The sequence below is a fragment of the Vibrio sp. 14G-20 genome (genome assembly GCF_026241515.1).
Classification (GTDB): domain Bacteria; phylum Pseudomonadota; class Gammaproteobacteria; order Enterobacterales; family Vibrionaceae; genus Vibrio.
This window is the reverse complement of sequence record NZ_JAPHPW010000009.1, coordinates 57,672-115,342: the sequence shown is the minus strand read 5'-3', so window position 1 is coordinate 115,342 and position 57,671 is coordinate 57,672. Positions and strand designations below refer to the sequence as shown.

Sequence of the window (57,671 nt, the reverse complement as noted above, 5' to 3'; positions counted from 1 at the left end):
CTCTTTTGCGACTGCCGCGGTGATTTTCCCTGCTTGTTGCTGAGGTTTCACAACTGGAGGGAGCGCATCCCAAATTTCTTCGATACCAAATGTTTTTAGAAGGGCTTTGTCATACTCACCAGTGATCGAGTTGAAAAAGTTACTTTCTGAAATATTGGTCAGTTCCGCGGCCACTTCGCCCGTTAAACGATAGCGAAGATAGTCGTGAGACATCATCACGGCACCAATGTTGTTATAGCGCTCTGCATCGTTGTCTTTGATCCAACGAATGATAGAAACTGGGTGACCTGTCCAAAGAGTTTGCAGTGTGGTTGGGTAGATCTCTTGTGCTTTACCTTGTTCTAGCCACTCTTTAACAATGGGCAGCGAACGCGAGTCTGAAGACATAATGCCATGACCAAGATTTTGTCCCTTTTTATCAAGCAGGTAAACGCCTTTGCCTTGGGCAGAAATGCTTAAGCCTTTGATGTCTAATGGATCGACTTTTGTGGTATCTAGAAGCTGTGTAATGACGTCGACCGCGTTTCCCCATAAGGCATCAAGATCGCGTTCTACCCAGCCTTGCTTCTCGTTAATGACGCTCGCCGATACGCGAGCAAGGCCTTGTTGCTCACCTTTTGCGTTAAACAACGCGGCTTTCATAAAAGTGCCGCCAGAATCAATTCCAATGTAGTAATTCATTATTTGGCTTCCAGTAAATCGTTGTGAATCTTCACCACCAGTTTTCTTACCGGTTGGCTGTCATCATTTTCAATATTGGTGATGTGCACGATATTTGGCGTGAACAAATAAAATTGATTGCGTTTTGCATGGATGAAGCTCAGTTCAATTCCCGGATATTCGTAGAATTGAAGGTCACGTTCTTGGTTATAAGGCTGTGCGTTGCTGTGTTCGCCTGTATCTACTGCCCACGCCATCACTTCAGAACCTTCCAGAATGATCTGCAGGTCAGAATGGTATTTATGGACTTCAGGTTGGAAGTTACCTAGTGGTTCTTTGTCGTATTCCAACACAACAAACCATGCTTGTTTTGAATCAAAACCTGGCAGTTCATGGCGACCTAGAGCGAGTTGTTCTTTGTCGATGCTGTTCAAGTACTCAAGCACGTTTTGAATAACGACAGGATACGATTTACTGATTTGAGTAAGTTGAGTATTTCCGACTAACATAAAATTCTCTTATAAAATAAACGGCTATCAAGAAACGAGCAGGTTAGGTAAATAAGCGGTGTAAGAGTTCAGCGAGCCCTGTCTCATCATCGTTATTTTTTTGTGTGATCAGGTCAGCAGCACCCTTTACCGTATCGTCGGCATTCTGCATCGCAACACCGAGACCAACGACCTTAAGCATTGAGATATCGTTATGGTTGTCTCCTACGGCGATGCACTCATTTAAGCTGATACCTAGAGGTTCGATGTAGCGAGTCAACGCATTACCTTTGCTGTTTCCCGTAGCGGCGAAATCGACCCGGTCAATCCAAGACCGTTCGCCATTGAAGTTCTCTTTTACGAAAGGGATCTCGGCAAACGTGTTTACTTCGCCTTCCACAACAAATTTCCACACATAGTCAGAGCTTTGAGCCTCATGCTGGAAATCGTCGACCTTTTGAATATTGGGGCGTTGGTTTTCCGGAAAGGTTTGAGACCACGTCAACAACGCTTCCATGTATTCAATTGGACGAGCTCTTGAATAGAGCATGGCATCACGAACGTACATCACCATCTTTAAGTCATGTGCTTGAGAAAGCGTAATAAATTCGGCAGCGATGCTTTTGTCTATGGCGTTTTCTTGAATGACTGTATCGTTCTGATAATCAAAGATGTAAGTGCCGTTGCAACAAATTATTGGGGTCGATAAGCCAAGTTGGTCGTAATAAGGCTTTGCCGCGACATGGTGGCGCCCGGTAACGATAACGACATGAGTGTGCTGAGCGATCTGTTTGATCGTCTCGACTAACTCTTGGCTAATCGTGTGTTGCGAATTAAGAACGGTACCATCGAGATCGAGTGCCAATAGTTTGTGCTTAGATGACTGATGCGTAAACAGCTGATCCATGTGCGAAACCTTACTTCTGTCCGTAATATGAGTTCTTACCGTGTTTACGGTTGTAGTGCTTATCGAGCAGCTCAGGTTGAATCGCTACTTCTGGACTGATAGCGCGAGTGGCTGTTGCCATAGCTGCAATCTCTTCCATTACTACCGCGTTGTGCACTGCGTCTGAACCATCTTTGCCCCATGTGAATGGCGCATGGCCTGCGATGATCACGCCTGGCATTGCTTGTGGGTCGATGTCACGTTGGTTGAATTCTTCAATGATCACTAAGCCTGTATTTTTCTCGTACTCAGACTCAATTTCAGATTTAGTGAGTAATCGAGTACAAGGGACATCGCCGTAGAAGTAGTCGGCATGTGTGGTACCTAGTGCTGGAATATCTCGGCCTGCTTGTGCCCAAATAGTGGCGTTGCGAGAGTGCGTATGAACAATGCCACCAATGTTTGGGAAGGCTTTGTAAAGCTCAACGTGGGTTGCTGTGTCACTTGAAGGGTTTAATTTGCCTTCAATACGGTTGCCTTCTAAATCCAGTACCACAATGTCGTCTGCCGTCATTACATCGTATTCCACACCAGATGGTTTGATGGCAATAACGCCGCGGTCGCGGTCGATCTCAGAGACATTGCCCCATGTGAAAGTAACTAAGCCATATTTAGGCAGCTGTAAGTTTGCTGCGAACACTCGTTCTTTTAATTCTTGATACGCGTTTGGTTCTTGAGACATGGTATTTGCCTATATTGTATTGAGGTGGAGTACGAGTTGATTGCCTAGCTAAGTTCTTAGCTAGGCAATCGCACTCAATCGCGTTACTTAGCGGCTAGCTTGATCTTGTTGATCATGACATCGCCATTTTTCTCGATGTAAGCGCTCCATACCGGCTGAATCGCCTGTTGGAAAGCCGCACCATCAACATCACGGTTTACTTGCATACCGTTTGCTTCTAGTTGAGCAATCATCTTGTCTTCTTTCTGGATGCTTAGCTCACGCTGCATTGCCACGGCTTCAGCGGAAACCTCTTCGATGATTTTTTGTTCTTCTTCAGTTAGCTTGTCGAACTTACGTAGGTTCATAGTAAGAACCAGTGGTGAGTAAGCGTGCTGTGTAAGGCTTAGGTACTTTTGTACTTCATCAAACTTGAAAGACAGCGTTACAGAAATTGGGTGGTCTTGAGAGTCAACAACGCCTGTTTCAAGTGCAGTATAAAGTTCAGATACTGGAAGTTGCTGAGGGTTCGCTCCTAGCTCATTGAACATGTCATTCAGTGCTTTCGAGCCGTTAACACGCATCTGTAGGCCTTTGACATCTGAAGGTAGACGAATCGGTTTCTCGTTATTGGTCATGTTGCGGTAACCGTTTTCTGGGAAACCAAGACCTTTAAGACCGAATTTCTCGAAGTTCGCTAACACTTCTTTACCCGGTTCGCCGTCTAGTACTTTGTATGCTGTTTGACGATCTGGAAACATGAATGGCAGGGTGAATGCTGCTGATTCAGGCATTAGACCGTTGTAGTTGTTTAGGCCAACCATCGCTAAATCAACGATGCCAGCGCGTGAACCGTCGATCATCTGCTTATCACTGCCCAGTTGACCTTGTGGGTATACGTTTACTTTGATTTCGCCGTTTGAACGAGCTTCTACTTCTTTCTTAAAGAACAAAGATAGGTCTTGTTGCAAATCTGACTCTGGTGCAGCGTGCGCCAGTTTTAGAGTAGTTGTTGCAAGCGCGTTTGAGCTCAATGCAATCGTTGAAGCAAGTAACGTAAGTTTTAGTAGGGTTTTCATTATTATTTTCTCCGTCGAGGATTAACCAATGACAAACGACATTGGCACAGTGATAATGCTTGGGAAGATGACAAACAGTGTGAGCAGAGCCATGTACGCAGCGATGAATGGCAATACACCTTTCACAGCCGTAGACATAGGAACTCTAGCTACACCACACACTACGTTCAGTACGGTGCCTACAGGAGGCGTAATCAGACCAATTGAACAGTTAATAACGAACAATAGTCCGAAGTACGTTGGGTCAATCCCAGCCATCTTGATGACAGGCATTAATAGAGGTACAAGAATCAGAATTGTTGGGCTTAAGTCCATAACCATGCCAACACACAGCACAAGCAACATAATCACTGCCATGAGTAGACGAGGGCTATCCACTAGTGGACCTAACATTTCTGCGAGTTGTTGAGGAAGTTGAGCAACAGTAATTAGCCAAGCTGCAACCATTGCACAACCGACTAAGAACATTACCATTGCGGTCGAACGACCTGCGTTCAGTACGATGTGATAGAACTTCTTAATGGTGAGTTCTTTGTACACAAACGTAGAGATAAAGATTGCGTATGCCGCCGCAACGACTGCCGCTTCTGTTGGGGTGAAAATACCAAAGCGAATACCAACAATGATGATGACTGGCAGCATCAATGCCCAAACACCATCTTTCAGTGCTGCGCGCTTTTCTGCTTTTGTCGCTTTTTCTGAGGTCGCTAGATTTTCTTTACGAACCGTCCAACGCCAAACAAACATCAATGTCATACCCATCAACAGGCCTGGAACAATGCCGCCTAGGAATAGGTTTTTAATTGAGATACCGCCAGCAACACCAACCAAAATCAGAGGGATTGAAGGTGGAATAACAGGTGCGATGATACCGCCGGATGCCAATAGACCCATTGAAGGTGCTTCTGGGTATTTGGCTGCTTTCATCATTGGGTAAAGAATACTTACCAAGGCTGCGGCATCTGCTACCGCTGAGCCTGAAAGGCCTGCAAGTAATACCGAAGTCATGATGGCTACGTAACCCAAACCACCTTGGCGGTGACCGACATACGTAGTCGCTAGTCGAACAATACGCTGTGACAAACCTCCCGATGCCATTACTTCACCTGCAATAAGGAAGAATGGGATGGCCAGCAGAGTGAAGCTGTCGACACCATTAATTAAAGACTGCGCAAGAATGTCTGCACTAAAGAAGTCCATATGAAGCATCAACGCCATTGAAGACAACAACAGTGCAAATGCGACAGGAAGACCAAGTAAGATTGAGACAATCAATACCGATAAGAAAATGGCTAACGTCATTATTCTTTCTCCTCTTCTAAGCTATCTAGCTGCCAGTCTGGTTTGAAGATTCGCACAAAGGCAATCACACCCATTAACACGCCTGACACCACGCCAGCTAAGTAAAATAACGCTGAAGGAAGCCCTGTTAGTTGAGAAATATCTGACCAGTTAGACATCATTTGACGGTATGAACCGACGTAAAGCATGCCAACTGATATCAATACAATTACCCAACAAATACGTCTTAGTACGGGTACTGCTTTAGGGAATAGTCGTTCAGAAAATTCCGAAACCGCGAGGTGTTCACCTCGGCGCAGCACAACGGCTGCACCGAGCATGACAATCCATACAAGACCAAGGCGAGATAGTTCTACAGAGGGACGAAGACCAGAAGAAAAGCCGTAGCGTAAAACTACGTTTGTAAATACGAGAACAATCATACAAGTCAGAATGACCGCCATGATGACATCGATACTTTTCCAAATACTCTTAAATACACTTTGCATAAAGCTTTCCCTACCTTTGGCTAATTACAGAGATGTAATCTGTTCCCAAATTCCATCGTTGATTTCAATGCCGCCAGCTGCTTCGTGTTTCTTGATGAAGTTTTCAATTTCAGAACCAGCAATCATCACTGAGCCAGTTTCTGCTGGCTCTGATTCAAGTACGTAGTCACGAATGCGCTTCATCTCTTGTGCGTAAGTGCTTTCGTCCATTGTCTTGCTTAGGTCGATAGCGATAAGGAATTGAGATACACCAAACTCACCACCCATATCTTCAGTTAGTGCGGGTACTGAGTGGCCGCCAGTGATGGCTGTTAGCATCATGTCTAGTACGATTGCCATTGATGAACCTTTCCAAAAGCCCATTGGCAGCAGACGTTTGTTCTCCCAAAGTACATGTGGGTCTTTGGTTAGTTCACCGTTGTCATCAAAGCCACCCACGACAGGCAGTTCTTTGTCAGCAAGGACGAAATTTTGAAGTTGGCCGTAAGAGAATTGAGTCATTGAGCAATCAACAACAACAGGTGGATCGCCAGCTACTGCCATGATTAGAGGGTTCGAACCAACACGGTGATCTTTACCACCCCATGCTGGCATTACTGCGATTGAGTTTGTTGATGCAATCCCTGCGAAACCTTCACGAGCCATTTTTAATACGTAAGCTCCGCCGCGCATCCAGTGGTTCGAATTACGCATGCCTACCATACCAATGCCGTAGTCACGCGCTAATTCCATTGCTCGTTCTGCACAGATAAGACCGTTAAGAACACCAGGTCCGTAGTTGCAATCCCATTGCTCTAATGCACCCATGCTGTTAACGCATTCTGGTTCAGCATTTAATTTGATTTGGCCTTTGTCTACTTGGTCAATGAATACCGGAAAACGGTTGATGCCATGTGAGTAAGTGCCTTCGTTTGCCATTTCAACAAAACCCGCTGCAAGCTTGGTTGCCATCTCTGGTTTCATGTCTCGAGCTAATAGGATTCGTTCATATTCTTGTTGTAGTTTTTCTGTAGATACTAAAGGCATCAGTGCTCTCCGATAAGTTAAATTCCATAATGCGGAATGAATTATTGTTGTTATTCCGAAAATATTCTGTGAGCAAAGTTGCGAAATATTTCCTTATTAAGTTTTTCTCTAATAAGTGTTAAGCGGTTAAAAAACGGGAAAAAAAGATTCTATAATTCCGCAATGCGAAACAAAAAGCGTGTTCAGGATCTGGTTTCTAAGACTAAATCGAATGAAATTCGATAATTTCGCGGGAATAAATTTGTCAAATTATGGAATTCGAGCAAACAGTAACTTTACTGAATATAAAATAGTGGCGCTGAAATCTGAGGGAGTGGTCAAATTCAGAGAGCGAAATACGCACAGTTGAGCTGTCTTCTATATAGTGGTTTTGTTGTTTTGGAATTATTTCTTGGTAGATCTCGTTAAGTTTTGGAGCCAACTTCTATGAAAATTGTTATTGCACCAGACTCGTTTAAAGAATCTTTATCGGCGGTATCGGTGGCGGCGTGTATTGAAAAGGGCTTTCGTGAAATCTTCCCTGACGCTGACTATGTGACCTTGCCTTTAGCCGATGGCGGTGAAGGTACTGTCGATGTGTTGCTGCAAGGTTTAGTGGGGCAGAAGCGAACCCACCAAGTAGAAGGGCCACTGGGTGAACTTGTAAACGCAGAATGGGCAATGCTTGAACCGTCAGAGCGTAATCCTAACAAAACTGCACTGATTGAAATTGCTGCCGCATCTGGATTGGATTTACTAACGCCAGACCAGCGTGACCCTTTAGTTACTTCTTCTTTCGGTACTGGGCAACTGATATTAGAAGCGATAGAACAGGGTGCTCAAACCATCATCCTAGGATTAGGCGGCAGTGCGACCAACGATGGTGGAGCGGGTATTGTTCAAGCGTTAGGTGGGAGACTGTTAGATAATGCAGGGCAAGAGCTTAGCCGAGGTGGTGCTGCGTTAGCGGAGTTAGCATCTATTGACCTAACAGGTCTAGATTCACGCTGTGCGGATATCGAATTGATTGTCGCGTGTGATGTCGATAATCCGCTGTGTGGTGAAAATGGTGCGAGCCATATATTCGGCCCACAAAAAGGCGCAAGCCCAGAACAAGTTGTGAAGCTTGATAGTGCGCTTGCGAATTTTGCTCAAGTCGCTGAAGCGCAAGGTTGTGTTAGTGGCGATGAACCCGTACACAAGCGCACGGGTTATGGCGCGGCTGGTGGCACGCCGATGGGGCTAGGTTTGCTATTCAATATGCAGATTAAACCTGGTATTGAGATGGTGCTCGATGTTTTACAAGCCGATGAAGTGTTAAAGGGCGCAGATCTTGTGATTACCGGTGAAGGGCAAATGGACAACCAAACTCTGCAAGGAAAAACACCTTTTGGCATTGCTAAACGTGCGAGCTTGCAAGATATTCCGACTATAGGGATTGCCGGGTCATTAGGTACTGAAGTCGAAGCCTTATATGGTGAAATGAGCAGTTTGTTCGGGACGGTAAGATCGCCACAAACTTTAGAAAAAGTATTACAAGAGGCAGAGCTTAACTTAACGAGAACAGCAAGAAATATCGCTGCGACTTTACGGTTAGGTCACAAAATATCGCAAAATTAGTGAGTTATGATGAGAAAGGGAGAACCTTAGAACTAGTTCATGAAGTCATGTAAGTTTCTGATTATTATATTCTAAATATTATTATCAATATTGAATGATTATGATTTAGATCATTAATTCGATAGGTTTTATCCATGATAACGATAATTACAAACGATTATATTTTACTTTGAGTCGGGCTTATTCTATATCCTTAATTGCTGCGTGGTTTTGTGTGATGAATAACCACCATACAGAAGCGAAGGTGCAGCAAAGATGCTGTACCTAAATGGTAATAAGGAATTGATGATGAGTAAAAAACTAACTACAGCTGCGGGTTGTCCTGTTGCTCATAACCAGAATGTTCAAACTGCGGGCAAACGTGGCCCACAACTTCTTCAAGATGTTTGGTTTTTGGAGAAATTGGCTCACTTTGACCGCGAAGTGATTCCAGAGCGTCGTATGCACGCGAAAGGCTCAGGTGCTTATGGCACATTTACCGTTACACACGACATCACAAAGTACACCAAGGCAAAACTGTTCTCTGAAGTGGGTAAAAAAACCGACTTGTTTGCACGTTTTACGACAGTAGCGGGCGAGCGTGGCGCGGCTGATGCAGAGCGTGATATTCGTGGTTTTGCATTGAAGTTCTATACCGAAGAAGGTAACTGGGACATGGTGGGTAACAACACGCCCGTGTTCTTCTTACGTGACCCTCTTAAATTCCCAGATCTAAACCATGCGGTGAAACGCGACCCACGCACTAACATGCGCAGCGCGAAGAACAACTGGGACTTCTGGACCTCTCTACCTGAAGCGCTTCACCAAATCACCATCGTGATGAGTGATCGTGGTATCCCTGCGACTTACCGCCATATGCACGGTTTTGGTAGCCATACATTCAGCTTTATTAACGCAGATAACGAACGTTTCTGGGTTAAATTCCACTTCAAATCTCAGCAAGGTATTAAGAACTTGTCTGATGCAGAAGCGGCACAAGTGATCGGCGATGACCGCGAAAGTCACCAACGTGATCTGCTAGACAGCATCGATAACCAAGACTTCCCTAAATGGACACTGAAAGTACAAGTGATGCCAGAAGCGGATGCGGCGAAAGTACCATACAACCCATTCGATCTAACTAAGATCTGGCCACACGCAGATTATCCATTGATTGAAGTGGGTGAGTTTGAATTGAACCGTAACCCACAAAACTTCTTCGCTGAAGTTGAGCAGTCTGCATTCAACCCTGCAAACGTGGTACCGGGTATCAGTTTCTCACCAGACAAGATGCTACAAGGTCGCTTGTTTGCTTACGGTGATGCACAGCGCTACCGTTTAGGTGTTAACCATCAGCATATCCCAGTGAACGCACCTCGTTGCCCTGTACACAGCTATCACCGTGATGGCGCAATGCGTGTTGACGGTAACTTTGGTAGCACACTAGGTTATGAGCCAAACAACGAAGGCCAATGGGCAGAGCAGCCAGACTTTGCAGAACCAGCATTGAACTTGGATGGTGCAGCAGCGCACTGGGATCACCGCGAAGATGAAGATTACTTCTCACAACCGGGTGACCTATTCCGTCTGATGACACCAGAAAAGCAAGCGATTCTGTTTGATAACACAGCTCGTAACCTAGGCGGCGTACCTAAAGAGATTCAACTGCGTCACCTAAGACACTGTTACAAAGCCGACCCAGCATACGGTGAAGGCATTGGTAAACTGCTTGAAATCGATGTAAGCGAATTTAAGTCGTAATCAATAAGCTTGATTAGTTAAATGAAAGGCCGTTGAGTGAATTACTCAATGGCCTTTTTTGATCGCGCTGTGTAATAAGGGATATGTATTAGGAGTACCGTGTCAGTCACGTCAATTGCTTGAAATATCTCGTCTTTTCTATTGATAGCTTTTACCTATCGAATTGATAAATCTATCCCATTATCTTTATAAGATGGACGGGATTATTCTACGGCTATCAGTTTATAAAGTAATAGAGTTTGAGATGAGTAAAAGCGCATTAATCGTTGAAGGTGGGGCAATGAGAGGCATCTTCGCTGCCGGAGTTTTGGACGCCTTTATGCAAGACGATTTCCGTCCTTATGACTTTGCCATAGGTGTATCTGCGGGTGTGTCGAATCTGGTTGGTTACTTATCTCATGCACCAAAACGCAGTTATGATGTGATCACCACGATGGCTACGGATAAGACCTTCTTTAACCCTGCTCGTTTTGCTAAAGGTGGTAACTTAGTGGACGTTAAATGGTTATGGAACGAATCCAATCAGCGTTATCCGCTCGATTGTGGTGAGCTGTTTTCAAGTATCCCACTCATTGCTGCTGTCACAAATGTCGATACGGGCAGTGCAGACTACTATCATATCAAGTCAGAAAACCTTTCTAATGTGGTTGAAGCAACAACGGCTTTACCTATCGCTTACCGTGAAACTCCGTGCTTCTCTGGCGGTTGTTATACCGATGGTGGTGTCGCGGATTCGATTCCGGTTCGCGAAGCATACCGTCGTGGTGCACGCGATATTACGGTGATTCTTTCTCATCCTTTGAGTTACCGAATGAAGCCTCAAAAGCACCAATGGATGCTGAAAAAACTACTAAAGAAATTTCCAAATATTGCTGAGTCGATGGCGGTACGTGCTGAAAACTACAACCAATCTTTGGAGTTCATTCGTAATCCACCAAAAGATGCGACCATCAAGGTGATAGCGCCGCCAGAAGCCTTCGCAGTGAAGCGTTTAACTATGGATAAAAGCACTCTGAATGCAGGTTATGAGATGGGCGTAAAAGCTGGTGAAGAGCACCTTGCGATTCGAAAAGGCGTGTATGGTTTAGACACCGAAGATTGTCATTTCTGCGTCTAGGGACGGTTTTAGAGTACTGGATAAACGACAAAGCCACGCTGTTCACTTAAGAATAGCGTGGCTTTGTATTTGTAGAGTTAGTTTGTTTGTAACTCAGTCTGCTATTAACTCAATCAACGTTTAAACGAGTTCGTTGCCGCTGGTGTTGCCTGTGAAAAAGGCATCGACGCTGGTGAGTGTTGTATTGGCAATGTTGAACAGAGCATCTTTGGTTAAGAAGGCTTGGTGACCAGTGAACAGCACGTTATGACAAGCAGATAGACGACGGAATACATCATCGACAATCACATCGTTAGACTTGTCTTGGAAGAAAAGCTCTTTCTCGTTGTCGTAAACATCAAGGCCAAGTGCACCGATCTTGCTCTGTTTCAGCGCTTCAATTGCTGCGGTTGAATCCAGCAGTTCACCACGACTGGTGTTAACGATCATCACGCCATCTTTCATTTTCTCAAATGCAGTCGCATCTAACAGGTGGTAGTTCTCTTTACTCATAGGGCAGTGCAGAGAAATCACGTCAGACTCTTGATAAAGCTCATCCAGTTCAACGTATTTAGCACCTAGTTCAACGGCTAATGGGTTTGGATATGGGTCGTAGCATAGGATGTTCATGCCCAAACCTTTCAGAATGCGCATTGTTGCTAAGCCAATCTTACCTGAACCAATCACACCAACGGTTTTACCGTGGAAGTTAAAGCCTACCAAGCCTTCAAGGGAGAAGTTCGCATCACGAGTGCGTTGGTATGCTTTGTGTAGTTTTCGGTTCAAACACATCATCATGCCGACTGTGTGTTCTGCTACCGATTCTGGTGAATAAGCCGGAACGCGCACCACTTGCAGGCCAAACTCTTTGGCTGCGTCTAGGTCGACTTTATCAAAACCCGCACAGCGCATTGCAATCAGTTTGGTGCCGCCTTGTGCAAGAATTTCTAGCACGTCTCGCGATAGGTCGTCGTTTACAAATGCACACACCACTTCGTTGTCGTGTGCCATTTTCGCTGTGGTTGTAGTGAGGCGAAAATCATGGAAATGAAACTCAGCGTTGAGTTCGCCTTTTGCAAGGTTGAATGATTTTTCGTCGTATGATTTTGAGCTAAAAAAAGCAATGTTGAGCATGGCTTCCTCTCTTACCTAAAAAATGGAAACCCCAATTATGTTTATTTGATAAGGGGTTAAAACTAATAACTCTGTTCAGTGTGCTAGAGTTTTTTTCTCTTGTCTATCACCATTAGTCATTGTAATTACTATGGTTATTGGGTCCGTTATCTTCACTTATTGAACATTAAAAATCACATTACGAAGTAGCTTGCTTATAAGTTCATCAATATCGAATGGATCTTACTTTCGAGTGTTGAACATCTTCTTGGTTTCTTTTTCTGACCAGAAGTTAATGTTGAATTGTGCGTCGTCACTCAGTTCCACTCGATGCCAATATTGAGGTGGACTGGTGGCAAATTGTCCTGCTTCGATTGTGATAACATTTTCTGGTTCTGTCGCTTCTGCATCGGCAAAACCGTAGAAGGTGACGGTGCCTTCCATTACACAGATCTGGCCGAATACACCCTCAGCGGTATTGTGATGATTGAGAAGCGCAGTTGGTATGTTGTCCTTGGTAAAAAAGGGTGTGGAACGTTGAATTTTCCAGTGTGACGGAATACGTAAATGACTCATATAAAACCTCTTCTCTAACTGTTCTTTGAAATGGGTACTTCTATGTCGCAGATAAGCAATCTTTACCAGTAGTTCTCACTGCTGAATTGGCCGGGTTTTCTCCGTAAGTGCTTCTCGAAACCCAAGCTAGTTAGTGCTTCGCTCGTGTCACGAACCATTTGCGGATTGCCACAAAGGTAGAAAAAACTGCGGGTTTGATTGAAAGCGACAGACGCGGTTTGCTCAAGGTCGCCTCCAAGTAACAAGCTTGGGATTCGTCCGCGCAAAGTTCCGGTGACTGATTCTCTAGAAATAATTGGCACATATTTGAGTCTCCCCTGAAAGTGTTCAACGAGTTGATTGATTCGATCTTGATACGTGAGGTCTTGCTCTGTTCTTACAGCGTGAACCAACACAAGGTTGTTGAACGACGTTGTTTTGTTGAAAGCTACGTTGCCCTGTTGTTCTATCAACAGGCTTTCGAGCATTGAGATAAATGGGCCCACAGCGGTTCCGGTTGAAAGCATCCATAGATCGTCGGCGGCCTCTGGGATCTCATCCAATGTCATAAAGCCGCTTGGGTCTTTGCCGACAAAGATTTCATCGCCTGCCTTCAATTCATGAAGCTGAGGAGAGAGCTGACCGTTTTGATCCTTAATAATTAAAAACTCTAGATGCTGATGACCTTGCTCATGTTCCGGCGCATTCACCATGGAATAAGCACGTCTCACAAACTCATCCTCACTATTGAGTAAGCCGAGCTTAGTAAACTGACCCGCCTGATAAGGGGAGACAGGAGCACTGACTTGGAGTGAGAACAATTGATCTGTCCACTCTGTCTTGCGTAGGACTTTTCCGGTTACCAAACCATGAGGAATATCTGTCATATCATCACCTTTAAGAAGAGAAGTTATCTCATTAAGGATACTCAACTATTTACACTTTGGAGTTGCATGTAGCATGCCAATAATGAGAATGCTTATCAATACTAGATCTACGGATGAAATTAACTGCTATTGTGTCAAAAAGACCACTCCTTGATTTGGTCTAAATGACTCGTATGTGTGCTTGTTGTTGGCGTGGTGCGTTGTTTTGGGGGATCTAGAGCCGAGCTTTAGCAAAGGCAGCAGAGTGGTTTGACCCCTGAAGTATTGCACTAATAACTAAAGAGAATAATTTACAGATGCGTATAATGGCGGCTTTCGATCTCAATATAGCCGTGTTTTATGCTTGATAATCTTCGTATGGCCTTGAACGTCTTGTTCGTGACCATCAATACCGCAATGACTGCGTTTACCGTGAGCTTCTTTGGCCTCATCAAACTGATCCTGCCAATCTCTGTTGTGCAAAAGTCGTGTACTCGTCTCGCTAACTTCACATTTTGGTGTTGGGCTTCGCTCAATCTTTGGATGCTGAATATTAATAATGATATCGAATGGCAAGTCGAAGGAGGAGAGGACATCTCGACCAAACACTGGTACTTGATGATGTCTAATCACCTGAGCTGGGCGGATATTGTGATTTTGTCTTCTATCTTGAAAGATAAGATGCCGATGACTAAGTTCTTCCTTAAGCACGAACTGTTGTACGTGCCTTTTGTTGGCTTGGCCTGCTGGGGCTTAGATATGCCGTTCATGCGACGTCACTCCCGCGAGTTTTTGTTACGCAACCCAGAGCGCCGTAATGATGATTTCGATGCCATCAACAAGGCGTGTACCAAGTTCAAGCTAGCGCCGACAACATTGGTTAACTTTGTGGAAGGAACGCGTGCTAACCACGACAAACTGGCGACAGCGAAAACCCCTTACCGACACCTATTGAAGCCAAAAACTGGCGGTGTGGCGTTTGCTCTATCTGCAATGGGCCCAATCTTAGATGGTATTGTTGATGTGACTCTGGCTTACCCTGAAAACCAAGTCTCTCCGTTTGAAGATATGCTAAAAGGCAAAATGACCAAGGTGGTGGTGCGTATTAAATTGCACCCGATGGATGAGAACGTAAACGGTAATTACTTTGAAGATAAAGCATTTAAACGTCGCTTCCACAGCTGGTTAAACAACACGTGGAAAGAGAAGGACGACTATCTTGATACGGTTTATGGGGTTGATACGCCCTGTGAGGTTGAAACGATTGATGAGCCCGATGCGGTTCATAAGAAACAAGAGCAGTAAGCTCAAACCAAAATGAAAACATTAAAAAAAGCCGATAGCTCATTGAACTATCGGCTTTTTTATTGAATTAGGTTTTTCAGAAGTAAGCGAGATAGTTAGTGCTTACTACTGTTAAATGGCTTGGTACGCATCGATGATGTGTTTAACTTCACTAGGCTTACCTTGCTTTTCTTGGCCTTGATGAATACGTAAGTAGTGCTGCAGCGTTTTGGCTTTGTACTGCTGAGATACCTTCATTTTTTCATCACAACTCGGCGTCCAGATCTTGTCACCCACGTTTGATATCTCGCTAACGGTTTGGGTCTTTTCTGAATCACCGCGGCTATTACTCACCAATAAAATCTCGTAATAACGACGGTTCTCTTCAATCAACACTTCATCAATAAGGCCAAAATTGAGCGCCTTTAAATGACTTCTCAACTCGAATTGTTGATGTACCGGACAAAGCAAGAAATCGATCGCTTTGTCTGGGTGTTGACGATGAATATCATCAACGAGCTTTTGAGTAAGATCACCACCGACGCCCGCAATAATAACTAGGTGTTTGCCAGTATGTTTCTCAAGAGGGATAGCGGCGACATCCATACAATAGACTTGCCATTGGCTGGTAACCGTTTGTTCGGCTTTATTATCTTGTGGAAAGTAGCGCGCTAGCTTGCCTTCAAGCTCACACATTAGAGACGGTACAATATCGACAAAGTGAATTTGAGGCGATTTGTTATCCGACAGCAATTGAACACCCAAGAAGCCGTGATCACAGCAACAGTCCCAAATATGTTGGTAGTCATTGCTGACAAGGGAATGGAGAGTTTGCAGTCGGTTACTTAGCTTCATAAGGCTCGTGTCGTTAGAAAAGGGGTATCGTCGTGTTGAACGCGCATTGTAATGACTTTCCATAAAAACAAAAGCACCTAGAGTATGAATCCTAGGTGCTTTGTTGTTATTGGTATCGCACCAATTACGATACGAGTGTGTTAGCTCATGTCTATGACGCTTTAGCGAAAGCTCTGATATGGCCTTCCACTCGGTTCTTACCAAGTTGTTGCGCGATAAGCTTTGCCTGTTCCGCCAGCGCTAAAGCTGAGTCTGTTTCGCCTCCAATTTGCGAGTATCCCACGCTAACCCCTAGCGATAAGGTGATATCTGGAGTGACGATGGCTTTCTCCGCGATTGCTATTCGGCACTGGTCTAGTTGGAATTTGGCATCTTTCACGTCATTGGCCTTGAACAATACAGCGAACTCTTTTCCTCCAACACGCGCCAAGCAAAGACCTTTCGGCTTAAGGAAGTAACAGCGTATCGTTTCTGCAGTCAGCTTGATCATTTTATCTCCCACCGCTTCACCGTAGGCACGGTTTACATGGTCGAAGTTATCGATATCAAGCAGAGCTACATAGGTGTCGGGCTCGCTCGCGTAGTTTTCGATGGCGATACTGAAACTGCTCTTATTGTCTAACTGCGTCATCAGGTCTTTGCTGCTCAATTGATGTTGAAGCAGTAAGTTAGACAAAGAGACCTCAGTGTAATCGCGGATCATTCGTAAAATACTCTGACTGATCGGCAAGTTGGCGTTGAGGTAGATCACTGCTATTAACTGTTTGCGAGAATACATAGGAATACAGTAATGACGTTGGTGTATTTTGAGTTTACGAGCCAATGGATCGGCGTATTTCCCGTTTCTGTAAGCCATGGAGTCCGGGGCAAAGCGTTCTGCTAAGAGATCGTCACAATGTATTGTTGACTTGTTTCCGTGGTAGTCGATGGTACTGAATGAGTGGCTCTCAGGCTGATACAGACAGAATTGGAGACCTTTATGATAGGTAAAGCTATTCAAGATGGATTTCAATTTGCGCTTAAAGCTAGCAAGGTCTTCAACTTTGTTCAGTTCAGACAAAGATACGTTTAAGCGGTAAGCCAGATAGTTTGCGCTAATCCACAACAGAAGCAGTGAGCCAAGCACCACGCCCGTTAATGTAAATTGGTGCGAACTGGTTAGGATGTCATGGCGATCAGTGCCTGCGATGAACACCCAGTTCAAACTGTTATCTGCGTCAAATACCGATATTTTGAAGTTATCTTGATAGTAGTATTCGTGCTTGCCAACAGTTTCACCTTGTGAGAGTTGATGGCTGATACCAGCGTGATAGCTGACAGATTTAGAGCCGATACGTTTTGGGTCTGGGTGAAAGACCAGTCGTTCTGTTGCTCGGTCAACTACAAATACATAGCCGTGATTAAGCGTTTTTAAGTCTCTCAATCCTTGTGTAGTGTGTAGAAGGTCAAACTCAATCCATATTTCCTCATTCAACCTTTCGGCAGTGTGCTTAACGGCGAATACCCAACGACCATCTGCTTTTTGGTAAATCGAAGAAATGTAGAAATCTTCAACCACACTGTCTATTGAGTTCCATCTTATGGAATCGATTTGTTCATGGGAAAGAGGTAATCCACGACTCGATATATATTGTTGGGACTGTGGTTGGTATCGAACTATATCGGAGAAGTTTGGCGTTCTTTTTAGAATATTATCGCTCAACTCTCTGAATTTTTTATCACCGAATGGAGCCGTTTTAGGTAAGCCTAGACTGGTTTCTAAAAAATAGAGTTTGCCAAATGTGGCTTCGATGTTGGAACGAATAGTGGAGCTTGCGATACGAATGTTTGATGATGATTGTTCAGTTGCTGCTGTTTCTACTTTTTCAAGCTGAGCCACAGCAAGGTAGAGCATCCCTCCGGTTAATAAAATAATGTATGGTTTGAAAAGCCGAATAAGTGTTTTAGGTAAAGCCATGATATCCAAGACGTTATAGATTCATTTTTATAGTACGGCAATACTAAACAGTTTTATTGACCACATCAATGCAAATGATTCCATATGCGTGAATGAGTTTTGTGATATTCAGCCAACAAAAAAGCCAGTCATAAATATAACTGGCCTCTATGGTTTTCGGTGTTTTATTAAGCTGGCTTAGCTTTTACTTCAATCAAATCAGTCTTATCTGGCGAGTAGTGCAAAATTGCCATCGAAGTTGGCGATAACAGCATTTCACCTTCTGCATGGCCTGGTTTTACGTTTCGCGAGTTGGTATCACAAATGGTGACCCAGTTTTGATCGCGATCCGTAGGTAATGAGAAGCGAGCGGGTGCGTTGGTTTGGTTTATCAGATAAATCAATTCGTCACCGTCTTTGCCAATACCCAAGTGCAGCGCAACAGAGCTTAAACGATTCCAATCATCATGTTCCATGAGTGTGCCATCGACACGGCTCCAGAAGATGCGGTTAGAGTTGCGTTTTTCTCCACTGAACGCCTTAATAAAAGGCACCATGTATTGCTGACGTGCGGATATCATTTCAGCTAACCAAGTCTTGAAATAAGCTTTTCGCTCAGAATCTTCCCAGTTAATCCAGCTAATTACACTGTCTTGACAGTAAGCATTGTTGTTGCCTTTTTGAGTATGAGATAACACATCAGCTGTCATGATGTGCGGAATACCAAAAGCAAACAACAGACTCGCCATGAAGTTACGTTTCTGTTTTTCACGTGTGGCAACGACTAACAGGTTTTCGGTTTCCCCTTCAACACCGTAGTTATCAGAGCGATTATCACCGTGTCCATCTCGGTTGTTTTCACCGTTGTCTTCATTGTGCTTGTGCTTGTAAGAGACAAGATCTTGCATCGTGAAGCCGTCGTGATACGTGATGTAGTTTACGGTTAGTCTGTATGGCCAGTGGGCTGCGCTGTAGATATCACGAGACCCCATTAAGCGCGTCGCAAACTCTTTTAGATAGCCTTGATCACCGCGCCAGAAACTACGTGTGATATCGCGCAGTTTGTCGTTACATTCATTCCAGCCTAGTGGGAAGTTACCTACTTGATAACCGTTAGGGCCAATATCCCACGGTTCTGCAATTAATTTGGTCTCTTTGAGCACAGGATCTTGAGCAACGGCTTTGAAAAAAGCCGCTTCAGGGTTGTAATTATCGCCTTCGCGTCCCAGTGTCGCGGCCAAATCAAAACGGAAGCCGTCGACTTGGAACTCACTCACCCAGTAACGAAGCGTATCCATGACTAAGTTGAGTGCTGGCTGGTGAGTCAGGTCGACTGTATTACCACAGCCTGTGAAGTTCGCGTAATGACAACCATGTTTAATGTAGTAGCGACTATCTAGTGCTTTTAGGTTGAAGGTTGTACCACCTTCACCGCCTTCTGCTGTGTGGTTGTAGACAACGTCGAGAATGACTTCGATACCATTGCGGTGCAGCTCACGAATCGCAGTCTTAAGTTCAGTAACCGCGTCTTTCTCTGCATAGCGAGGGTCTGGCACCATGAACAAATATGGGTTGTATCCCCAATAGTTCACTTTCCCCATATCCAATAAATGAGGTTCGTGCATACATGCCGCAATAGGTAAAAGTTGTAGAGAGTTGATGTTTTGCTGTTTGTAGAACACAAGCATTTCAGGGCTGACTAATCCCAAGTAACGGCCTTTAGTGTTGGTCTCTACTTCTGGATGAAGTTGAGATAAGCCTTTTACATGGGTTTCAAATAGAACGGTCTCTTCGCGGCTAATTCGCGGTTTTTCCACGTCTTGCCAATCGAAGGTGTCATCGACAACGACACATTTTGCCATCGAGAAGCTTTTTTCATTGGTATATGGAGTGAGGTAATCGAGCGGTTCGCTGATTGATTTGGCGTATGGGTCTGAAAGTAAGATTGGGCCATCGTCAGTTTCAGCAATGAAGCCGTATTTTTGTCCAGCTTTAATGCCTTCGATAAACACATATCTGATATCGGCGTATTCATCTTCCAACGTGTAAGTGGTGAATTCATCGTTCTCATCAAAGAGCGCGAGAGATAGTGATTTACAGTCAGGAGAAAAAATAGAAAAGTTACAGCCAGTGTTACCTAGCGTTGCGCCTAGTGGATAAGGGCGAGCGAGCGTTCTAGTCATTGCTTGATTTCTTGTTCGTTTATCGACATCAGTGAACTATAAGTAAAAAGCTTTGTCACAGTAAGGTCAAGCAACTTCACAGATTAATTATTGTTAAAAAAATAATTCATCGATGAAGTTCAAATTATATATTTGAACTAGATCTCACTTATGCTGAATAATTAGATCTGTGTGCTGTCTACTCCTCCTAGATTAAGTGATCTACCTCTTTAAAACACCGTTCTGTATATTTCCTACTCCCTTCTCATCCCCCTTAATTTAGTTCAGGGTGGAGGAAGTCAAACTTGTCATCCCCTCTTAATATTGGCTCCGTTGAAACGAATCAGGGGAAACCCTAAACCTCTCTATCTTACGACTACCATTACTGCCTTTGGTTGCCGCAAGAGAGCAAAAATATAAAAACCTAAAATAAATCGTCCTTAATGGAGTTAAGAATGAAAAAAGTAAGTTTGATTGCTGCAGCAGTGGCTTCGACATTGATGGCTGGTTCAGCTTTCGCTGCCGAAGTTGATTTTCATGGATATATGCGTGCAGGCTTCGGTATGAATGCCGATGGTGGCTCGCAATATTGTTATGGTAATGGTGGCCCTACTACATTTGGGCATGCAGTTGGTCGTTTAGGCGATGAGTGTGATAATTATGCAGAAATTTCTCTAGGCGTAAACAAAATCTGGGAAAGTTCGGATGGTGACGCATTCAACATCCATACTCTTATGGCATTTGGCACGTATGAGAATGGTGGCTTAGATGGACGTGGTAATTCGTTCCAAAGTATCGGTACAGATCCTGATGACCCATGGTCTGGTGAGAGAGCTTCGTTCCGTGAAGCTTGGGCTGACTACACTATGGCAAACGGCATGAGCATTTGGGCCGGTGAACGTTATTACGGACGTAAAGATGTTCATATTATGGATATGTACTACGTAAATAACTCTGGTGCTGGTGCCGGTGTTGAAAACATTGATTTGGGCTTTGCGAAGCTTCATGCTGCAGTTGTTCAGCATAAATGGAAGGCTCCATTACTAACTGCAGATGATCCATCGACACCTGAAGATGAAAGACAGCCACTTGAGGGTACACAAGTTTACTCAACTGCTAATTCAATCGACCTTCGCTTGACAGGTATTGAAACAAATGACAAGGGTAGTATGGAGTTCATTTTAATGGCTGCAGACCCTTCTCATACAGATGTACAAAGTGATGCAATTGACGGCGGTATTGGTAATGCAGATGATTATGGTCTAGATAAAGCAGGTTTCTTCCTCACAGCTGAACACACTCAAGGCCATAGCATGGGCTTTAACAAAGCTGTAATTCAATATGCAACTGAAGGCTATGCTTGGGCTGGCTTTATAGGTAACCATGCAGGTGACTCTTATAACATGGAATTAGGTCAGGAAGGACGAGAGTCTTTACGTCTAATCGATTGGGGTGTAATCGAAGCTGAAAAATGGAATCTTGGTTACTCGTTCGTTTATGCTCAGTTATTAGATGATGGCAATGGCAACAGCGATGGCAAAGCTATGAGTGTTGTTCTTCGTCCTGGCTACAAATGGTCTGAAACTATGAGCACTATTCTAGAGCTTGGTTATCACCAAGATGAATACCCTTGGGCTGATAAAGAAGACTTAACGAAAGTTACAATTGCTCAACAATGGCAAGCAGGTTCAAACTTCTGGGCTCGCCCTGCAATTCGAGTATTTGCATCTAGTTACAGTGGCGACAAAGCTGTTGATAACAATGACTTAATGTTCGGTGCACAAGTTGAAGCTTGGTGGTAACCTAGAGTTTAGTCATTAATAAATACAGTAGCCAGCTTACAAGCTGGCTACTGTATTACAAGGGATAAGTGAATGAAAAAAATAGTATCGATTCTAATGGGGGCGACCGTTTTATTTGGTTGTGCTAACCATCAAGATTTTTCTTCTTCGAGCTCGGAGCAAGCAAGTATCTCTACGGTGGAGCAAATTAGTTGGAATCAAGTTGGCGTTCCATCAAGTTTTTCTATTCACTTTTCTGAAGATTCTCAGATTTTAAATAGCACAGACATAATGGGACCAGTGGCTGGTTTTTCTTTTGATGTTTCTGAGCCTCAGGTCATAATCGAACTTTCGGGCATGGTAAAACGCTTAGAAGTATTTTCTCCCAATTTAGCCATTTATGATCAAAATTTTAAATTATTGCGAAATTACGACTCATCCTTTTTTGATTATGATAAAAATGACTTTATAAAGGGTGATGTTTTATTTGGTGAAGTTGAATTGAATCTACCGATGAGTACCACTCGTATTTATGGTGTTGTTTACACTACGAAACAAGATTTAACACAAACTACCCAACTATTGCACCCGGCCAAAGCAATGGCTATTGCCAAGCGAAATGTTGTTCCTGCTATTGATGATCCTGAAGCGAAGCATGTTGATATTGGTGAAGTTAGAGTTGCTATAAAACGTGAAGGTTTCTTTAGTGGGTTAACGAAACCTTCAAAATCTGCATCAGCTCCTGAAGTCCCTGTTATTGAAAGCAAGAAGCTAACAGTAGAAGCAATTCAACCAGAAACGCAAACCTACTATCACAATGCGATTCAAACGGCTGTAGCTGAAGATAATATTCCGAAAGCTCTGAGCTTATTAGATGAAGCAAAAGCACTAGGTATTGAAGGCGCGCAAGAAGTATTTGTAAAAGCCGTCAATAAAAAGTAATCAAACAGTTTGTAAATACTGAATGATATGAAAAGAAGGGCTCCTAATTAGGAGCCTTTTTACTTATTGCCTGCAATAAGTAAAAAGGAATATTTATATTCACTGAATACTAAGATTTAAATAACCACTGACTTACACATAATAATTAATGGATAATATAAATGGGCGATCTTGACTATTTATGGTGTTGATTGACTAACTGTTAATTAAAATACTCTTGTCTATTTTACTCTTCTCGAACAGCTGAATACGAACTCTATTGACGAATCGCCATTTCATTTACCAACCTAAACTCGGATTCCTAAATTTCACATACACTTAAATTAGGCGCTTACACGAAGTCGTTATGCTTTCTACTAAGAACTAAGAACTAAGAACTAAGAACTAAGAACTAAGAACTAAGAACTAAGAATTAAGAACTAAGAATTAAGAACTAAGAACTAAGAATTCAGGCGGTTCGTTACCTCTTACCATTGATGGTTGGTTAATGAAGGCAAGAGAATAATGTGGTTTATTGGGATTGGTGTTTATTGAGCACAAAAAAAGGGAGACTGACGTCTCCCAAAAGGCTAGCTTGCGCTGGTTTTATTATCTGTTTTTATAATTCTAAGCTTTAAGGCTTAATTCTTGGTTACTGAAACGACCGCGTTTTCAACACTGTCATCCAACTCATGAATCGCATTCAGAGTGAATGTGTAGTCGCCAGCTTCTGTTACGCTTAATTGGCAGTTCCCATCAGTACCAAGGTCGATTGAACCATCAGCAAGTTCAACTGAATCACAACCGAAGTTAGGTGTTTTCCAGTCAGCATCGGCAAACTTGAAGCCATAGTCTCCCGCTTCCAAAGTACCTGTTACAGAGTAAATCCCATTAGCCACAAAGCTCATCGCCCAACTATCAGCTGCGCCCCATCCATTCATGTCACCACGAACGTAAACCGTTGTTTGGCCGTATGGAGGAATGCTAGACACATCTTTATCAGAGTTATCAACTGGCAGACCGACACCTTGTGCATCACCTTGAACTTGTACAAATACAGCGGTGGTTAATGCAGGTACTGTGAAGGTTTCAGCGGCAAAGCTTGCGTCTTTCACTGTGTTATCAGCGGAGTTTTGTTGAACGTCGTGAAGTGTAAAGCCTGTCGCACCTGTGATTTTGAACGATTGAGATTCATTGGTTGAGTTTACAACTGCCACAATCGCATCATTGGCTGGGTCAAGATCTTCGCCCGCAGACACGCCGTCATCGATAGACATTACAATCAGGCCTTCGACTTGATCTTCGCCAACGTTACGGAAGTCGACTCGCTTCATAACTTCGTCTGCTGTGTCTAAGCGGAACAGTTCACTTGAGCTACGGATTTTAAGTAGTTCTAGGAATTGCTGTTTAGTCAGCTCAATGTCTTCTTCTTCTGGTTTAGCGGTGCTGTCAGCAATGATAGTTTTGATCAAATCCCAGTTAGCACCATCTTTATCTTCACGTGGTAAGCCAACATTCCAGTTGTTGTCAGTACCATCAAACATGACGCGGTTGTACCAGTCACCTGAATCGTAAGAATCACGCTGCATAGACTTAGAGCGAAGTAGTTCAGAACCCATATGGATGAATGGTATGCCTTGGCCTAACATCACGGTAGAAAGCGATACAGACTGCATTCGAGCACGCTCTGCTGAGCTAGTACCTGCCGCGATCTTGTAAGCGTTGTTATCCCAAAGCGTTTGGTTATCGTGTTTTGAAACGTAAGAAATGTTTTCTGAAGGCATTTTGGTGTAGCCAGCAGGTGCGCCGTTGTAGTCAACGTTTTTACCCAGTTTGGTATCACCGTTGTAATCCAACAATACGTATTCTGCGAGGTTACCTGCCATACCTAAGCGAACAAGGTCTTGGTTATGCAAACGACCATTGATCGAATCTTGATCAACTTTGGTTTCTTCGTTGGCAATCGCTGCGTTACCAAAGCCTTGGTTAAAGCGAAGCGGGTGATTGCCTTCTGAATCGACGCCACCATCAAATGGGCTGCCGCCTCGTACTGCATCACGTAAACGATCCGAGAAGGTACCGATTTCTGTGCCTGCCATGTTGATTTGGTTTGCTTGGTCGAAGCGTGCATTGTTTGCTACTTCGCCAAAGTCCCAACCTTCTCCATAGAACAAGGTATTCGGATCTATCTTACGCACTTCTTCCAATGCTTCGACCATCACGTCTTTTGGCTGGTGACCCATTAAGTCAAAACGGAAACCATCCACTTTATAGTCGTCAGCCCATACTTTAAGTGAGTCGACCATCAATTTACCCATCATCAGGTTTTCGGTCGCGGTGTTATCACAACAGGTAGAGTTTTCTACGCCACCTGTGTTCACGTTAAGACGGTGGTAGTACCCAGGGACAATCTTATCTAGCACTGACTTATCGTTTACGCCAGATGCATTAGTATGGTTGTATACCACGTCCATGATCAGCTTAAGATCCATGTCGTGCGTGGCTTTTACCATTTGACGGAATTCTAGAATACGCTGTGAACCATTAGGATCGGTCGCGTAGCTGCCCTCTGGGACCGTGTAATGGAATGGGTCGTAGCCCCAGTTGAAGCTATCAAGCATGCGAAGGTCATTCATTAATGCTTGTGCGTCACCCGTTGAAGGGTCATAGCCATCGAGTACATCTTCAATGGTTTTGTTTTCATCTTCGTTACCACACAAGGAGGCAGCAGGTTTTACATCACACAGTTTACCGACCGTATCCGTAATATCGACACGGCTCGCGGCATCTTCATCAACGGTGGCGATATCAAATGCTGGTAAGATATGCAGCGTGGTTAAGCCCGCATCTTTCAATTCTTGTAGATGTTTGACTGACTCACGCTCTCCTTCTGTGAGCGCGAGGTATTTTCCATTTAGGTTCGTTGTACCTAACTTATCGCTGAAGCTGAAGTCACGAAGGTGAGATTCGTAAAGTACATGATCTTCGTCTTTCTCTACGGTTGGTCGTTCGTAGTCGTCCCAGTTCGCAGGTTTCAAGGTTGAATCATTCAGGTCAATCACTTGAGAGTATGCTGAGTTCTTTGACAAACTGAGAGAGTATGGGTCGGTTACTAGGCGAGTTTCAATGTTACCTGTGGTTGGATGGTAAACCTTCACTTGGTAACGATAGTAACTGTTGACTGCATTAGACACAGCATCAGTCGTCCAAATGCCCGTCTCAGTGCTTTCCGTCATTGGGAACACTTGTGAACTTTGCAGATCCTCGCTGTACAGAACAAGTTCAACATCTTGCGCTGTTGGAGCCCACAGTTTGAAGGTCGCTGCACTGCCTTCAACAATAGCGCCGAGTTCTTCAGCCATCGCATTACCAGCATCTTCACTTGCAAATACCGCATCAAGCACACCCGGTTTTTGAACCTCAGTTGAAGAGGTAACGTCGCCATTAGTATTGTAGGCAACAAGAATTATCTGAGATTTTAAGATAGTGCGAAGTGTGCTGTCGTCAACGTCGATAGCCAGGGCAGGTAAGCTTGCAAGGTGGCGGAAACGCTCTTTTAATTCAGAGGATAGCTCGCCATCTTTCGTTAGTTCAACGGCAGTGCCACCAACGATCTCTTTGTCGTTCATGGTGATGCTGTTATCGAGTGCATAGAACAATTTCATAGAATCGGCGCTGCTTGCGGCTTCCCAAGCGATAGTCTCTGCGTCTAACCAATGTGCTTTTTGGCCATCAATATTAACTGGGCGATCTGAAATCGGATCATAATATAACTCGCTGCTACCATGAAAACCGAATACGCCTTGTGAATCGCCAAGTGTAATTAGCTCTACTTTCGAATTTGCACTACCAAACGCTTTTTCGTCGCCATTGTGTAAGATGAAATTCATGCATTTATGTGGGTCAGCAGCATCAGGGTCAACTTTCAATACATAGTAAGCGCCGTAGGTATCACTAATACCGTCAAATTCGTAAGGTGCTTCCCAGTTAGTACCGCTTTCGCTGAGACCCATCGCGATTAAGTCTGTGCTAGTACAGCCTTCGCCATTCCATAGGTGAAGCCCCCAGCCGTCGTAAGTAGAGCCTGAAGTGCTTGCGGCTGCAACATCACGTTTGTAATAAACAACAACTTCGTTTTCGCCAGCTTTGTATAGGCCAGTGTCGCCAGCGTCGGTGCCATTGTCGCTATCACTGCCACAACCTGCGATCAAAGTAGCGGTGAATAGAGGCCAAATTGCTTTGGCCAAAGTAGAACGCTTAAAGCTTCTCTTTTTTGTAATGTCGAAGGTGCGTTGCAGAGTGATGTTCTTATTAATATTTATGTTGTTCACGTTTGATATCCATATTTCACTTTTTATGAAGATGAATATCCTAGTCCGAATGATGGCCAACTATTTGTGATGGCTATATGTAAAGTTATTTTTAATACGTAAAAATAGGAAACCTAGTATCAGTATCACGCTTTGTATTTGGTTTAAGTTAAATTAATTGGATCAATAGCTCATATGTTCGATATTAATAGCCTAAGGCGTAGAAGCTAGGAGTAGATAATAAGGATGAGAGCTCATCCTTATTAATGTGAGGAAGGTATCGAATTGAGAGTCTGTTAATTTAACTTGTGAATTAAGTTAATTATCAATTAGGGAGGTAATAGTTGCTCGGGAACTAATATTGATCGATAGGTTATTCATCTAACGATAATACCCAAACTAAAGATGCGAGCGGTTTTAATTCGATATTAAAATTTCCGATGCTATTTTCAACGGTGAAGACTTGTTGGCGAACGCCCTCAATATGTTCATCTAGCAAGTAATTGCCATCCGTTATTTTGAGCTTTTGGATGACATCATTTGGGACCTTCAAGTGAATACTCGCAGTGGCGTGTTGACTGAAATTAGCAGCAACAATGGTTAGCTCTTGGTGGTCATAGCGCAGAAATGCGTAGACTGAATCACTCAAGTTATTGCACTGGTGTAAGTCTTGGTAATCACCTGTTATCGACGAGTGCTCTAGCGAAAAATTCAATACTTTTTGATAGAAGTGACGTAGTTGCTTTTCGTTATCGTCTAGTAACTCACCATCGAACGCGCCATTGTTCATCCATTTTTGGTGTTGTGGGACTCCGATGTAATCGAATATAGAGGTACGTGAGGGTTGTCCAAAGCCTGCATCTTCCGCTCCCGGTTCGCCAACTTCTTGCCCAAAGTAGATCATGGTTGGAGAACTGCTCAATAACGCGCTGACGAGCATTGCTGGTTTCGCGATATTCGGATTGCCAACAAAGTCTGGAGAAGCGATGCGTTGCTCATCATGATTATCCAAGAAGTGCAGCATGTGATGTTCAATATCCATCATCTGATGTTGGATCTCAGGGATGATTGCCGTTGAAGCCTTACCTTGCATTATGGCTTTGAGGCCGTCGTACAGATCAACCTTGTCATAGAGATAGTCCATTTTTCCTAAGCGGATATAGTCGCGATACAAGCCCGGTTGATATACTTCAGCCATTAAAAAGGCATCTTGGTTTTTCATCTTTATCGATGAATTGAGGTAGCTCCAGAATTCGACTGGAACCATCTCAGCCATGTCGTAGCGGAATCCATCAACACCTTTGCTTAACCAAAACAAGGCGATGTCTCGGAATTTAATCCAAGAGCTAGGCACCGCTACCGATTCCCAGAAATGATGATGCTCTCGGTAATCTCGTTGAGCATAGTCATTCGGTAGTTCAGGGAAGTCTTTTGAACCGTCTGGTTGCACGCCATAATTGATTTTCACCGTTTCATACCAATCATCGAAACTAGGCTTGGCTAAACGTGAGCCGTTACCCGTCCATTTGGCGGGCGTCTCGATAAACCGGGAACTTAGGTTAGGGTGCTGCTCACCACCAAGTGGGGTAAAGGCGGGCTCGATATCTGGCAATTCAAAGGTGCTGTTGGGAATGTAGTAAAAGTTATTGTCTCTGTGGTATTCCAGCGTTGTGTCATCGTGGGCACCAAAGTCACAGACGCCTTGTGGGTTGTTTAAGCCTTTATAGTGACGCGCAACGTGATTCGGTACGATATCGATGATCACTTTTAAACCGTTGTCGTGGCTTCTTTTAATTAACGCTTCGAACTCCTCTAACCGATGTTCAGGATTGTTGGCGAGGTCAGGATTGACTGAGTAGTAATCTTTAACCGCATAAGGCGAGCCTGCGCGTCCCTTAACTACGTTAGGGTGATCGTCTGAAATGCAGATGTGCTTGTAATCATTGATGACGGCGTGATGTGGCACTCCGGTATACCAAATGTGAGTCATTCCGAGTTTGCGGATTTCTGACAGCGCTTTGTCGGTAAAATCACTGAACTTACCGACGCCATTTTGCTCGATTGTGCCCCATGGAACATGTTGGGTGTTTTTATTGCCAAATAAACGCGTAAAAACTTGGTAGATGGCGTACTTTTGGTTGTACATATTTATAATTCCTTTAACTTCCATCATGTTATGTAGGGATGAAAGGGCTGTTTATTCTTTGCAGGCTAACCGAATTACAATATGCCTTACTCATCCTTATCAAAATCTACAGGGCGTAATTGCCACAGTATGTGAGCTGTTACCCAAAAGGAGTTGATGTTGTCTTCATCTATTCAAATCGCCATCACCTATCTGGTGTTGGTGGCGGTGTCTGCGTTGTTTGCAGAAAGTTCGAAAGCGCTGTTGGCGTGGTATTTAGTTATCGGTGTGGTGACGTTTTTTGTATACGCAAAGGACAAGAGAGCAGCGATCAATGGTAATTGGCGTGTGCCTGAGAAAACCCTGCACATTTTGTCTGTTGCTGGTGGCTGGCTAGGAGCGTTGATTGCTCAAGATAAGCTGCGCCATAAAACGCAAAAGCAGCCGTTCAGAGCAATTTATTGGCTGACTGTGGCAATGAATGTAGCAGCGTTTGTGTGGACGTTAACCCCAAGCGGGCAGGCGATATTTGGGCGTTGGCTTAGCGAGATTATTGGATACTTGTAATGAAATTGATGGCCAGTAATCACTTACTAACCATCATAGGGAAACTATCTGGTTACAACATCGGAATCGTTGAGGCTAGAAGTAAGCCCGCCATACCGTAGTTGAAGCTCTTGATGCGCACTGGTGTTGTTAGCCAGTGTTGCAGTTGTTTGCCTGCTGCCGTCCAGAATGTCACTGATGGCAAGTTAGCTAGCGTAAAAATTGCTGCGATGATCGCAAGTTCCCACCATGAACTGCCGCTGCTATAAACGGATATCGCCGTCAGTGCCATCGACCAACCTTTCGGGTTTACCCATTGAAAACTTGCCGCGCCGAGAAAGGTCATCGGCTTATACGCTTCGGTACTTTTGGCTTTGCCGCTTAATGCTATCTTAATGGCTAGGTAGATGAGGTAAGCAAGGCTCAGGTACTTCAAGACTTGGTGCGTCACTGGGTACGCGTTGAAAATCCCCATTAAGCCGAAGCCGACCAATAGCAGCATGGCTGCAAACCCTAGAGCAATGCCAAGCATATGCGGAATCGTGCGGGCAAAGCCAACATTGGCACCTGATGTCATGAGCATGATGTTATTTGGACCCGGCGTGAAGGTCGAGACAAACGCAAACAAGGCAAGTGCGCTAAGTTGTTCTAAAGGCATAATGGTTCTCCAGCAATAAAATGAACGAAGTGACTGACCGGTCATGACTTTCACGTGTTGAGAAACATAGTAGGTGGAAAGTGAGGCAATTATGTGCTTTTATTCCCTCTATTATCACTAAATGCACAATAATAAGTACCTATGGATAGATTTGACGAAAGGATATTGCAAGAACTTAAATTGGACGGCAGAATCTCCAACATTGAGCTTTCAGAACGGATTGGCTTGTCGGCTTCTGCGACCTTAAGGCGCGTCCAGGATCTTGAGCGTAAAGGTGTCATTCAAGGTTACCGTGCGGTTCTGGATAATGGGCTGATGGGGGTCGGTTTTATTGCTTATGTTTCGATTGGTTTATCAAGCCACAGCAAATCGGCTCAGCTAGAATTTGAACAACACGTCAGCATGGAAAAAGAGGTGGTGGAGTGCCACAACATCACTGGCGCTAACGAGTACTTGCTGAGAGTCGAAACCAAAGATCTGCCGGGCTACAAGAAGTTTCATGCCGATGTGCTTGGGGAATGTGCTCAGGTTCAATCCATAACGACTATGGTTGTGATGGATACCCCTAAAGATGAACGCTAATCGAGTTTTATTGTAGGAGAGGCAAAGTGCCAAATACCAATCAGTTGTTATTGTTCTTAGATGTGGTTCAACAAGGGTCGTTTACCAAAGCGGCAACCTTGCACGATATGGACAACTCATCGCTCTCTAAACAGATCAAAAAGCTGGAGCAAGATTTAGGTGTTCAGCTTCTCAACCGTTCTACGCGTTCGTTCTCGTTGACGTCTGCAGGGGAAGATATTCTCGCACAAACTTATGTGCTGAAAGATACTATCAATCAGATCCAAGGCATTGCAGATTCATACCAGTCTGAACCAAAAGGTGTGTTGCGAATTACTTCACCGATCTATTTTGGCCAGCAATATCTGCAACCTATCATCACTCAGTTCATGAGAAAGTACCCGGATGTTCAGATCGTGCTGTCATTGGACGACAAGATCGCCAACATTATCGCAGGGCAGTTTGATATCGCATTTCGCTTCAGCAAACTTGTTGAATCGAATTTGATTGCGAAGAAGATTGCCGACAGTAACTTTATGTTGGTCGCCTCGAACGACTTTGTGAAGCAGCATGGTGAGCCGAAGACGCCACAAGATTTGCTCGCGTTACCCGCTGTAATTTATACCAATGGTGATATGACAGTCGATCATCTGCGTATCAGTGAAGAGCCGCACGGTAATACTTTCCAGAGCCTAACGATTCGTGGCAACTATAAGGTGAGTGATGTTCGCACCATGGTGTCTTGCGTTAAGGATGGTTTAGGGTATGGTTTCCTCGATCAATCAAACTTGTATGCCTCAATGAAAGAACTTGGCTTGGTCACTTTACTTCCAGACTACCCAATCTCTACTGCTGATACGGCTATTTATGCCGTTTATCCGCACCGTAAGCAAACCAAGCTGGTTAAAGAATTCATCACTACGGTTCAAGACTATATTGGCTCTCCGACGATTTGGGAGAAGATGCAGCAAGGTTAGTTATTTTTCTAATCGTTCAAACACAAAAAAGGAGCCAGATCGTTAAACAATTTGGCTCCTTTTTATTCGTCCAGTTGTCACTAATTTACAATGTAAAGCTTAGCTATAGCTGGCGTGAGCAACTATCCGGTCTCACTGAAAGGCATGACTACTCACGAAAGCCGGTTACTGCTCTTTAAAACGAATTAGTGATCATTAATCACTTCTTTACCACTTGGGTAGGCTTTTGAACCCAGTACATGACCGTCGACTTCTTTGCCATAGTAACCTTGGTGGCTGTGGTAACGCTTAGCATTGCCGGCAACATCGCCTTTGTATCGAGGGTCTTGTGGGCGTTCATGACTGTTTACAAACGCTGCCACATCCCACGCATCCTGAATTGACAGCTGTTGGCTTTTTCCAAGCGGCATGTTTTCGTAGATGAAGTACGCGGCGGTGTTTACGCGGTGCATACCTGCGCCCCAGTTGAATGAATTTTTGCCCCAAAGTGGTGGTAGGTATGAGCGGCCGTCGTCCCCTTTGATACCTTCACCATTCTGTCCATGACAGGTTTGGCAGCTGGTTTGATAAACCTTTTCGCCACGCGCTATCGACGGTTCTTGTTCAGGGTTAGCAATCTTAGGGTAGCCGCGACCTGCAAGCTTGCTGCGGTCATCGATTGGGTATTTGCTTAACAGCTCTTCAGGAAGAGGGAAGCTCTCCGCTTTTCCTCCGACTTGTAAATCTGCATCGCTAAACTCAGGAACGGGTGTGTCTTGCATGCCGTTCTTATCCAAGATACCGCCCATTGCCAACCAGTACGAGTAAGCGGTTAGCGCGACCATCTCTTTTGAGCCCACTGCTGGTGGTAAACCATTCATTGAGTAAGTGAAACAGCCTTGGATACGTTCTGCGTAGCTGTTTACTTTGTCATTTTTAGAGCGATACGCAGGGTAAGCCATATACGCTCCCCAAAGAGGCGCAGCATTTGGTTTCATGCCCGCTTGCATGTGGCAGTTGACACAGTTTTGTTCATTGCCTACGAACGTACCACGCATCTGTTGTGAATCGACAAACAGCGAATAACCCAGTTTTACTTTGTCGCCAAACTCCCCTGCAGGAATATCTACCAAGTCTCGTGGCACTAGATATTTGTTATCTTGAGGCTTCTCAACGGCTGGTAATTCGGTTTGGCGATCAGGCAACTCAGCTTCGGCATAAGCGATTCCAGAGGCAAGGGTTGCGGTAATTAGAAGTAGTGTTTTCATGCGAGCCCTTTAGTATCGGAAAGATGCGAAGTAGTACGACAGGTTTTTGATTTCATCGTCGGTTAGCTTGCCCGCGATGTTGCCCATCATGTTCAAATCATCACCCTTCCGAGTGCCGTTTTTCCAAGCGTTGAGCTGAGTTTGAATGTAGTCGGCATGCTGGCTCGCTAGGCGTGGGAACTTGTCGACACCCATACCACTTGGCCCGTGGCATGTTGCACAAGCGGGAATGTTTCGATCCCAATCGCCTTGGAATATAAGTTTACGATAAGGGTTATCGATATCAGCTTGTGAGCCGCGCTGTTCTAAATCGGTGAATTCGTATGAAGGCAGTGATGCAAAGTATTCTGCAACCTCACGACGAACGGCAGGGTCAGACACACCGTCAGCCATCCCCTTCATGATCGCGCTTTGACGCTCGCCACTTGAGAATAAGACTAGTTGATGTTCTAGGTAGTCCGCATTGAGCCCTGCTAGCATCGGGGCGATGTTAGGCATGCCTTTACCGTCGGCTTGGTGGCAGCTGCTACAGGTTTCTGCGGCTTCTGGCATTGGGTTAGGCGCTGCTTGTGCAAAAGCGGATAAAGAAAGGCTTCCTAGAGCAGCGATGCAAAGCGTTAAAGTTTGAGTTTTAATTGTCAGCTTAGTCATGAGGCGTCGCTATTGGTTGTAATGCACGCATTTTCGACATAATTGGTTGTTCGCGCTATTGTGGATTTCCACATTAATTCACTTGGAACTTGAGGCGAGTCTCACATTAATAACCTCAATCGTCATAATGGAATTGATGTGAACTTCTATAGACTGATCCAACTGCCGTTAACGAAATGCAAGGGAACTGCCATGTTCGCCTCGGTGTAACTGTTTGTTAAGGCTCTTTATGGCACCGATTTTATAAGCATAGACGCTTGATGGGGCTAGGTGAGAAACTTGTAGAGAAGTGATGTGAAGAATTGATGGTTTGGCGTTGAGTAGGTTAGAAAAAGAAGAGCAACCTCGAATTACGAAGTTGCTCTACTGTGCTCAGTCTTGAATTGACTGAAATAGCTGAGCTTGTAACGCCTAGACTTTGTAGATCTTAGCTGGAAGCGCTTGTCTTGCTGCTGCGCCCACAACCCAATCCAACATCACGCCTTTGCCTTCTCTCGTCGGATCAATCAAGCCAATATCATTGATGTTAACGCCATCGTTTGACTTCATTTTCACTGGTTGTTGTGTATCACCAATCCAGTGTGCACGCTCACCGAGTTCTTTGTGTCCAAAGCCGTGTTCAAAGCCTAATGTTCCCTGTTTTATACCATCAATCACCATTGCCAACGCATGTGTGGTTGAGCTCGGTGTTTCAATGGCAAATACGTCACCAGTTTTGATGCCTGCAGAAGAGGCGTCTTGTGGGTGAATGTAAACCGGGTTCACGCCTTTGATGGACTCTAAGCGTGGTGACAAGTTAGACACCGCACTGTGAATGTTGGACTTAAAGTTGGTCAGGGTGAACGGCCACTCTTTTGCTGGGAACTGCTCTGCCAAAGGTGTGCCGTCTGCCAGCTTCTGTGGATACCAAGTCGGGCAACCCATGTATTGCTCACCACTGATAGTGTTGCGAGAAGTACCAAGCTTTTCATTCCAGATAGCTAATGGCTTGGTCCATTTGTACTTCATAGTTTCATTAGTATACGCATTGGTGGCGTCTTCAAAACGACCGCCACGCGCAAAGATATAAGCTACTTTGAGCATCTCTTCAGGCTTGAGCGTTTTGTTCATCACAGGCACTAGGCGCTCAAGACCAGACCAAACAATATCTTCCGCATCCACATTCGGCACGCCACCTTTTACGAACGCTAAGTTAGCAGCCGAGCGCAGGTAGAAGTCTTCAGCGCTATGAATACCGTGCCAGTTACCTTGGTTGTCTTTGATTACGTTATCGCCAAAACCACCTAAGCCCAGTGTTTTCGCCAGATCAATAAAGAAGTTCTCTAGGTTGATGGCGCGCCCGTCTTGAGTGCGTGAGGTTTTAGGCTCAACAATCGGCCAACGAGCGGTGATCGCTTTGGTCGCGACACCATGCCACGGTGTTGCCATGCCCCAGCTTTCGTAGGTCACCGTGTCTGGCACGAGGTAATCCGATAAGGTAGTCGTTTCATTGATAAAGGCATCGATAGACACGATCAAGCCAAGCTGTTTGGGATCCTTAAGCTTCTCGCCTAGCAGGTTGTCTAAGCCTGGGACACCATATAGTGGGTTCGCCATGTGGTTGATCCATGCTTTTGCACGGTAAGGGTAACCGTCAATCGCAGCTGATAAGTGCTCAGTTAAAAGCGGAGCTGAGATTGGGTACCACGGAGCACGTGTCGGGTAGGGGGATTCACCGGCGGCAACGCGACGTTTGTATTCGCTGGTTTTTTGATACGGGAACTTGCTGCGGGACAAGAACACGCCTTGAGGCTTAGTCTTACCTTTAAACTTAGTAAAGTCGTAGCGTGGGCCTGCAACCGAAGTCGGGTAGCCACCCGCTTTCGCCATCGCACCGCCTTTCGCGTTGATGTTACCGATCAGCGCGTTCAGCATTAGGATAGAGAACGAGTTGTAGAAGCCGTTGGTGTGCATGTTGCCACCGTGAGTATCCACGACTGCTTTCGTCCCGTAACTGGTAAAGCGTTTCGCTAGCGCAATAATTTGGTCCTGCGGGATCTCACACTGCTCACTGTAGTATGCAAGGTCATATTTGAAGGCTTCTTCCTTCAATCTTTGCAGAGAAGACTTAACACGAACAGTCTGACCATTGATTTCTACGTCTTGATCGACGAACAGCGCCGCTTCATTCACCTGAATATGTGATGATAACAGTGACGTTGTCACATCTAGTGCGATAAATCCGTCATCGTCAGACATCGGTTCGCCTGTTTCTAGCAATCCAATATCCGATGCACGGAGCATACGTCCATTTTGTGGGTGTGTTTCGTCACTGATCACAAGGTGTGAAGCATTACACCAATGCGTGGTGCCTGCTTTTTGCATCGCTTGTGCGCTTGGGCGAGACAAGAAATCGTGATTGTAGCGCTGGTTTTCGATGATCCATTGGATCATGCCCAATACTAATGCTGAATCAGTGCCCGGTTTGATCGGTAGCCAGTTGTTACGATCGCCCGCCGCAAGGCTCGATGATCCTGCTGGAAGGCTTGGAGTCACAATGGTGTAGCTCAGTTTTCCATTAGTACGAGCTTCAGCCAGTTGTCGTGCTTGACGCTTAAACGGGTTACCCGCTTGAGCCGGAGACATACCGATGAAAAGAATGAACTCAGCGTTGTTGAAGTCGGGCTTTAAGTGCGAGAACTTGTCTAAGTCATTCATGATCGCGCCAGAACCCGCGCGGAATGCGTAACCACAGTAAGAGCCGTGGTGACCAAAGTTGCGTGTTCCGTAGCTGTTAAACGCAAAGCGCTTCAAGATGTCATCACGACCTTCATTACCGGCATTAGTCACTAGTAACTGGTTGGCTTTAGGACCGTATTCAGGGTTGTTCGGATCGAGCGGTGTTTCGATATCACGAATCGATCTTAAGCCCTCGACTTCGCCCTCTCCGAATAAGTTACCACCTTCGGTGATCTCAGAGATGAGTTGTTCGTAGCTGATCGGCTCCCATTTACCTTCACCACGCTTACCAACACGTTTGAGCGGTTGAGTGATTCGGTACGGGCTGTTTTGAATCTCTAACATGCCATTACCACGGGCGCAGGCTGTCGAACGATTGTTGATACCGGATTCACCAGACAAGCCAATGTAGGCGTCTTTTACGGGCGTTTTGAACGGGATCTGTTGGTCGCTTGATAGCGGGTGGTAAGGGTTGCCCGAGATGCGCAAAATCTCGTCATTGCGATTATCTATACGCACACGTAAGCCACACAATGTCCAGCAGCCAAAACACATTGATGGTGCAACGCGTTGGTTTGGATTCGGCGAGATCTTACCTTGCTCATCGACACTGTATTCCGTCTCGAGTGAGTTACCGTGATGGATGTGATTGGTTTTCTTACCTGCGGTGCCATCAATAGCACCGTGAACCATATGCTTTGTGGTTGTCGCATAACCTGCAGCAAAAGCTCCAACACCACCGGCAGCAAGGCCTGTTTTCAAAAATTGACGACGTTTGTTATCCATGATGATTCCTCAGACTACAAGCTATGTGAGCGGTTAAGTGGTGACGGTGTGTTTTGGTTTGGCTTTGATGTTGCCTTTGGCGCAGAGCCAGTTGTTCGTGTAGATACAATAGGTTGTGTAGATCCAATAGTTCGAGTAGACACGATTTCAGAGGCGAACAACGCAAGTGCTAACCAAAGGCCACACATACCAACAATGCCAAGTAAACCAGCGCTACCCATTGGCAGTTCATAGGGGAATGGACCTACATCAAAACGTGGAATGGTTTGAATCTCCATCATGGTCACCCAACGCACCGCCCATGCTGAAACGATGGTCGCTAGCGCTATGCAGACAATTCCTAGCTTGCTTTGAGATAGACGTTGCAGTGGCAAAACTAAGATCATGCACAGCAAAATGCTGGTGGTCATGATGCCTAGATTGATTCCCCAAGCGTTGTTCTCGTAGAGATTGAAGTGACCATGGTTAGATGCCCAGATCGACGTGAGAATGATGGCAAGGCCACCTGTTAAGGTAATGGTTCTTTGTATCAGAGCTAGGTCTGTTGGTTTTAAGCTTGGCTTGCTTGAAGGCAGTAGAGCCCAAATCAACAACGTTAAGCCCGTTGCAGCAAAGAAGGCTGTTGTGAACCAAAGCAGCGGGGAAGCCGGTTGATGCCAAAGCGGTCGGCTCGCCAAAATTGCAATCTCTGCGCCTGTATAAAGCGCGATGCTTAGGCCCGAAATAGCCGTCACAGCAGCGAGTGCAATCATCAGCTTTGACGATATTTGCCATTGACCTAGCGTCAGCCAAGCCAAACGTTTTAGAAGTGGGTTTTCACTTTTCTTAAGCTGTGCGATGTCGTCACGTAGGTAAACCCAAGCAGTCGCGACAGCTAGCCCAGAGAATAGAGGTAGAAACAAAGCGCCTAATGACATCCATGACCAAGGCGTGATGTGGGCGTAGAAGTGCCAAGCACGTCCCGGTTGGTGCAAATCACCGGTTAATGCTAATGGCCCAACAATCGCGCCGATGGCCATCACAAGCACAAGGGCAGAACGGAATTGATGGCTGGTTGAGTTTTTGAATATTAGTGCAATTAAAAACAGAATAGCCGCCGCATAAGCCGAACCGATGTAGAAGAAATATTGAACCGCCCACGGTAGCCAAGCGATCTCTTGAGCGGGAACTAACACCTCAGTGATATTCATGCTATCTCTCCTTGTTTGCCTTGTGCTGCGATTGCCGAGTTTTGTTTGCTAAAGGATGAGTTATCGATGGCGGCTGGATCATAAATCGCAGGCTGGCCTTCGATATGGCTAACGAAACGTTCGTTCATGCCGATATAGAAAACATGTGGGTTGGTATTTTGCTCTGGCTTGAGCACCTTGATGTCGTCTTGGTTTTCATTCAGCAGACGATTGATCTCGCTGTTTGGATCTTTCAGGTCACCAATGACACGTGCGCCTCCAACACAGGTTTCGACACAAGCGGGCAGTAAGCCGTCTTCAAGGCGGTGTGCACAAAAGGTGCATTTGTCAGCGGTAAGCGTGTCGTTGTTAATGAAACGCGCATCGTAAGGGCAAGCTTGAACACAATAAGCGCACGCAACGCAGCGTTCGTTGTCGACCATCACGATGCCATCTTCACGTTGGAAGGTCGCTTGAACAGGGCAAACCTTTATGCAGGGTGCGTTGTCACAGTGATTACAAAGGCGAGGCAACATGAAAGATTTCACGTTTTGTTGAGCTGTCGAACCATCATCAAGGGAGACTTCATACTGTTTTACCGTGGTTCTGAACTGGCCAATCGGCGCTTGGTTTTCAACGCTACAGCCAACAGTACATGCCTGACAGCCAACGCATTTACGTAAATCAATCGCCATCGCGTAGCGTTTACCTATTTCGCCTTTGCGGTCAGGTTGGTTGTTATTGCGAATGGCTGTGCTCGCGACTGCGGTGTTGATTCCGGCAATGGGAATGAGCGCAGCACCGGCGGAAACTTTACCGAATTGGCTGAGAAACCGTCTTTTCAATGAGTCCATAGTGGTACCTATAAATGGGTATTCGTTCTGTTGAGCTCATTGTCAGATTTTGACCGTACACGGGGTATTGTGGATTTCCACATACCCAGATTAAAGTTGATCTAGAACAAATGCGGTTTTAGCAATCTAGCTGTTATGCTTTGTTTCAGAGGATTATTTAAGGCGACCTAAAGCATAAGTTAAGCGTGGAGCATCTCGCTAACCTAAAATGAAGCCAGAATAAATCGGATAAACAGTCCGTTTGGAGAAAGAGATTTCAGTGACCGTTCGAAAACTAATGACCGTTGTCAGCCTTTGTTGGTTGAGTCTAACTGCTGGTGTGTGTGTCGCTGCTCAATCTGAACAAGCGATAGCAGCTCCAAGCCCAAGCCCAAACCAAAACACAGATGAACCCGACCAGATTATCGAGGTTGGTGTGTTGGCGACTCGAGGCAAGCTTTCGGCGCTGCAACGCTGGCAGCCAACAATGGATTGGTTGTCTGAACGTATTCCGGGTAAGCATTTTGTTCTCAAGCCTTTTAATTTGGAAGAGATGGCGGAAGCAGTAAAAGATGTCACGGTCGATTTTGTTGTCACCAACCCCGGTCAAGCAGTGCGTTTAGGACGTCAATACGCGCTCTCTTGGATGGCGACCATGACCAGTCACAATTACGACGATCAAGGTGTGAGCAGCACGCGCAGTATCGGTTCGGCATTGGTGGTCAGAAGAATGTCACCCTATATCTCGTTTGAACAACTGAGCGGAAAGCCAATTGCGGCTGTCTCTGAAAATGCGTTTGGCGGCTACCTGACTATGCGCTACCAAGTGATGCAAGAAGGGCTGAACCCTAATCACTTTTTCTCTAATACTCAGTTCTTGGGTTTCCCGATTGATGCCAGTTTGTACCAACTGCGAGAAGGACACATTGAAGCGGCAGTCGTCCCCGCTTGTTTGGTTGAAAATATGATTAGCGAAGGTTTGCTGGTGGCTGGGCAATATCGAGTCATCGGTAATCAAGCGCCTGAAGGCTTCCGATGCCAAGTGTCTACACCGCTGTATTCCAACTGGTCGTTTGCTAAGACAGAGCGAGCTTCTTCAGCACTGGCCAAGCAAATGAGTCAGGTGCTGTTTTCAATGCCAAAGAGCAGTGCGCCAGCGATTGCAGCCAATGCTTCGGGTTGGACGTCACCAACTAGTCTGCTCTCCATCGACAAGCTCTATCAGCAGCTCGACATGCACCCACTGCAACAGCCATGGTGGAAGGAAGCGTTAATCTGGCTTAAGTACAATCAGCAATGGGCATGGGCGTTCTTCATTCTTGTGGTGTTACTGAATGCTTACCACTTCTGGTTGGAGTACAAATTCAGTCGAAGTAAAAAGCAGTTGGAAGCCACGTTGCACAAGCTAAAAAGTAAGAGTGAGCAACTCGAGCACTCTCAACGCATTGCAGTCGTGGGCGAGTTGGGGAGCAGCCTCGCACATGAGATCAACCAACCTTTGGCGGCCATTCGTAACTACAGCGAAGGCGGTTTGTTACGGATTTCGAAGAACAAACCATTGACCGATATTGAACCTGTGTTCGAGAAGATTCAGTCGCAAGTGGATAGGGCTGATGCGATCATTCAACGTCTAAGAAACATGATAAAGAAACGCTCATCTGAGAAGTCCCAGATTGACATCGAACAGTTACTCACCGACACCATCGAATTGCTGCAATTTCGATTACAGAAACACAAGATAACCGTTGAACGTCATGCCGTAGGTAAGCCTATTGAGCTGTATGTTGATTCGGTGGGGCTACAACAAGTGATTGTAAACCTGATAAACAATGCAACCGACGCATGTAACGCACAACAGCATCGCGAACAAAGCGCTGCGTCTGATATTGATAACAAAAACAGCGAACCACCAACAATTAAAGTGATTACCGAGTATCAACCGGATAAAATGATGCTTTCGGTTATCGATAACGGAACAGGCTTAGATTTCACCGAGCAACAAGTCACTCAAGCCTTTGTCAGTAGCAAAGAAAACGGCTTGGGTTTAGGGCTTGCGATTTGCCAAGACGTGATTGAAGACCACAGCGGCCAAATGACCATCAAATCATTAACTCCTCATGGCTGTCACGTCGCAGTGACGTTACCTTTTTCTCTTTCAAATGATTCATAAGGAATCTTGTTATGTCTGAACTTCATCAAACGTTGCCAGTCTATGTGGTTGATGACGATGAGTCGATGCGTGACTCACTGGTGTTCTTATTGGAAGAGCATGATTTTACGGTGTCAGCCTATGAAGATGGACCAAGCTTTTTAGATTCTGTGGATCTCACAAAGCCGGGCTGTGTAGTGCTAGACAGCAGAATGCCAGAAATGAGAGGGCAGCAAGTTCATGAGTTGATGGTGAAAGCGCAGAGCCCACTGTCGGTGATCTATTTGACAGGGCATGGCGACGTGCCAATGGCAGTTGAAGCCTTACAAGCCGGCGCGGTGAATTTCTTCCAAAAGCCAGTGAAAGGCAATGAGTTAGCTGAGGCAATCAAACAAGGTTTGGACGCTTCCGAAAAGCACTTACACATGAATGTGTATCGCCAAGCGTATGCATCATTGACTGAACGCGAAATCGACATTCTTAAGCAGATCATCGACGGAAAACGCAACCAAAAAATTGCCGATGAATTATGTATCGCGATGAGAACGGTGGAAGTACACCGAGCGAGTTTGATGAAGAAATTCTCAGCGAAGACGGTAGCGGAACTGGCTTACATATACGGACAATTGACTTAACTATCATTGTGAGAAATTCCTGATGGAAACCCATCAATTTTGTCACCGACATTTAGGTTTTTTCTAATGAAAGGTGGTCTTCATAAGTAATCGATATTGAAGCAAGATCACACCATTTATGGCGTGCATACGGATAGGTCTAAGTAGACTTTTTATCGTTATGTATTCCTGAGATACTGAACTGAGTTCATTTTAGGGCAGAACGTTTTAATAACGGCGCTTTTCCCTGTAATTAGAAACATTCGCTATAGGTTGATGACTCCTCGACACCGAGATCTGTATCAGCCGAGTTAGGTTAAAATATTTTATGAGTACAATGGGAATCGCAATTGGTGCGACGGCTCTTTCGTTAATACTTGTGGCCGTGTGGCTGATTTCTTTATCGCTAAGAAAACAGCGCTTGGAACAAGAACGCAAAGCTCGTGCAGTCGCTTACCGAAAAGCGATTGAAAAAGCACGCATCCAAGAGCAAAAAGAGCGTCACTTCAAAGCAGAAACCGGACATGTTCCGTCGATTCTATATTTAGCGAAAGAGGCCGAACGTAACAATATTAAGGAAGCCTTATATTGGTACGATAAAGCCGCGCATTTAGATAATGTCAACGGCATGTATGGCATTGTGCGTTTGAGTATGAAGCGCAAAGAAGACCTGATTTTAAGAGAAAAAGCCAATTTCTGGCAGCTTGCGATATCCGCATTGGACAATGACGTGTCTGCGAAATTTGAGATGGGCAAAGCGCTTGTCTTTGGTCGTGGAACTGATAAAAACATCCCTAAAGGTTACACCTATATCGAAGAATCTGCGGCTGGTGGTAATACTGAAGCAATGCTGTTTATCGGTGACTGGTGTCTAGATAAAGAAAACCCAGATTACTCTGCCGAAAGTTCTGTCGAGTGGTACCAAAAGGCCGCGGAAAAGAATAGCTTAGACGGCAAGATCAAACTTGGTATGAGTTATTTGAACGGTATTGGTGTTGAGCCTAACCATGGCGAGGCTGTTTACTGGTTTGAGACGGCCGCAGAAAAGAACAGTGCAGAAGCGATGTTTAGAGCAGGCGAAGCTTGGATTGACCATGGTGAACACGGCAACGCCATCGCTTATATCTGGTTATTCCTATCAGCTCATTTTGGCTACGCAGAAGCGAAGCATTTGAGGGATAAAGTCGGCGGGGAACTTGGTGTCGATGCTGTCGTGGGCTTACAGGCTCTGACTAAACCGATAATGACCAAGTTGACCCAAGAAGCGATCACTAAGCACTCAATCATTAAGGCGCTCAACAAGCTCTACAAACGCAATGTGCCTGTTCCTAAGAAGGTTAAAGAAGCGTCCGATGAAGAAAGTGAGGAGTTAAATGTCGATGGTAGTCATTTAGAGACCAAAGCTTCGAGTGAGCAAGGCTCTAACGTCGATTACAGCCAGCAGGCGACGTCAAACCATGATAGCGGTGCTGCGAATCAAGGGCCACCCAGCGATCAAGCAACGCATAACTCTCTAGATTTCAGTCAGGCAGCAGTGGATCCAAGCTGGAAAAGCAACCACTAAAACGTGTTGGTTAGCTTTGATGAGTTGGACAAGAATGACTGAAGCTATGAAGCTATGAAGCTATGAAGCTATGAAGCTATATAGCTTCTAACCGTAATCTAGAAAACCAAGACAACAAAAAAGGGAAGCGAATGCTTCCCTTTTTATTTGTGTGCTATTTGCTTTTAGAGCTTAGAGCTTAGAGCTTAGAGCTAAAGTCTAATACCCAAGAGCTGTTAAGCTTTGTTTTGCTCAGCTTTACATACAGCCGCAGTGAACACTACGTCAGTTGAGCTGTTAAGCGCTGTTTCAGCCGAATCTTGAATCACACCGATGATGAAACCAACCGCTACAACCTGCATCGCTACATCGTTAGAAATACCGAATAGGCCACATGCTAGTGGGATAAGCAGCAGTGAACCGCCTGCAACACCCGATGCGCCACATGCCGAAATTGCAGCAACAAGGCTTAGTAGAATCGCAGTGAAGATATCAATTTCAATACCCATTGTGTGTACAGCTGCAAGCGTTAACACAGTGATGGTGATTGCAGCACCTGCCATGTTGATGGTTGCGCCTAGAGGGATTGATACAGAGTAAGTATCTTCATCTAGCTCTAGCTTCTTACAAAGGTTCATGTTCACTGGGATGTTTGCAGCGCTTGAACGAGTGAAGAATGCCGTTACACCAGACTCACGAATACATTGCAGTACAAGTGGGTATGGGTTCTGTTTTGTCTTTACAAAGACAAGCAGAGGGTTAACCACAAGTGCAATGATCAGCATTGAGCTTAGTAGAACCGCTAGCAGTTGACCGTAGCTTGCTAGTGCATCGAAGCCCGTTGTTGCGAATGTAGTCGAAACAAGGCCGAAGATACCGAATGGCGCAAGACGAATAATGAAGCGAACAATGTGTGAAACACTGTGGCTAAGGTCTTCGAAAACCGCTTTGGTTGTTGCAGATGCGTGGTGCAGTGCAAGACCAAGACCGATTGCCCAAGCAAGAATACCGATATAGTTAGCGTTCATTAGTGCGCTAACTGGGTTATCTACAAGCTTGAATAGAAGCGTATGAAGAACTTCTGCAATACCTTGAGGAGGGTTAGCACCTTCAGCGCCAGCAACCAGTGTCAAAGTGGTTGGGAACATGAAGCTCAGTACTACAGCAGTCAGTGCTGCAGAGAACGTACCAATCAGGTAAAGCACAATGATTGGACGCATATGAGTATGCTGACCTTTCTTTTGGTTTGCGATAGAAGCTGCAACAAGAATGAATACTAAAATTGGGGCAACAGCTTTCAGAGCACCAACAAACAGACTACCTAGTAGGCCTGCGTCTTGAGCTGCTGAAGGAGAAACCATGGCGAGAACGACACCGAAAACAATACCAGCAAGGATCTGTAGGACAAGGTTCCCACGAGCGATGCGGGCGAGCATGTTGTGATTTTGCATAAAATACCTGCAATTGTTAAATTATTATAGTGATGTATCTTTTATAAAGTTGTACCAAATCCAACTATACACTAGTGGAATGGGCGGTCATATTAGCGGGATCTTAGAGGGTGTCTAGGAATAGTTTACTTTTAGGGTGATTGTTTGCGCTACGTGGTGTTTTTAGGGCTAAATGTTAAATAATTGTATTTTGATTGGGCTATAAATCTGCGGAACTACATTTATTAGACCTAATGTACTGTAAGTTTAGAAATGTAAATGCTCATAGGTAAGAACATTGTGTGCATAAATAGTCGCTTTGCTACCAAATTGAAACAAAAAGCCCCACGTGTTTAACACGGTGGGGCTTCGTCGTTTTAATAAAGCGTATTGTGATTAACTTGATTGGTTTAGTCAGTCGCTTTTTTTTATGTTTCGGCTTTCTGACTGTACGGTTTTGTACATCTTGGAAAGTTGTTTGCTGTTCGCGCGTTGCTCTGCCAATGAGGCGCCATTTCTGGCTTGCTCTCTCAATAACTTTTGATAGTTAGTAAATCGTCTTTCAGACAAATCACCATCCTCAATGGCTTTGCGTATCTTGCATCCCGGCTCGGATTCATGATGACAATCAGAGAAACGACAATGCATGGCTAACTCTTCGACATCAGAAAAGGTTTCACTCACGCCTTCAGCGCAATCAGCGAGTTGTAGCTCTCGCATTCCTGGAGTATCGAGCAGTAAACCACCCGATGTTAGCAAGTGGAGCGATCGTGATGTGGTTGTATGACGACCTTTACTGTCGTCTTCGCGAATGCCACCCGTCGCTTGCTGAGTTTCACCGAGCAATGAGTTTACTAGCGTAGATTTGCCCACACCAGATGAGCCCATCAAAGCGACGGTTTTGCCTGTTTTACACCAAGGTGACAATACTTGAGTTGATTCTTGGTCAAGGCTGTTCACTGCTTCGATCATCAGCATAGAATCTAAGCTTTGCACTTGCTGTACTTTGTCTTGGTGGTCGTCACACAAGTCTTTCTTAGTCAGTACTATAACGGCTTCAACTTGAGCTTCATTGGCGAGTGCGAGATAACGCTCGATGCGGCTCAGATTGAAGTCATTGTTTAACGAGACCACGATAAAAACGGTGTCGATATTGGCTGAAATATATTGTTCTGCGACGCGACTGCCCGCTGCTTTACGGCTGAAGAGCGATTGACGCTCTAGCAAACGGTCGAATTGAAGCTCAGAGCTCAAGATTACCCAGTCGCCAACCGTCATTGCGGGTTGGTTTTGATGGATAGGCAGAACGATTTCGCCTTGTTCTGACGCTAAGGTATAGCCACTACGATGATGTGCGACGATACGAGCAATGACGGAATGGTCATAGTTTTCGAGAGTCAGTTGTTGTTGGAATACAGGTTGCCATCCAAGTTGTTGAAGTGACATTGGATGAGAAAATGCGTTTTGTGAATTCATGTTTATTTACCCAGACGTGCGAGCTTTGATTCCTTATCAGTGCCCTAAAGTCTTATGAGAGCATTAACATCTTGTGAGATCTCTGGTTGTTGACGAGATCAAAAAGTGTTGACGAGATAAAAGCATCGAGACGTCAAAAATGTTTTGAGCTTGGGTCGAATTCAAATAGATAGGACCCGGATTGAGTCATGCGCTACAGGCATGCAGATATTGATCACTTATAGATCAATAGTAAACCGGGTAAAAGTGTGCGGTAGCCAGTCGATGGCTTAAGTTGGTCGTTCTAGATTAAAGTTTGCTTAACCAAACAAATTAACGCGTTACTTTTACTGCCAGTTTTAGTGTTTTCATTACAATCATCTTCTATTCTCCTTGGTTATTAATGTGGTCAGGCTTTGAATAAAAATCGAGCTCAGTTTAACAAAAAGCCACGATGGCGAGAAGTCATCGTGGCTTAATTTATTTCATTGATTGTGAATCCGATTAGTGATGATCGTGATTCATCTTTTTCATGCCGCTCATTACTTTCTTAACCGGCGCGTCAAAGGTTTGGGTTTCACCGTTCGCGAAAGTCAGAGTCATCTCGATCTGCTCACCTTCTTTTAGACCGTCTTTTAGGTCGAACAACATAATGTGCAGGCTGCCAGGCTTAAGTACCGCTTCACCATTCGCAGGGATTGTGATTTGTTGAACTTGGCGCATCTTCATTACGTCGCCATCAACGATAACATCATGAAGCTCTACCTTGCCTGCTGCGGGTGTAGTTGCAGAAACAATAGCGCGATCTTTGTCACTGTGGTTCATCAACGTTGTAAATACTGCGCTGTTCACTGCTGAAGGCGGTGTTGCACGAGCGTACGCGTCGTGAACCATAATGTCGCTATTCGCGTGAGCAAAGGGAGTGAGCAATAAGCCTACTAGAGCAAGTGCTTTTAACTTCATGTTGTTGTCCTTATTTTTATGTTTTGGTCTGGGACCTGACTTTATGTTTGAACTTTATTGGTTAAGTTCTTTGTTTTTACGTTTACTGCGTCAACTTGTTGATGGCTTCAACAATTGGTGCAGGTGTTAACGTGTGCGGTACTTTAGTAATCAAGGTACCGTCGGGCTTTAAAAAATAAAAATATGAGCTGTGGTCAAGGGTATATTCCAACTCTGAACCTTCAAGCTTGGTCTTTCTGAAAATAACACCGTAGTTATGTGCAAGCGTCGTTGTCACGTCTAACGGGCCACTTAATCCTTCCATCATTGGGTGGAAGTATTGTGCGTATTCGTAAGAAGCTTCTGCGGCATCGCGCTCAGGATCAAGAGAGACAAACATTGGGCGAATCTTTGCTTTTGCTTCGTCAGAGACTTGGTTAAGTGCTCCAGCTAACATTGCTAGTGAGGTAGGGCAGACATCTGGGCAACGTGTGAAACCGAAGTAAACGATACGAATTCTGTCGTCGGTTTCGTCAAAGATTTCCGTTGGCTGATTATCTTTACCAAAAAGGGTTGTTGCGGAGAACTCTTGCTTTGCAGCGTGTTGTTCTTGAGCTTCGTTTTGCCCATCAAGGTAGCTTTTGACACCAAAGCCAAGTACAAACGCTACCACTAATGCTAACGACCAATTCTTACTCATCTTGCCATCCTTATTGCAGGGTTTACGGTTTCAACACCATCGGTGAGTTCGCCAAGCCAAGTCATTTTATCCATGGTACACACAGGTAAAATTACATCACCTTCATAGGTATTGTTGCCAATATTCTTTAATTGAAAACGTGCTGATCCCATTTCCATTTCTAAGCCAGTGAGTGACAGCATTAATGTGTCAGAGGCTGCGCCTTCCCAGACTACTTTGATTTTACTTGGAACGAGTGGCTGAGCCGTCTCACTATCGAGTGTCATCGCCACCGCATTTTGCTCACACGATGTGGTTGAAAGCATGCAGTAATCATCCAAGTTGACGTCGGCAGTTGAGTGCTCCATCGCTGATTTAAACTGCTGAATTGCTTGTGGCCCATAAAAGCCTGCCACGAGAGCGATCCCAAGAGCAGTAACCTTTAATGCAGAGTGCATGTCGTGTTCTCATCTAATTTTATAAGAGCCGCGATGTTATCATACCCCTCAATACGTGCTTGTATCAAAAAGCAATTTTGTGCGTATGGTAGATATAAAAAAGCGAAGCCATAAGCTTCGCTTTGATTCATTTCATATGGTGCGTCGCTACTAAGCTCGGCACCCTACATGCTAACTTAAGCACGATTGTTAGAGATTAGTCAGCATTGCGCTCAGCAAACTTTTCTAAACCCAGCACTAACGCGATAGCCACCAACATCATGATCACCGATAAAGTAAGCTGAGAAGGTTGAGACGTTACCGCTTCGAAATTGAACGGAGATAGGTTCTCTTGAATCAGTGGTACTTGCTCTCCTTTCGAGTTGGTGCGCCAGCTGATGGTTTCTTTCCAAGGCCAGATCTTCGGTAGCGTACCGATCATTAAACCCGTTAAGAACACCAATGTGAAATCGCGGAATGAGCGCAGTAACCAAGAGAGTACGTGCGAGAAAGTCAGTAGACCAATCACACAGCCGCCAAGGAATAGGGCAAGTACATCGATTTGAAACGATTTAACAGCGCCAAGCACTGGGCCATACATGCCAATCAGAAGCAGAATAAAGCTGCCTGAAATACCCGGTAAGATCATCGCACAGATCGCAATCGCACCCGCAATCAAGACGTTGATGCTGGTTGGCTCCATTTGCAATGGCTTAAGCACGGTAATGCTATAAGCGAAGGCAACACCAAGCAGTAAAAAGACGAATCGAATCATATCGCGCTTTTCTACTTGCTTAAGAATATGGAAAACCGACACTAAGATCAGGCCAAAGAAGAAAGACCACAGTGGAACAGGGTGGGTGACCAATAACCAAGAAATCAGTTTTGCAAATGTCGCAATGCTCGTGAATACGCCTGCGAACAATGAAATTAGGAAGAAACCATTGATGTGGTTAAACGCGGCTTTGAAGCCTTCGCGTTTCCATAGGCTAAGTACGCTAGGGTTAATTCTGCGAATGCTTTCTAGCAGCGTATCGTAGATACCAGTGATGAATGCGATGGTTCCGCCCGACACGCCAGGGACAACGTCTGCTGCGCCCATTGCCATGCCTTTGAAAAAAGTACTTAAGTAGTTCATTGCTTCATAGAGTTGAGGATGATTTTGTGCAGTATACAAACTTTAGTGTAAAAAAAGTATGAATATGCTTTTGGGGAAGGGCTTTTATTACTCTATTAATTGTAAGGCAATAAGTTGAAGTGAATATTTGCCTAACATATAGATAACAACCACTTAGTGATTTGTCATTAAGAACAGCGATGAAACTGATCCCTTATCGATATTGCATCTTGGTTGCATTATGCAAATGCACTTTGCAATTCGCATGATAAATTCATGGTTTTTATGCGATGCAGGGCTTATAAAACGTCGAATAAAAGTTGGCACGCTAACTGCATTATATTAATCGACCCTTCTTAAGCCGAGGGTCACCTAGCCAACTGACGTTGTTAGTGAACTTATGATTTGTTCACAAATATATAGAGCCAATCGCGATTATTGCGGTTGGCTATTTTTTTGCCTGTCGTTTGGCTATCTCTAGCTTTTATCGGTTACTCCCCATTCTCTAAGCGAAAAAAAAGCCAGCCACCATCGGTGACTAGCTTATGTTTTCTCGAATCAATCTCGAATCAATCTCGAATCAATCTCGAATCAATCTCGAATCGAGTGTCCGTTTTAGTACCCCATCAACTGCAGCAAGTTCTCTGCTGTGCTGATTGCTTCTTTACGGTTAGCAATGTTGAGCTTTTGGTACAGGTTACGGATGTGAGTCTTGATTGTGGTACCTGCTACATCAAGTTCTTGAGCGATTTGCTCGTTACTGAACCCAGAGTAGATCAAGCCAAGTACCTGCCATTCACGCTGGGTGAGTGGGCTAGTACGCACAAGCTCAGGAATGTTCGGGTGATTCACCAAGTTTTCAACAAAGTCTTCGTCGAAGTGAACTGAGCGACTGCGTTGAGTCGTTGAGATATCTTTCATGATTTGTTGTGCGCGGTGACGTTCTAAATCACCCAAGCCTGGCTTGTTGCTCAACTTATCCAAGATATGCCCGATAGTACCGCCATCGACCAAGAAGTTACCGACCATGCCAGTTTGATTGGTCATGTGTAGAGCTTCTTCTAGCAATACGCGTGCACTGTCTTCATCGTTGATCTGGGTGCGTAATACCGCTTCAACGATTAAGTTTCTGTTGGTGTCTGTAATTAGGTGTGAACGTTGAGCTTCACTCTTTAAGAACGCCAATGCTTCTTCTGCTTCTTCATACTGTTCAAGAATGATGTGAGCACGCACGATGTTGCGCCATTGAAGCTGGCAGAAGTGGTTGCTTGCTGATTCAGGGCGAACTGCAACGCTCAACCAGTCACGAATGGCGTCTTTATCGCCTTTCACTTGCCAGAATAAGATCAGAGACAGTGACGCATTCGCTGTCCAATCCACATGGTAGGTGGATTGGCGCAACAAGTGCTGAATCTGGTCAATAAACTTCGACGCTTTATCAATTTCGCCACGGCTCAGTGAAATACGAGCCAGCATTGAATAGCTGTGTAGGTGCTTACTTGGTGAATGGTGGCCAAGAATATCTAAGCCCTTGTAACAACACTCTTCTGCTTCATCTAATCGGTTCCAACACCAGAAGATCTGAGCGCGAACACGCAATAAGAATTCATGCAGAGGCACGTATTGAAGTTGGTGTTCTTCAATCAGCTTGAATGCGCTGTCTTGTAGTTCGAATGCGGCTTGAACGTAGCCTTGAGCAATTAGAATTTCACTTTGCTGAAGAATCGCCCACAGTGCTTGATGGTAAACCTGATATTGGCGAGCCAACTTTTCGGTTTGCTGCATCATTGGTAGTGCACGGCTTAGGTTACCCATTACGTGATTCACTTCGCCCACAACCGAGGTTGCGACAATGCGGCTACGATAAACGGTGGTGTTCAGTTGGCTCAACGAAAGCTCAGCCAGTTCTAATGCTTTTTCAGGTTCATTGCTGTTAATGGCAACTTGTGCACGTAAGGCGTTGTATTGGCCTTGTTGCTGAGTATCGAGTTCAATGTTTCGAGCTTGATATTGAGTCTCAGCCTCTTCCAACAAAGTACCCACTTGATCATAACGGTGCTGACTTTGTGCAAGCCATGCACGCAACATGGACAGTTTAGGCTCACTGTAAAGCTGATCGGTAGTCAGTTGCTTGATCGCCATTTCTAACGAAGACAACTCACCTTGGTTGAACATCGGCCAGCCGTGCTCTGTCAGAATTTGAATGATCAGGTCCGGGTCTTCAGCGCGTTGTGCATGTCGTAAAGCTTGGTGTGGTGTGTTCTGTTTTATCCACGCTTTTGCAGCACTTCGATGAAGTTCAGCTTCTTGCTGAGGAATTCGAGCTTGGCGCTCATGGGCAAGAAATTCACCAAACAAGTTATGGAAGCGATACCAGTTCTTTTCACCTTCAAGCGGGTAGATGAATAAACCAAAACGGTTGAGTGATTCGATCATACCGAGCGCGTCTTCACGTTGTGTAAGTGCACATACAAGCTCATCGTTGAAGTGATCAAGCACAGAACATTGCATCAAGAACTGTCGGGTTTCTTTGTCTAGCAGGTCGAATACTTCTTCAACCAAGTAGTCCCAAAGATGGGCGTGGTTAAAGTGAGAGAACGACTCTGCGGACTGTGCAAGAGTGCGTTTTTGGTGTTGTGCTTGTAGCGCGATAAGTTGCAATGCGGAAGGCCAACCCTCTACATAACTACAGATGCTATCTGCCGTGGTGTCATCAATGCCGTCGGCTACGCGTTGGTTGAAAAAGCGTGTGGTTTCTTCGGTATCAAACGCCAACGAGTCATTACCTAATTCGATCATTAAGTCACGAACGCGCAGGTTTGCTGTACCAAGTGGTGGCGTACCACGACTGGTGACAACCAACGTTAGGTTATCGGGCATGTGTTTGAGGAAGAAGCGCATGGCTTCGTGGATGTCGTCATTGTTGACCAAGTGATAGTCATCCAATACCAGAAAACACTCGTGATGGAATTCCGACATCTCGGCGAACACTTCACTCAATAAAGAAAGCAGTGATGAAAACTGTCGTTTTTCTGCCAGTTTCTGGGCATTAGGGCAGGCATTTTGAGTCGCTTTATTAAGTGATTGAAGTAGGTAGTTGATAAAGCGGAAGGCATCGTTGTCACTATCATCAATGCTGTACCAACCCACATTGGGTTTATCTATCAACCATTGTGCAGCCATGGTGGTTTTGCCGTAGCCCGCAGGAGAGCGGAATAACACAAGCTTATAGCAATCTGCATTGTGAAGCAGATCGAGAACCCTAGGTCGTAGGATTGCATTATGTAAGCGGCCGGGACGAGTCAGTTTCGAAGGGATCCACATATCGAAGTTTTACACCTATTCCGTGGCTATGTTCTGGAATATCCCAATCTATCGTTGAGTGTACTCCAATGACATTAGCCTAATTACTTAAGTCTTTACTCATACTACGTGAAGCAAAACGTTACCGACTATGATCCTCCTCAGAAACCTTGCGCTCCTGCATGTTTTTGGGTGTCTACGCCCTTTATTTGAGATCTTGCTCACGTTACGGGTTGGTTTGGGAATGTGACTTCGTTCATCTCTACACGGGAATCTATGCAAAAGATGAGAGATAGAAATTATTTTCGTGATCTGAATATCAGATTTGACAATGACTTTCATTTGGTTAAATAAAAGTCACATCAATTGAAGTTAAGTTATCGAACGGGAGCTTGTGATCTTAGTCACTTCAAGTTTTTGTTCAAAGTCAGAACATGAGAGTCAGATCACTAACCCTAAGTCGGTACGCCCCCTACGCCCTCCCATCTACTCCTAGTCAGTTGCGTTAGCGGGAGGATGTTTAGTTTATGGTGACCATGCACGATATGTCACAGATGAATTAGAACTATTAAAAGCGAGATTTCTGAAATGAAACCAACTCAGCAAAAAACTTTCGATAAAGTGTCGTTCCAAGAAAGCGTTAAAAAGCATTTATCTGCAACCTACGCAACAACGATTGAAAACGCAGATAGCCGCGCATGGTACCTAGCAATGGGGCGTGCGCTAGCAGAACTCACAACATTTGATCTGTTAGAAACTGAAAATGACGAAAAAATTAAGAACGCGAAGAGCGTTAACTACCTTTCATTAGAGTTTTTGATTGGTCGTTTAACAGGTAATAACCTGATCAGCATGGGTCTGTACGAACAGATCACTCATGCAATGGAAGAGCTAGGTCAAAACCTAACTGATCTTCTAGAAGAAGAACGCGACCCATCACTAGGCAATGGTGGTCTTGGTCGTTTAGCCGCTTGTTTCATGGATTCTTGTGCCGCTCAAGAATACCCAACAGTAGGCTACGGTCTTCACTACGAATACGGTCTATTCAAACAGTCTTTCCAAGACGGTCGTCAACAAGAAGCACCTGACGCATGGCGTGGTGTTGAAGGTTACCCATGGGAAGTGGCTCGTCCAGAACTAGCACAACACATTGGTTTTTACGGTCATGTAGAAGTTGAATACATCAATGGTAAAGAAGTTCGTACTTGGGTTCCGGGTATGGAAGTGAAAGCAATGCCTTGGGATCTACCTATCGTAGGTTACGAGTCAAACACGGTTTACCCATTGCGCCTTTGGGAATGTCAGGCAATTGCACCATTCTCACTAGCAAGCTTTAACAACGGTGATTACTTCGAAGCACAACACTCGCTAATCGATGCAGGTAACATCACTAAGGTTCTTTACCCGAACGACAACCACGAGAAAGGTAAAACTCTGCGTTTAATGCAGCAGTACTTCCACTCAGCAGCGTCTGTTCGCGATATTCTACGTCGCCACGAAGCAGCAGGTTTTTCTCTAGAAGATCTGCCTAAGCAAGAAACAATTCAGCTAAACGATACGCACCCAACGATTGCGATCCCTGAATTGATGCGCATCTTGATCGATGAGAAAGGTTTAACTTGGGACCAAGCTTGGGAAATCAGCGCTCATACGTTCGCATACACGAACCACACACTGCTTCCAGAAGCACTAGAGACTTGGTCTGAATCATTGATCAATCGTCTTCTTCCACGTCACATGGAAATCATTTTTGAAATCAACCACCGCTTCATGCAAGAAGTTCGCAAGATGTGGCCTGGTGACGGTGAGAAGCAAGCGAAGCTTTCTATCATCCAAGAAGGTTTCCACCGTATGGTTCGCATGGCAAACCTATGTGTGATTGGTTCTTACAAAGTAAACGGTGTAGCTGCACTTCACTCTCAATTGGTTAAGAAAGACTTGTTCCCTGAGTTCAACGAAATCTTCCCAGGCAAATTGACTAACGTAACGAACGGCATCACGCCACGTCGTTGGTTGAAGTTCTGTAACCCAGGTTTATCTACGCTAATTACTGGCAAAATCGGTACTGAGTGGCCAGCAAAACTTGAGCAGCTTGAAGGCATCGCTAAGTTTGCAACAGACGCGAAATTCCAAAAAGAATTCATGGCTGTTAAGAAAGAAAACAAGCAGCGCCTTGCTGATTGGGTTCAAGAGAACATGGGTATCGAGCTAGATACTAACGCTATCTTCGACGTGCAAATCAAGCGTCTACACGAATACAAGCGTCAGCACCTAGATTTGCTACACATTCTATCTTTGTACCACCGTATTCTTAACGAACCTGGTTTCGAGTGTGAGCCACGCGTATGTTTCTTCGCAGCGAAAGCAGCACCGGGTTACCACCTAGCGAAAGAGATCATCTTTGCGGTTAACAAGATTGCAGAGAAGATCAACAACGATCCTCGCATTGGCAACAAACTGAAAGTGGTATTCATTCCTGACTACCGTGTAAGCATGGCTGAAATCATCATCCCTGCAGCAGACGTTTCTCAGCAAATCTCACTAGCTGGTAAAGAAGCATCTGGTACGGGCAACATGAAGATGGCTCTAAACGGCGCGTTAACTATCGGTACGATGGATGGTGCAAACGTTGAGATTCGTGAAGAAGTTGGCGATGAAAACATCTACATCTTTGGCCTAGACGTTGATGGCGTAGTGGCATTGCAAGCTCAGGGTTACAACCCATACGATTACTACAACGCAGACCCACTGCTGAAAGCATCTCTAGACCTATTGACTGGCGATGAGTTCTCTCCAGGTCAACCAGGCCTTCTACGTGCAACGTTTGACAGTCTGCTAGACGGCGGTGACCCATACCTATGTCTTGCTGACTTTGCTTCTTATGTGAAAGCGCACGAAGACATGGGCACGCAATACAAAGACCAAGCAGGTTGGGCTAAGAAAGCGATTCTTAACACAGCATTGGTTGGTAAGTTCACATCAGACCGCTCAATCCGCGACTACGTGAACAATATCTGGAAGCTAGAAGCGGTTAACCGTTAATACTTTCAAAGTAGCCAAGGCAGTTTCTGCCTTGGCTCAATTAGCTTGTGAGCAAACGAAAGGCTTAAAGGTTTGTCGTTTATAAACAAGCTGCTTACAAACCGATTGTCACAAGCTAATTGATTAGTAAAAATTTAAATTAACAACCCTACAAAATAGAAAGCGTCAGAACGTTTTCGGAGAGAGCGATGAAAGAACAGACCGTATTAAAACAAGTCGCAGAAATGGCAAACATTGCCGACAGTTACGTTAGTGCGTGGGGCGATGAAGCACAAGTATCAGACGAAACTATCACGTCTCTATTGGCTTCGTTGGGCTACGATACAAGCAGCGACGATGCACTGCTTAAGTCAGCAGAAAGAAAACACAAAAAAGATGTACTAGACCCAGTTCTTGTCTTGCGTGACGGTGAGCCAGTAGAAGTGGCGCTTAACCTAGGTGTAAGTGCTCGTGAAAGTGAGTTCAGCTGGCGCTTAGAAACCGAGCAAGGAGAGGTACTTGAAGGCTATCTTCAATCTCAAGTCGTTCGTGATGAGCGTGCAGAGGGTGGCCCTTTAGTGTTTGCATTGCCAAGTGATTTGGCATGGGGTTACCACAAGCTAATTGTGAGCCGTAAGCGCCGTAAGAAGCCTTACGAGATGACATTAATCATTACGCCAAAAGCGTGTTTCAAGCAATCGCCAATCGAGCAAGGCAAAAAGCTTTGGGGACCAAGCGTTCAACTTTACACACTAAGAACTCAGCACAACTGGGGTATTGGTGATTTCGGTGACCTAAAACAGCTTGTTGCGGATATCGCATCTCGCGGTGGTGATTTCGTTGGTCTAAACCCAATTCACTCATTGTTCCCTGCGAACCCTGAAGGTGCGAGCCCATACAGCCCGTCTTCTCGTCGCTGGTTGAACATTCTATACATTGATGTGAGTTCAGTTCCTGAATTTGCGTTAAGTGCAGAAGCACAACAAACCGTAGGCAGCGCTGAATTCCAACAGCGCCTACAGAAAGCTCGTGAAGCACATTGGGTAAACTACACTGAAGTGTCTGAGCTTAAGATGAGTATCTTGCCTCTGTTATTCGCAGAATTTAAGACTCGTCATTTAGACAAAAACAGCGATCGTGCACAAGCGTTCTTAGCCTTCGTTGAAGAGGGAGGTGAAAGCCTGATGCATCAAGCGGCGTTTGATGCTCTGCATGGCGAACTGCACGCAGAAGACTCTGGCATGTGGGGATGGCCGGTATTCCCTGAGAAGTACCGTACATTCGACAGCCCAGCGACACAGAAATACATCAAAGAGAACCTAGAAAACGTTCATCTGTATATGTATCTACAATGGCTAGCAGATTGCCAGATCAACGATGCACAGTCTCTTGCAGAAGAGAAAGGCATGGCGGTTGGCCTGTACCGTGATTTAGCGGTAGGCGTTGCGGATTCGGGTAGCGAAACATGGGCTGATGAAGGCAACCTAGTGATGGATGCGAGCATTGGTGCTCCACCTGATATTCTTGGTCCTTTGGGTCAGAACTGGGGTCTACCTCCGCTAAACCCAGAAGTGCTTCAAGAAACAAGCTACGACGCTTACATCAAGCTACTTCGTGCGAACATGAAACACTGTGGTGCACTGCGTATTGACCACGTTTTAGGTCTACTGCGTTTGTGGTGGATTCCAAAGGGTGAGAACGCAACTAAGGGCGCGTACATCTACTACCCAGTGCAAGATATGCTGTCGATTCTGGCGCTTGAATCTCACCGTTACCAATGCAGCGTTATCGGTGAAGACTTAGGCACCGTGCCAGACGAAATCGTTGATATCCTAGCGGATG

Annotated in this window: 43 protein-coding genes (2 of these 43 cut by a window edge); 14 read left to right on the top strand and 29 right to left on the bottom strand. The window is 45.0% G+C overall.

What is annotated here, in order from left to right:
• The 8 genes from OQJ75_RS10350 to yiaK form a co-directional block, all read right to left on the bottom strand.
• A protein-coding gene (locus tag OQJ75_RS10350; protein ID WP_265973064.1) for an FGGY-family carbohydrate kinase crosses the window boundary here: on the bottom strand, positions 1–681 show its 5' end (the start). 813 nt of this gene lie to the left of the window's left edge; the window shows 681 of its 1,494 coding nt (coding positions 1–681); its start codon is at positions 679–681; the stop codon falls past the left edge of the window.
• Positions 681–1,169, bottom strand: coding sequence for a YhcH/YjgK/YiaL family protein (locus tag OQJ75_RS10345; protein ID WP_186171828.1), 489 nt, complete (start codon positions 1,167–1,169; stop codon positions 681–683). Before OQJ75_RS10345 ends, OQJ75_RS10350 begins: the two co-directional genes overlap by 1 nt.
• Before the next feature lie 43 nt (positions 1,170–1,212).
• On the bottom strand, positions 1,213–2,055 hold the full coding sequence (locus tag OQJ75_RS10340) for a Cof-type HAD-IIB family hydrolase (RefSeq protein WP_265973067.1): 843 nt from the start codon (positions 2,053–2,055) through the stop codon (positions 1,213–1,215).
• A gap of 10 nt (positions 2,056–2,065) precedes the next feature.
• The gene (locus OQJ75_RS10335) at positions 2,066–2,776 is read right to left on the bottom strand and encodes an L-ribulose-5-phosphate 4-epimerase (protein ID WP_265973068.1); all 711 of its coding nucleotides are present in this window, start codon (positions 2,774–2,776) and stop codon (positions 2,066–2,068) included.
• A gap of 83 nt (positions 2,777–2,859) precedes the next feature.
• Positions 2,860–3,834, bottom strand: a complete 975-nt coding sequence (locus tag OQJ75_RS10330; RefSeq protein ID WP_265973070.1) for a DctP family TRAP transporter solute-binding subunit — start codon at positions 3,832–3,834, stop codon at positions 2,860–2,862.
• 21 nt (positions 3,835–3,855) lie between these two features.
• Positions 3,856–5,136 carry a TRAP transporter large permease subunit gene (locus OQJ75_RS10325; RefSeq protein WP_017058865.1) on the bottom strand — a complete coding sequence of 427 codons (1,281 nt, stop codon included), beginning with the start codon at positions 5,134–5,136 and terminating at the stop codon, positions 3,856–3,858.
• On the bottom strand, positions 5,136–5,624 hold the full coding sequence (locus OQJ75_RS10320; RefSeq protein ID WP_017630172.1) for a TRAP transporter small permease: 489 nt from the start codon (positions 5,622–5,624) through the stop codon (positions 5,136–5,138). The genes OQJ75_RS10325 and OQJ75_RS10320 overlap by 1 nt, the downstream gene beginning before the upstream one ends.
• 24 nt (positions 5,625–5,648) lie before the next feature.
• On the bottom strand, positions 5,649–6,650 hold the full coding sequence (gene yiaK, locus OQJ75_RS10315; RefSeq protein ID WP_017630173.1) for a 3-dehydro-L-gulonate 2-dehydrogenase: 1,002 nt from the start codon (positions 6,648–6,650) through the stop codon (positions 5,649–5,651).
• A 426-nt stretch (positions 6,651–7,076) separates the two neighbouring features.
• On the opposite strand from yiaK, the gene OQJ75_RS10310 reads away from it, so the two are divergent.
• The 3 genes from OQJ75_RS10310 to OQJ75_RS10300 all read left to right on the top strand — a co-directional run bounded on the left by OQJ75_RS10310 (position 7,077) and on the right by OQJ75_RS10300 (position 11,106).
• Complete coding sequence (locus OQJ75_RS10310; protein ID WP_265973071.1) at positions 7,077–8,249, top strand: glycerate kinase; 1,173 nt, start codon at positions 7,077–7,079, stop codon at positions 8,247–8,249.
• Positions 8,250–8,537: 288 nt separating this feature from the next.
• Positions 8,538–9,989 (top strand): catalase, encoded by a 1,452-nt coding sequence (locus OQJ75_RS10305; protein ID WP_123309551.1) that lies wholly within the window; start codon positions 8,538–8,540, stop codon positions 9,987–9,989.
• Positions 9,990–10,233: 244 nt separating this feature from the next.
• Positions 10,234–11,106, top strand: coding sequence for a patatin-like phospholipase family protein (locus tag OQJ75_RS10300; RefSeq protein WP_265973072.1), 873 nt, complete (start codon positions 10,234–10,236; stop codon positions 11,104–11,106).
• Positions 11,107–11,226: 120 nt separating this feature from the next.
• Here the strand turns inward: OQJ75_RS10300 and OQJ75_RS10295 are convergent, their stop codons facing one another.
• The 3 genes from OQJ75_RS10295 to OQJ75_RS10285 form a co-directional block, all read right to left on the bottom strand.
• Positions 11,227–12,219: a 2-hydroxyacid dehydrogenase gene (locus tag OQJ75_RS10295; protein ID WP_265973074.1), complete on the bottom strand. Its 993-nt coding sequence runs from the start codon at positions 12,217–12,219 to the stop codon at positions 11,227–11,229.
• A 222-nt stretch (positions 12,220–12,441) separates the two neighbouring features.
• Positions 12,442–12,774, bottom strand: coding sequence for a DUF1971 domain-containing protein (locus OQJ75_RS10290; RefSeq protein WP_265973075.1), 333 nt, complete (start codon positions 12,772–12,774; stop codon positions 12,442–12,444).
• Positions 12,775–12,836: 62 nt separating this feature from the next.
• Complete coding sequence (locus OQJ75_RS10285; protein ID WP_265973076.1) at positions 12,837–13,640, bottom strand: ferredoxin--NADP reductase; 804 nt, start codon at positions 13,638–13,640, stop codon at positions 12,837–12,839.
• 339 nt (positions 13,641–13,979) lie between these two features.
• On the opposite strand from OQJ75_RS10285, the gene OQJ75_RS10280 reads away from it, so the two are divergent.
• Positions 13,980–14,924 (top strand): acyltransferase, encoded by a 945-nt coding sequence (locus OQJ75_RS10280; RefSeq protein ID WP_265973077.1) that lies wholly within the window; start codon positions 13,980–13,982, stop codon positions 14,922–14,924.
• 111 nt (positions 14,925–15,035) lie between these two features.
• Here the strand turns inward: OQJ75_RS10280 and OQJ75_RS10275 are convergent, their stop codons facing one another.
• The 3 genes from OQJ75_RS10275 to glgX all read right to left on the bottom strand — a co-directional run bounded on the left by OQJ75_RS10275 (position 15,036) and on the right by glgX (position 19,877).
• Entirely contained in the window at positions 15,036–15,758 is a 723-nt protein-coding gene (locus OQJ75_RS10275) for a tRNA (adenine(22)-N(1))-methyltransferase (protein ID WP_260812021.1), read from the bottom strand.
• 151 nt (positions 15,759–15,909) lie between these two features.
• Positions 15,910–17,652 (bottom strand): diguanylate cyclase domain-containing protein, encoded by a 1,743-nt coding sequence (locus OQJ75_RS10270; RefSeq protein WP_265973176.1) that lies wholly within the window; start codon positions 17,650–17,652, stop codon positions 15,910–15,912.
• 230 nt (positions 17,653–17,882) lie between these two features.
• Entirely contained in the window at positions 17,883–19,877 is a 1,995-nt protein-coding gene (glgX, locus tag OQJ75_RS10265; RefSeq protein ID WP_265973078.1) for a glycogen debranching protein GlgX, read from the bottom strand.
• A 434-nt stretch (positions 19,878–20,311) separates the two neighbouring features.
• On the opposite strand from glgX, the gene OQJ75_RS10260 reads away from it, so the two are divergent.
• Both OQJ75_RS10260 and OQJ75_RS10255 read left to right on the top strand, forming a co-directional pair.
• Positions 20,312–21,658: a carbohydrate porin gene (locus OQJ75_RS10260; RefSeq protein ID WP_265973079.1), complete on the top strand. Its 1,347-nt coding sequence runs from the start codon at positions 20,312–20,314 to the stop codon at positions 21,656–21,658.
• A gap of 72 nt (positions 21,659–21,730) precedes the next feature.
• Positions 21,731–22,579, top strand: a complete 849-nt coding sequence (locus OQJ75_RS10255; protein WP_265973080.1) for a MalM family protein — start codon at positions 21,731–21,733, stop codon at positions 22,577–22,579.
• Positions 22,580–23,199: 620 nt separating this feature from the next.
• On the opposite strand, the gene pulA is transcribed toward OQJ75_RS10255, so the two are convergent.
• Both pulA and OQJ75_RS10245 read right to left on the bottom strand, forming a co-directional pair.
• Positions 23,200–26,838, bottom strand: coding sequence for a pullulanase-type alpha-1,6-glucosidase (gene pulA / locus OQJ75_RS10250; protein WP_265973178.1), 3,639 nt, complete (start codon positions 26,836–26,838; stop codon positions 23,200–23,202).
• A 403-nt stretch (positions 26,839–27,241) separates the two neighbouring features.
• On the bottom strand, positions 27,242–29,014 hold the full coding sequence (locus tag OQJ75_RS10245) for an alpha-amylase family protein (RefSeq protein WP_265973081.1): 1,773 nt from the start codon (positions 29,012–29,014) through the stop codon (positions 27,242–27,244).
• Positions 29,015–29,170: 156 nt separating this feature from the next.
• On the opposite strand from OQJ75_RS10245, the gene OQJ75_RS10240 reads away from it, so the two are divergent.
• On the top strand, positions 29,171–29,560 hold the full coding sequence (locus OQJ75_RS10240; RefSeq protein WP_265973082.1) for a DUF1294 domain-containing protein: 390 nt from the start codon (positions 29,171–29,173) through the stop codon (positions 29,558–29,560).
• A 52-nt stretch (positions 29,561–29,612) separates the two neighbouring features.
• Here the strand turns inward: OQJ75_RS10240 and OQJ75_RS10235 are convergent, their stop codons facing one another.
• Positions 29,613–30,197, bottom strand: coding sequence for a LysE family translocator (locus tag OQJ75_RS10235; RefSeq protein WP_265973084.1), 585 nt, complete (start codon positions 30,195–30,197; stop codon positions 29,613–29,615).
• A 141-nt stretch (positions 30,198–30,338) separates the two neighbouring features.
• Between OQJ75_RS10235 and OQJ75_RS10230 the strand changes: the two genes are divergently transcribed.
• Together OQJ75_RS10230 and OQJ75_RS10225 are read left to right on the top strand one after the other, a co-directional pair.
• Complete coding sequence (locus OQJ75_RS10230; RefSeq protein WP_102357329.1) at positions 30,339–30,779, top strand: Lrp/AsnC family transcriptional regulator; 441 nt, start codon at positions 30,339–30,341, stop codon at positions 30,777–30,779.
• Between the two features lie 26 nt (positions 30,780–30,805).
• Positions 30,806–31,735 carry a LysR family transcriptional regulator gene (locus OQJ75_RS10225; protein WP_102517235.1) on the top strand — a complete coding sequence of 310 codons (930 nt, stop codon included), beginning with the start codon at positions 30,806–30,808 and terminating at the stop codon, positions 31,733–31,735.
• Positions 31,736–31,920: 185 nt separating this feature from the next.
• On the opposite strand, the gene OQJ75_RS10220 is transcribed toward OQJ75_RS10225, so the two are convergent.
• The 5 genes from OQJ75_RS10220 to dsrO form a co-directional block, all read right to left on the bottom strand.
• The gene (locus tag OQJ75_RS10220) at positions 31,921–32,982 is read right to left on the bottom strand and encodes a c-type cytochrome (protein ID WP_265973089.1); all 1,062 of its coding nucleotides are present in this window, start codon (positions 32,980–32,982) and stop codon (positions 31,921–31,923) included.
• Between the two features lie 9 nt (positions 32,983–32,991).
• Positions 32,992–33,633: a c-type cytochrome gene (locus OQJ75_RS10215; protein WP_265973090.1), complete on the bottom strand. Its 642-nt coding sequence runs from the start codon at positions 33,631–33,633 to the stop codon at positions 32,992–32,994.
• A 411-nt stretch (positions 33,634–34,044) separates the two neighbouring features.
• Positions 34,045–37,137: a tetrathionate reductase subunit A gene (locus OQJ75_RS10210; RefSeq protein ID WP_265973091.1), complete on the bottom strand. Its 3,093-nt coding sequence runs from the start codon at positions 37,135–37,137 to the stop codon at positions 34,045–34,047.
• Between the two features lie 14 nt (positions 37,138–37,151).
• Complete coding sequence (nrfD, locus tag OQJ75_RS10205; protein WP_265973093.1) at positions 37,152–38,327, bottom strand: NrfD/PsrC family molybdoenzyme membrane anchor subunit; 1,176 nt, start codon at positions 38,325–38,327, stop codon at positions 37,152–37,154.
• Complete coding sequence (gene dsrO, locus OQJ75_RS10200; RefSeq protein WP_265973094.1) at positions 38,324–39,160, bottom strand: sulfate reduction electron transfer complex DsrMKJOP subunit DsrO; 837 nt, start codon at positions 39,158–39,160, stop codon at positions 38,324–38,326. The genes nrfD and dsrO overlap by 4 nt, the downstream gene beginning before the upstream one ends.
• A gap of 259 nt (positions 39,161–39,419) precedes the next feature.
• Between dsrO and OQJ75_RS10195 the strand changes: the two genes are divergently transcribed.
• From OQJ75_RS10195 to OQJ75_RS10185, 3 genes are all read left to right on the top strand, one after another.
• Positions 39,420–41,309, top strand: a complete 1,890-nt coding sequence (locus tag OQJ75_RS10195; protein ID WP_265973096.1) for a sensor histidine kinase — start codon at positions 39,420–39,422, stop codon at positions 41,307–41,309.
• Between the two features lie 11 nt (positions 41,310–41,320).
• Positions 41,321–41,923 carry a response regulator transcription factor gene (locus OQJ75_RS10190; RefSeq protein WP_265973098.1) on the top strand — a complete coding sequence of 201 codons (603 nt, stop codon included), beginning with the start codon at positions 41,321–41,323 and terminating at the stop codon, positions 41,921–41,923.
• 316 nt (positions 41,924–42,239) lie between these two features.
• Positions 42,240–43,466 carry a tetratricopeptide repeat protein gene (locus tag OQJ75_RS10185; protein WP_265973180.1) on the top strand — a complete coding sequence of 409 codons (1,227 nt, stop codon included), beginning with the start codon at positions 42,240–42,242 and terminating at the stop codon, positions 43,464–43,466.
• 215 nt (positions 43,467–43,681) lie between these two features.
• Here the strand turns inward: OQJ75_RS10185 and sstT are convergent, their stop codons facing one another.
• The 7 genes from sstT to malT all read right to left on the bottom strand — a co-directional run bounded on the left by sstT (position 43,682) and on the right by malT (position 52,829).
• Positions 43,682–44,896, bottom strand: a complete 1,215-nt coding sequence (gene sstT / locus OQJ75_RS10180) for a serine/threonine transporter SstT (protein WP_004732110.1) — start codon at positions 44,894–44,896, stop codon at positions 43,682–43,684.
• Positions 44,897–45,289: 393 nt separating this feature from the next.
• Positions 45,290–46,351, bottom strand: a complete 1,062-nt coding sequence (rsgA, locus tag OQJ75_RS10175; protein ID WP_265973102.1) for a ribosome small subunit-dependent GTPase A — start codon at positions 46,349–46,351, stop codon at positions 45,290–45,292.
• A 483-nt stretch (positions 46,352–46,834) separates the two neighbouring features.
• A complete protein-coding gene (locus tag OQJ75_RS10170; protein WP_265973104.1) occupies positions 46,835–47,293 on the bottom strand; it encodes a copper chaperone PCu(A)C in 459 nt (152 codons plus the stop codon).
• 82 nt (positions 47,294–47,375) lie between these two features.
• Complete coding sequence (locus OQJ75_RS10165) at positions 47,376–47,972, bottom strand: SCO family protein (protein ID WP_248391993.1); 597 nt, start codon at positions 47,970–47,972, stop codon at positions 47,376–47,378.
• Entirely contained in the window at positions 47,969–48,409 is a 441-nt protein-coding gene (locus OQJ75_RS10160) for a hypothetical protein (protein WP_265973107.1), read from the bottom strand. Before OQJ75_RS10160 ends, OQJ75_RS10165 begins: the two co-directional genes overlap by 4 nt.
• A gap of 196 nt (positions 48,410–48,605) precedes the next feature.
• Positions 48,606–49,526: a DUF368 domain-containing protein gene (locus OQJ75_RS10155; RefSeq protein ID WP_265973108.1), complete on the bottom strand. Its 921-nt coding sequence runs from the start codon at positions 49,524–49,526 to the stop codon at positions 48,606–48,608.
• Between the two features lie 594 nt (positions 49,527–50,120).
• A complete protein-coding gene (gene malT, locus OQJ75_RS10150) occupies positions 50,121–52,829 on the bottom strand; it encodes an HTH-type transcriptional regulator MalT (protein WP_265973110.1) in 2,709 nt (902 codons plus the stop codon).
• A gap of 567 nt (positions 52,830–53,396) precedes the next feature.
• Between malT and OQJ75_RS10145 the strand changes: the two genes are divergently transcribed.
• Positions 53,397–55,850, top strand: a complete 2,454-nt coding sequence (locus OQJ75_RS10145; protein ID WP_265973112.1) for a glycogen/starch/alpha-glucan phosphorylase — start codon at positions 53,397–53,399, stop codon at positions 55,848–55,850.
• A 188-nt stretch (positions 55,851–56,038) separates the two neighbouring features.
• On the top strand, positions 56,039–57,671 hold the 5' portion of the coding sequence (gene malQ, locus OQJ75_RS10140) for a 4-alpha-glucanotransferase (RefSeq protein WP_265973113.1). It continues 548 nt past the right edge of the window; 1,633 of the gene's 2,181 nt are visible here — the first part of the coding sequence; it begins with the start codon at positions 56,039–56,041; its stop codon lies beyond the right edge, outside the window.

Bases quoted from the DNA above. Each gene is read 5' to 3' on its own strand.
- OQJ75_RS10330 (WP_265973070.1), bottom strand. From the start codon at position 3,834: ATGAAAACCCTACTAAAACTTACGTTACTTGCTTCAACGATTGCATTG.
- OQJ75_RS10165 (WP_248391993.1), bottom strand. From the start codon at position 47,972: ATGAGTAAGAATTGGTCGTTAGCATTAGTGGTAGCGTTTGTACTTGGC.
- OQJ75_RS10185 (WP_265973180.1), top strand. From the start codon at position 42,240: ATGGGAATCGCAATTGGTGCGACGGCTCTTTCGTTAATACTTGTGGCC.
- OQJ75_RS10295 (WP_265973074.1), bottom strand. From the start codon at position 12,219: ATGCTCAACATTGCTTTTTTTAGCTCAAAATCATACGACGAAAAATCA.
- OQJ75_RS10290 (WP_265973075.1), bottom strand. From the start codon at position 12,774: ATGAGTCATTTACGTATTCCGTCACACTGGAAAATTCAACGTTCCACA.
- OQJ75_RS10220 (WP_265973089.1), bottom strand. From the start codon at position 32,982: ATGAAAACACTACTTCTAATTACCGCAACCCTTGCCTCTGGAATCGCT.
- OQJ75_RS10300 (WP_265973072.1), top strand. From the start codon at position 10,234: ATGAGTAAAAGCGCATTAATCGTTGAAGGTGGGGCAATGAGAGGCATC.
- malT (WP_265973110.1), bottom strand. From the start codon at position 52,829: ATGTGGATCCCTTCGAAACTGACTCGTCCCGGCCGCTTACATAATGCA.
- yiaK (WP_017630173.1), bottom strand. From the start codon at position 6,650: ATGCCTTTAGTATCTACAGAAAAACTACAACAAGAATATGAACGAATC.
- OQJ75_RS10145 (WP_265973112.1), top strand. From the start codon at position 53,397: ATGAAACCAACTCAGCAAAAAACTTTCGATAAAGTGTCGTTCCAAGAA.
- OQJ75_RS10305 (WP_123309551.1), top strand. From the start codon at position 8,538: ATGAGTAAAAAACTAACTACAGCTGCGGGTTGTCCTGTTGCTCATAAC.
- OQJ75_RS10160 (WP_265973107.1), bottom strand. From the start codon at position 48,409: ATGCACTCTGCATTAAAGGTTACTGCTCTTGGGATCGCTCTCGTGGCA.
- OQJ75_RS10285 (WP_265973076.1), bottom strand. From the start codon at position 13,640: ATGACAGATATTCCTCATGGTTTGGTAACCGGAAAAGTCCTACGCAAG.
- rsgA (WP_265973102.1), bottom strand. From the start codon at position 46,351: ATGAATTCACAAAACGCATTTTCTCATCCAATGTCACTTCAACAACTT.
- dsrO (WP_265973094.1), bottom strand. From the start codon at position 39,160: ATGGACTCATTGAAAAGACGGTTTCTCAGCCAATTCGGTAAAGTTTCC.
- OQJ75_RS10340 (WP_265973067.1), bottom strand. From the start codon at position 2,055: ATGGATCAGCTGTTTACGCATCAGTCATCTAAGCACAAACTATTGGCA.
- OQJ75_RS10245 (WP_265973081.1), bottom strand. From the start codon at position 29,014: ATGTACAACCAAAAGTACGCCATCTACCAAGTTTTTACGCGTTTATTT.
- OQJ75_RS10230 (WP_102357329.1), top strand. From the start codon at position 30,339: ATGGATAGATTTGACGAAAGGATATTGCAAGAACTTAAATTGGACGGC.
- OQJ75_RS10325 (WP_017058865.1), bottom strand. From the start codon at position 5,136: ATGACGTTAGCCATTTTCTTATCGGTATTGATTGTCTCAATCTTACTT.
- OQJ75_RS10215 (WP_265973090.1), bottom strand. From the start codon at position 33,633: ATGACTAAGCTGACAATTAAAACTCAAACTTTAACGCTTTGCATCGCT.
- OQJ75_RS10190 (WP_265973098.1), top strand. From the start codon at position 41,321: ATGTCTGAACTTCATCAAACGTTGCCAGTCTATGTGGTTGATGACGAT.
- OQJ75_RS10240 (WP_265973082.1), top strand. From the start codon at position 29,171: ATGTTGTCTTCATCTATTCAAATCGCCATCACCTATCTGGTGTTGGTG.
- OQJ75_RS10260 (WP_265973079.1), top strand. From the start codon at position 20,312: ATGAAAAAAGTAAGTTTGATTGCTGCAGCAGTGGCTTCGACATTGATG.
- glgX (WP_265973078.1), bottom strand. From the start codon at position 19,877: ATGACTAGAACGCTCGCTCGCCCTTATCCACTAGGCGCAACGCTAGGT.
- OQJ75_RS10320 (WP_017630172.1), bottom strand. From the start codon at position 5,624: ATGCAAAGTGTATTTAAGAGTATTTGGAAAAGTATCGATGTCATCATG.
- OQJ75_RS10155 (WP_265973108.1), bottom strand. From the start codon at position 49,526: ATGAACTACTTAAGTACTTTTTTCAAAGGCATGGCAATGGGCGCAGCA.
- OQJ75_RS10310 (WP_265973071.1), top strand. From the start codon at position 7,077: ATGAAAATTGTTATTGCACCAGACTCGTTTAAAGAATCTTTATCGGCG.
- OQJ75_RS10275 (WP_260812021.1), bottom strand. From the start codon at position 15,758: ATGAAGCTAAGTAACCGACTGCAAACTCTCCATTCCCTTGTCAGCAAT.
- OQJ75_RS10270 (WP_265973176.1), bottom strand. From the start codon at position 17,652: ATGCTCTACCTTGCTGTGGCTCAGCTTGAAAAAGTAGAAACAGCAGCA.
- sstT (WP_004732110.1), bottom strand. From the start codon at position 44,896: ATGCAAAATCACAACATGCTCGCCCGCATCGCTCGTGGGAACCTTGTC.
- OQJ75_RS10235 (WP_265973084.1), bottom strand. From the start codon at position 30,197: ATGCCTTTAGAACAACTTAGCGCACTTGCCTTGTTTGCGTTTGTCTCG.
- OQJ75_RS10210 (WP_265973091.1), bottom strand. From the start codon at position 37,137: ATGGATAACAAACGTCGTCAATTTTTGAAAACAGGCCTTGCTGCCGGT.
- OQJ75_RS10170 (WP_265973104.1), bottom strand. From the start codon at position 47,293: ATGAAGTTAAAAGCACTTGCTCTAGTAGGCTTATTGCTCACTCCCTTT.
- OQJ75_RS10255 (WP_265973080.1), top strand. From the start codon at position 21,731: ATGAAAAAAATAGTATCGATTCTAATGGGGGCGACCGTTTTATTTGGT.
- OQJ75_RS10280 (WP_265973077.1), top strand. From the start codon at position 13,980: ATGCTTGATAATCTTCGTATGGCCTTGAACGTCTTGTTCGTGACCATC.
- nrfD (WP_265973093.1), bottom strand. From the start codon at position 38,327: ATGAATATCACTGAGGTGTTAGTTCCCGCTCAAGAGATCGCTTGGCTA.
- OQJ75_RS10335 (WP_265973068.1), bottom strand. From the start codon at position 2,776: ATGTCTCAAGAACCAAACGCGTATCAAGAATTAAAAGAACGAGTGTTC.
- OQJ75_RS10345 (WP_186171828.1), bottom strand. From the start codon at position 1,169: ATGTTAGTCGGAAATACTCAACTTACTCAAATCAGTAAATCGTATCCT.